General features: G+C 43.1%; 52 protein-coding genes and 5 tRNA genes (2 of these 57 only partly in view). 9 read left to right on the top strand and 48 right to left on the bottom strand.

Annotated elements, in window-relative coordinates:
* The 20 genes from LJ658_RS03440 to rpsU all read right to left on the bottom strand — a co-directional run.
* On the bottom strand, positions 1 to 1067 hold the 5' portion of the coding sequence (locus tag LJ658_RS03440; protein ID WP_230545075.1) for an undecaprenyl-phosphate glucose phosphotransferase. It extends 331 nt beyond the left edge of the window; only the first 1067 of its 1398 coding nucleotides appear in the window; the start codon lies at positions 1065 to 1067; its stop codon lies off the left edge, out of view.
* A gap of 15 nt (positions 1068 to 1082) precedes the next feature.
* Positions 1083 to 2042, bottom strand: a complete 960-nt coding sequence (gene rfaE1 / locus LJ658_RS03445) for a D-glycero-beta-D-manno-heptose-7-phosphate kinase (RefSeq protein WP_230545076.1) — start codon at positions 2040 to 2042, stop codon at positions 1083 to 1085.
* Between the two features lie 53 nt (positions 2043 to 2095).
* Positions 2096 to 2407 (bottom strand): DUF3467 domain-containing protein, encoded by a 312-nt coding sequence (locus LJ658_RS03450; protein WP_230545077.1) that lies wholly within the window; start codon positions 2405 to 2407, stop codon positions 2096 to 2098.
* 66 nt (positions 2408 to 2473) lie between these two features.
* A complete protein-coding gene (rpoC, locus tag LJ658_RS03455) occupies positions 2474 to 6763 on the bottom strand; it encodes a DNA-directed RNA polymerase subunit beta' (RefSeq protein ID WP_230545078.1) in 4290 nt (1429 codons plus the stop codon).
* Positions 6764 to 6854: 91 nt separating this feature from the next.
* Positions 6855 to 10658 (bottom strand): DNA-directed RNA polymerase subunit beta, encoded by a 3804-nt coding sequence (gene rpoB / locus LJ658_RS03460; protein ID WP_230545079.1) that lies wholly within the window; start codon positions 10656 to 10658, stop codon positions 6855 to 6857.
* Between the two features lie 197 nt (positions 10659 to 10855).
* A complete protein-coding gene (rplL, locus tag LJ658_RS03465) occupies positions 10856 to 11242 on the bottom strand; it encodes a 50S ribosomal protein L7/L12 (protein ID WP_214071516.1) in 387 nt (128 codons plus the stop codon).
* 60 nt (positions 11243 to 11302) lie between these two features.
* The gene (gene rplJ, locus LJ658_RS03470) at positions 11303 to 11821 is read right to left on the bottom strand and encodes a 50S ribosomal protein L10 (protein ID WP_230545080.1); all 519 of its coding nucleotides are present in this window, start codon (positions 11819 to 11821) and stop codon (positions 11303 to 11305) included.
* 2 nt (positions 11822 to 11823) lie between these two features.
* Complete coding sequence (gene rplA, locus LJ658_RS03475; RefSeq protein WP_230545081.1) at positions 11824 to 12522, bottom strand: 50S ribosomal protein L1; 699 nt, start codon at positions 12520 to 12522, stop codon at positions 11824 to 11826.
* A gap of 28 nt (positions 12523 to 12550) precedes the next feature.
* Entirely contained in the window at positions 12551 to 12991 is a 441-nt protein-coding gene (gene rplK, locus LJ658_RS03480) for a 50S ribosomal protein L11 (RefSeq protein ID WP_214071513.1), read from the bottom strand.
* 181 nt (positions 12992 to 13172) lie between these two features.
* A complete protein-coding gene (gene nusG, locus LJ658_RS03485; RefSeq protein WP_230545082.1) occupies positions 13173 to 13715 on the bottom strand; it encodes a transcription termination/antitermination protein NusG in 543 nt (180 codons plus the stop codon).
* Between the two features lie 11 nt (positions 13716 to 13726).
* Positions 13727 to 13921, bottom strand: coding sequence for a preprotein translocase subunit SecE (secE, locus tag LJ658_RS03490; RefSeq protein WP_230545083.1), 195 nt, complete (start codon positions 13919 to 13921; stop codon positions 13727 to 13729).
* A gap of 21 nt (positions 13922 to 13942) precedes the next feature.
* Positions 13943 to 14013, bottom strand: a tRNA-Trp gene (locus tag LJ658_RS03495).
* Between the two features lie 114 nt (positions 14014 to 14127).
* Entirely contained in the window at positions 14128 to 15315 is a 1188-nt protein-coding gene (gene tuf, locus LJ658_RS03500; protein ID WP_214071510.1) for an elongation factor Tu, read from the bottom strand.
* Positions 15316 to 15379: 64 nt separating this feature from the next.
* Positions 15380 to 15451: transfer RNA gene (locus tag LJ658_RS03505), tRNA-Thr, on the bottom strand.
* Positions 15452 to 15570: 119 nt separating this feature from the next.
* A tRNA-Gly gene (locus LJ658_RS03510) sits at positions 15571 to 15643 on the bottom strand.
* Positions 15644 to 15754: 111 nt separating this feature from the next.
* Positions 15755 to 15835, bottom strand: a tRNA-Tyr gene (locus LJ658_RS03515).
* 101 nt (positions 15836 to 15936) lie between these two features.
* Positions 15937 to 16009 (bottom strand) — tRNA-Thr (locus LJ658_RS03520).
* Between the two features lie 253 nt (positions 16010 to 16262).
* Positions 16263 to 16610 (bottom strand): ribosome hibernation-promoting factor, HPF/YfiA family, encoded by a 348-nt coding sequence (hpf, locus tag LJ658_RS03525; protein ID WP_230545084.1) that lies wholly within the window; start codon positions 16608 to 16610, stop codon positions 16263 to 16265.
* Positions 16611 to 16622: 12 nt separating this feature from the next.
* Positions 16623 to 17513, bottom strand: coding sequence for a tyrosine-type recombinase/integrase (locus tag LJ658_RS03530; protein ID WP_230545085.1), 891 nt, complete (start codon positions 17511 to 17513; stop codon positions 16623 to 16625).
* Positions 17514 to 17599: 86 nt separating this feature from the next.
* Positions 17600 to 17794 carry a 30S ribosomal protein S21 gene (rpsU, locus tag LJ658_RS03535; protein WP_144248316.1) on the bottom strand — a complete coding sequence of 65 codons (195 nt, stop codon included), beginning with the start codon at positions 17792 to 17794 and terminating at the stop codon, positions 17600 to 17602.
* Between the two features lie 542 nt (positions 17795 to 18336).
* Here rpsU and LJ658_RS03540 point away from each other — a divergent pair.
* The 4 genes from LJ658_RS03540 to LJ658_RS03555 all read left to right on the top strand — a co-directional run bounded on the left by LJ658_RS03540 (position 18337) and on the right by LJ658_RS03555 (position 21747).
* Positions 18337 to 19920: a PAS domain-containing sensor histidine kinase gene (locus LJ658_RS03540; RefSeq protein WP_230545086.1), complete on the top strand. Its 1584-nt coding sequence runs from the start codon at positions 18337 to 18339 to the stop codon at positions 19918 to 19920.
* A 114-nt stretch (positions 19921 to 20034) separates the two neighbouring features.
* Positions 20035 to 20886, top strand: coding sequence for a methylated-DNA--[protein]-cysteine S-methyltransferase (locus tag LJ658_RS03545; protein ID WP_230545087.1), 852 nt, complete (start codon positions 20035 to 20037; stop codon positions 20884 to 20886).
* A 5-nt stretch (positions 20887 to 20891) separates the two neighbouring features.
* A complete protein-coding gene (locus LJ658_RS03550) occupies positions 20892 to 21161 on the top strand; it encodes an Ada metal-binding domain-containing protein (RefSeq protein ID WP_230545088.1) in 270 nt (89 codons plus the stop codon).
* Positions 21148 to 21747, top strand: a complete 600-nt coding sequence (locus LJ658_RS03555; protein WP_230545089.1) for an alpha-ketoglutarate-dependent dioxygenase AlkB — start codon at positions 21148 to 21150, stop codon at positions 21745 to 21747. The genes LJ658_RS03550 and LJ658_RS03555 overlap by 14 nt, the downstream gene beginning before the upstream one ends.
* Before the next feature lie 54 nt (positions 21748 to 21801).
* On the opposite strand, the gene LJ658_RS03560 is transcribed toward LJ658_RS03555, so the two are convergent.
* Together LJ658_RS03560 and LJ658_RS03565 are read right to left on the bottom strand one after the other, a co-directional pair.
* Positions 21802 to 22974, bottom strand: coding sequence for an acyl-CoA dehydrogenase (locus LJ658_RS03560; protein WP_255670398.1), 1173 nt, complete (start codon positions 22972 to 22974; stop codon positions 21802 to 21804).
* Positions 22975 to 23145: 171 nt separating this feature from the next.
* Positions 23146 to 23886 carry a hypothetical protein gene (locus tag LJ658_RS03565; RefSeq protein WP_230545090.1) on the bottom strand — a complete coding sequence of 247 codons (741 nt, stop codon included), beginning with the start codon at positions 23884 to 23886 and terminating at the stop codon, positions 23146 to 23148.
* A 325-nt stretch (positions 23887 to 24211) separates the two neighbouring features.
* On the opposite strand from LJ658_RS03565, the gene LJ658_RS03570 reads away from it, so the two are divergent.
* Entirely contained in the window at positions 24212 to 25450 is a 1239-nt protein-coding gene (locus tag LJ658_RS03570) for a glycoside hydrolase family 76 protein (protein ID WP_230545091.1), read from the top strand.
* Positions 25451 to 25972: 522 nt separating this feature from the next.
* Here LJ658_RS03570 and LJ658_RS03575 read toward each other — a convergent pair.
* The 3 genes from LJ658_RS03575 to LJ658_RS03585 form a co-directional block, all read right to left on the bottom strand.
* Entirely contained in the window at positions 25973 to 27787 is a 1815-nt protein-coding gene (locus LJ658_RS03575; protein ID WP_230545092.1) for a glycoside hydrolase family 71/99-like protein, read from the bottom strand.
* A gap of 132 nt (positions 27788 to 27919) precedes the next feature.
* Positions 27920 to 28447 (bottom strand): adenine phosphoribosyltransferase, encoded by a 528-nt coding sequence (locus LJ658_RS03580; RefSeq protein WP_230545093.1) that lies wholly within the window; start codon positions 28445 to 28447, stop codon positions 27920 to 27922.
* Entirely contained in the window at positions 28444 to 29316 is an 873-nt protein-coding gene (locus tag LJ658_RS03585; protein WP_230545094.1) for a ComEA family DNA-binding protein, read from the bottom strand. The genes LJ658_RS03580 and LJ658_RS03585 overlap by 4 nt, the downstream gene beginning before the upstream one ends.
* A 70-nt stretch (positions 29317 to 29386) precedes the next feature.
* Here LJ658_RS03585 and LJ658_RS03590 point away from each other — a divergent pair, with 70 nt between their 5' ends.
* The gene (locus LJ658_RS03590; protein WP_230545095.1) at positions 29387 to 31141 is read left to right on the top strand and encodes a lysophospholipid acyltransferase family protein; all 1755 of its coding nucleotides are present in this window, start codon (positions 29387 to 29389) and stop codon (positions 31139 to 31141) included.
* A 29-nt stretch (positions 31142 to 31170) separates the two neighbouring features.
* Here LJ658_RS03590 and LJ658_RS03595 read toward each other — a convergent pair whose 3' ends face one another.
* The 11 genes from LJ658_RS03595 to LJ658_RS03645 all read right to left on the bottom strand — a co-directional run bounded on the left by LJ658_RS03595 (position 31171) and on the right by LJ658_RS03645 (position 41130).
* The gene (locus LJ658_RS03595; RefSeq protein WP_230545096.1) at positions 31171 to 31674 is read right to left on the bottom strand and encodes a DUF962 domain-containing protein; all 504 of its coding nucleotides are present in this window, start codon (positions 31672 to 31674) and stop codon (positions 31171 to 31173) included.
* Between the two features lie 74 nt (positions 31675 to 31748).
* Complete coding sequence (gene rny, locus LJ658_RS03600; RefSeq protein ID WP_230545097.1) at positions 31749 to 33311, bottom strand: ribonuclease Y; 1563 nt, start codon at positions 33309 to 33311, stop codon at positions 31749 to 31751.
* Between the two features lie 240 nt (positions 33312 to 33551).
* Positions 33552 to 33845: a cell division protein ZapA gene (locus LJ658_RS03605; RefSeq protein WP_230545098.1), complete on the bottom strand. Its 294-nt coding sequence runs from the start codon at positions 33843 to 33845 to the stop codon at positions 33552 to 33554.
* A gap of 22 nt (positions 33846 to 33867) precedes the next feature.
* Positions 33868 to 34155, bottom strand: a complete 288-nt coding sequence (locus LJ658_RS03610) for a hypothetical protein (protein WP_230545099.1) — start codon at positions 34153 to 34155, stop codon at positions 33868 to 33870.
* Positions 34156 to 34190: 35 nt separating this feature from the next.
* Positions 34191 to 36590, bottom strand: coding sequence for a phenylalanine--tRNA ligase subunit beta (gene pheT / locus LJ658_RS03615; RefSeq protein WP_230545100.1), 2400 nt, complete (start codon positions 36588 to 36590; stop codon positions 34191 to 34193).
* 160 nt (positions 36591 to 36750) lie between these two features.
* A complete protein-coding gene (locus tag LJ658_RS03620) occupies positions 36751 to 36975 on the bottom strand; it encodes a hypothetical protein (RefSeq protein ID WP_230545101.1) in 225 nt (74 codons plus the stop codon).
* Between the two features lie 106 nt (positions 36976 to 37081).
* Positions 37082 to 37831: an SDR family oxidoreductase gene (locus LJ658_RS03625; RefSeq protein WP_230545102.1), complete on the bottom strand. Its 750-nt coding sequence runs from the start codon at positions 37829 to 37831 to the stop codon at positions 37082 to 37084.
* 118 nt (positions 37832 to 37949) lie between these two features.
* On the bottom strand, positions 37950 to 38234 hold the full coding sequence (locus tag LJ658_RS03630) for a helix-turn-helix transcriptional regulator (protein ID WP_230545103.1): 285 nt from the start codon (positions 38232 to 38234) through the stop codon (positions 37950 to 37952).
* Between the two features lie 167 nt (positions 38235 to 38401).
* Positions 38402 to 39100 carry a DNA repair protein RadC gene (gene radC / locus LJ658_RS03635; RefSeq protein ID WP_230545104.1) on the bottom strand — a complete coding sequence of 233 codons (699 nt, stop codon included), beginning with the start codon at positions 39098 to 39100 and terminating at the stop codon, positions 38402 to 38404.
* A 376-nt stretch (positions 39101 to 39476) separates the two neighbouring features.
* On the bottom strand, positions 39477 to 39731 hold the full coding sequence (gene rpsT, locus LJ658_RS03640) for a 30S ribosomal protein S20 (RefSeq protein WP_230545105.1): 255 nt from the start codon (positions 39729 to 39731) through the stop codon (positions 39477 to 39479).
* Between the two features lie 106 nt (positions 39732 to 39837).
* Positions 39838 to 41130, bottom strand: coding sequence for an NRAMP family divalent metal transporter (locus LJ658_RS03645; protein WP_230545106.1), 1293 nt, complete (start codon positions 41128 to 41130; stop codon positions 39838 to 39840).
* A gap of 99 nt (positions 41131 to 41229) precedes the next feature.
* On the opposite strand from LJ658_RS03645, the gene LJ658_RS03650 reads away from it, so the two are divergent.
* On the top strand, positions 41230 to 41550 hold the full coding sequence (locus LJ658_RS03650) for a phosphoribosylpyrophosphate synthetase (protein ID WP_230545107.1): 321 nt from the start codon (positions 41230 to 41232) through the stop codon (positions 41548 to 41550).
* Positions 41550 to 42506: a zinc dependent phospholipase C family protein gene (locus LJ658_RS03655; protein WP_230545108.1), complete on the top strand. Its 957-nt coding sequence runs from the start codon at positions 41550 to 41552 to the stop codon at positions 42504 to 42506. The genes LJ658_RS03650 and LJ658_RS03655 overlap by 1 nt, the downstream gene beginning before the upstream one ends.
* Positions 42507 to 42545: 39 nt before the next feature.
* Here LJ658_RS03655 and LJ658_RS03660 read toward each other — a convergent pair whose 3' ends face one another.
* From LJ658_RS03660 to LJ658_RS03710, 11 genes are all read right to left on the bottom strand, one after another.
* Positions 42546 to 43184, bottom strand: a complete 639-nt coding sequence (locus LJ658_RS03660; protein WP_230545109.1) for a DedA family protein — start codon at positions 43182 to 43184, stop codon at positions 42546 to 42548.
* Positions 43185 to 43227: 43 nt separating this feature from the next.
* Positions 43228 to 43941, bottom strand: a complete 714-nt coding sequence (locus LJ658_RS03665; protein WP_230545110.1) for a DUF4397 domain-containing protein — start codon at positions 43939 to 43941, stop codon at positions 43228 to 43230.
* A gap of 7 nt (positions 43942 to 43948) precedes the next feature.
* On the bottom strand, positions 43949 to 44620 hold the full coding sequence (locus LJ658_RS03670; RefSeq protein WP_230545111.1) for a DUF4397 domain-containing protein: 672 nt from the start codon (positions 44618 to 44620) through the stop codon (positions 43949 to 43951).
* 127 nt (positions 44621 to 44747) lie between these two features.
* Positions 44748 to 45872 carry a DNA polymerase III subunit beta gene (gene dnaN, locus LJ658_RS03675; protein WP_230545112.1) on the bottom strand — a complete coding sequence of 375 codons (1125 nt, stop codon included), beginning with the start codon at positions 45870 to 45872 and terminating at the stop codon, positions 44748 to 44750.
* 37 nt (positions 45873 to 45909) lie between these two features.
* Entirely contained in the window at positions 45910 to 48306 is a 2397-nt protein-coding gene (gldG, locus tag LJ658_RS03680) for a gliding motility-associated ABC transporter substrate-binding protein GldG (RefSeq protein WP_230545113.1), read from the bottom strand.
* A gap of 141 nt (positions 48307 to 48447) precedes the next feature.
* Entirely contained in the window at positions 48448 to 48969 is a 522-nt protein-coding gene (locus LJ658_RS03685; RefSeq protein ID WP_230545114.1) for an outer membrane beta-barrel protein, read from the bottom strand.
* A 73-nt stretch (positions 48970 to 49042) separates the two neighbouring features.
* Positions 49043 to 49750 carry an ATP-binding cassette domain-containing protein gene (locus LJ658_RS03690; RefSeq protein ID WP_230545115.1) on the bottom strand — a complete coding sequence of 236 codons (708 nt, stop codon included), beginning with the start codon at positions 49748 to 49750 and terminating at the stop codon, positions 49043 to 49045.
* 634 nt (positions 49751 to 50384) lie between these two features.
* A complete protein-coding gene (locus LJ658_RS03695; RefSeq protein ID WP_230545116.1) occupies positions 50385 to 50681 on the bottom strand; it encodes a septum formation initiator family protein in 297 nt (98 codons plus the stop codon).
* A gap of 144 nt (positions 50682 to 50825) precedes the next feature.
* Entirely contained in the window at positions 50826 to 52136 is a 1311-nt protein-coding gene (locus LJ658_RS03700; protein ID WP_230545117.1) for a DEAD/DEAH box helicase, read from the bottom strand.
* A gap of 289 nt (positions 52137 to 52425) precedes the next feature.
* Positions 52426 to 52869, bottom strand: a complete 444-nt coding sequence (locus tag LJ658_RS03705; RefSeq protein ID WP_230545118.1) for a hypothetical protein — start codon at positions 52867 to 52869, stop codon at positions 52426 to 52428.
* Positions 52870 to 53224: 355 nt separating this feature from the next.
* Entirely contained in the window at positions 53225 to 54640 is a 1416-nt protein-coding gene (locus LJ658_RS03710) for a serine hydrolase (RefSeq protein WP_230545119.1), read from the bottom strand.
* Between the two features lie 482 nt (positions 54641 to 55122).
* On the opposite strand from LJ658_RS03710, the gene LJ658_RS03715 reads away from it, so the two are divergent.
* Entirely contained in the window at positions 55123 to 56394 is a 1272-nt protein-coding gene (locus LJ658_RS03715; protein ID WP_230545120.1) for a PKD domain-containing protein, read from the top strand.
* Positions 56395 to 56581: 187 nt separating this feature from the next.
* On the opposite strand, the gene eno is transcribed toward LJ658_RS03715, so the two are convergent.
* Positions 56582 to 57671, bottom strand: partial view of a phosphopyruvate hydratase gene (gene eno / locus LJ658_RS03720; protein WP_230545121.1) — the 3' portion only. 206 nt of this gene lie beyond the right edge of the window; the window shows 1090 of its 1296 coding nt (coding positions 207-1296); its start codon lies off the right edge, out of view; the stop codon is at positions 56582 to 56584.

Raw genomic sequence — 57671 nt, forward strand, 5'->3', positions numbered from 1 at the left:
ATAAATGCGCCAATAGTTGTAATTCGCGGGTCGCCGCGTTTTGCCTGTTGTATGTCTGAATCGTTATTAACACGCATGCTTCTAAACTTATAACATTTAAAAGGCTTATTGTCTTTACCCGACCGTGTTTGCACAAAAAACACCGGCCCACGCGATTGCAATTTTATGATTATGGCCAATATTGGGAAGAGCCAGCTAAATATAAATATTATAACAAACAATGAAAATACAATATCAAATACACGCTTTATTAACCTGTTAGCCATGCTCTCCAAAGGTTCCTGTCTTATTGAGATAATTGGTATGTGATCAAAATTTTGCACAAACATTGACCTTTTAGGATTAATATAATATTCAGGAACTATTTTAAAACGTATTAAATGTTTGTCCGCTTCAGTCATTAACTGCTCTATACGGTTAGTTTGAGAGATTGGCAGCGCGCAAAATATTTCATCTACACCATTTTCTAGTACATAACCAATACAATCATCAATACTGCCTAAGTATAAACCAATAGCCGGTATGCGCGACGCTTTATCGTCGAAAAAACCTAACACTTTATATCCGCTATGTTTATTATGTTCAAAATATTCAAAAATATTCATGCCTATTGGTCCTGATCCAACAATAATTATATTCCTGGAGTCCATTAACAAGTTTCTTTTACTCTTTCTTATAATCAGGAATATAAACTTCCATGACCCAACCAAAAAACCAAATAGTATAACCGAATAAAGTAAATACTCTCTTGTGATTAAATAGAAACTGGTGCCTATTATAATTATGATAAAGGATATTAACGATACGAATAACAAATATGTTTTAAAAAAACCCTGATAAGTGCGGATCGAATCTTTGTTTAATACACGCTCATATAAACCCGTAATATTTGTTGACAGTAGCCAGATCAGGTTAAACATCATTACTATAGGCAAATATTTACTGGTTGTTATTTGCACCCCCCGCCCGTCAACAATTAAATAGGCTATAAACATGCTAACATTTAACAATAAATAATCAATAAACAGATTGAGAATTTTGATAAACGCAGAGTATCTGTAAACCATATTTATATTTTATTACTACCTGTTCAGCTCATTAATTTCTTCTAATGTCGCTACTGCGCTGCCAAATTTTGCCACCACAACTGCGGCAGCGCTGTTTGCAAAGTCACAAGCATCTGCTATTGATAAACCATTAGCAAGTGCAAAGCCCAGGGCAGCTATAACCGTATCGCCGGCGCCGGTAACATCAAAAACATCAAGTGCCCTGGTTGGTTTCTTAATTAATTTTCCGTCCTGATAAATTGCTATACCAGCTTCAGATAAGGTAACGATAACGGTTTCGCAGGCCGTAGTATCTGCTATTTTTTTGCAGGCCGCTTCCAGCGTGGCGTCATCAATAATATTTATTCCAGACGCAAGCGCCGCTTCTTTTTTGTTTGGCTTTACCAGGGTAACACCGCGATATTTTGACAGGTCCTTGTCTTTTGAATCAACAATAGTTATAACATTATTATCATTACATAATTTAATGATATTTTTTACCAGCCGCGTACTTAATACCCCTTTGCAATAGTCTGACAATATCACCACATCCAACTCTTTTACCCTGGTTTTAAAAAAGTTAAATATTTCATCGGCAATAGCATCGTTACAGTAAATCTTATCCTCTCTGTCCAACCTTATCAGCTGGTGCCTGTTTACAACAACCCTTGTTTTTATTGTGGTGCGGCGATCGTCATCTTTAGCCTGGTAATAAAAATCAGGGGCGATCTTTTCTAACTCATCTTTAACTATATGGCTGGTATCATCATTGCCACTGATACTTATTATTGATCCTTCGCAACCGAAAGATTGTAGATTTTTGAGTACGTTGCCGGCCCCGCCCAGGCTGTATTCTTCGCCCGCCACATCAACAATTTGCACCGGTGCCTCGGGCGAAATACGATCACATGAACCATTAATATAGTGGTCAAGCATCATATCTCCTATAACACAAATTTTTACTTTTTTATTCCCCGGAAACTTGAATGAAGGCATTGGCTAAATGATATAATAAACAAATATGTTGATCGGGATGAGTGATATCCCCGTTATGCCTGGCCCATGGTACCGCCAAAATTCATCGGAAACGCCGAAGGTTCCTGCTGGATTTTTATGCGGCCGTTTGCGGCTTCAAATTTTTCAATATTATCTTCAAGTGCGGTCAGGAGTCTTTTGGCGTGCTCGGGGGTAATAATTATACGTGATTTTACCTTAGCCTTCGGCGTACCGGGCATGATTCGTATAAAGTCAAGCACAAACTCCTGATTTGAATGGGTTATAATTGCAAGGTTCGAATAGATTCCTTCCGCAACTTCTTCAGAAAGTTCAATATTCAATTGGGTTTCGTTCTGTTCTTCCATAGCGCAAAAATAGCAAAAGCCTTCCGTTTTGCGGAAAGCTTTGCTATTTATTATTTGCTTGGTTAATTAAGCCTCTACTTCTTCAGCTTTTGAAGCCATCAGACGATCAAATTCTTCCTGTGAACCTACGCGGATATTTTCGTACTCGCGTAAACCGGTTCCTGACGGAATTAAGTGACCAACAATAACGTTTTCTTTCAAGCCCAGCATTAGATCTCTCTTACCTGCAATCGCCGCTTCGTTAAGAACCTTGGTGGTTTCCTGGAAGGATGCTGCAGATATAAACGATTTAGTGCCTAATGATGCCCGGGTAATACCCTGCAACATTGGGCTGGAAGTAGCCGCGATAGCGTCACGCACCTCAACCAATTTCAAATCTTTACGTTTTAAAATTGAGTTTTCGTCACGCAATCTGCGTACAGATATGATCTGACCTGCTTTTAAGCTGGTTGAATCGCCCGGCTCAATAACAACCTTTTTATCAAAGATGTCGTCATTTTCAAGCATGAAATCCCAGCTGTCAACAGCTTCTTTCTCTAAGAAACGGGTATCACCCGCATCTTCGATAGCTACCTTCTGCATCATTTGGTGAACAATAACTTCAAAGTGCTTATCATTGATTTTCACACCCTGTAAACGGTAAACTTCCTGTATACCATTAACCAGGTACTCCTGTACTGCGGCCGGGCCTTTTATAGCCAGGATATCAGCAGGCGATATTGAACCATCAGACAATGGCATACCAGCTTTCACAAAGTCATTATCCTGTACAAGGATGTGTTTAGACAATGGCACCAGGTATTTTTTAACTTGTCCATCTTTTGATTCGATAGTGATCTCACGATTACCACGTTTAACACCACCCAGGGTTACAACGCCGTCAATTTCGGTTACTACAGCAGGGTTTGATGGGTTACGTGCCTCAAATAACTCTGTTACCCGTGGCAAACCACCGGTGATATCTCTGGTTTTACCTGTTGAACGAGGTATTTTAGCAATGATCTGTCCTGTTTGTAATTTCTCACCCTCATCAACTGCAATGTGTGCGCCTACCGGGATGTTATATCCTTTAATAAGGTTTCCTTTGGTATCGGCAACTTGTATAACCGGGTTTTTTGTTTTATCCCTGGTATCAATAATAACCTTTTCACGGTGACCTGTTTGCTCGTCAGATTCTTCACGGAAAGTGATACCCTCTAATACGGCTTCAAACTGCGCCACACCGGCAAATTCTGATATGATAACCGCGTTGTATGGATCCCATGAACAAATACGATCACCTTTTTTGATTTTGCTGCCATCTTTAATATACAGGTATGAACCGTAAGGGATGTTGTTGGTAACAATAACTTTATTGCTTCCTTCTTCAACTATACGGAACTCGCCCGAACGACCCAACACTACATCAACAGCGCCTTCTTCAGCGGTTTGATAAGTAACGGTACGAACGTTTTCAAACTCAATGATACCGTCAAATTTAGCATTGATCTGAGACTCAGCAGCAATGTTTGACGCGGTACCACCCACGTGGAATGTACGTAAGGTTAACTGTGTACCCGGCTCACCGATTGACTGTGCTGCAATTACACCAACAGCCTCGCCTTTTTGCACGCGTTTACCGCTTGCTAAGTTACGGCCATAGCATAACGCGCATACGCCACGTTTGCTTTCGCAGGTTAATACCGAACGGATCTCGATACCTTCAAGCGGAGAGTTCTCAATAGTTTTACCAATCTCTTCTGTAATATCCTGACCAGCTGATACCAACAAATCGTTAGTAATAGGGTCAAACACATCATGTAAAGATGTACGGCCTAAAATACGGTCATATAATGGCTCAACAATATCCTCGTTATCTTTTAACGCGGTTGTGTATATACCTCTTAAAGTTCCGCAATCTACGGTACCAACAATCATATCCTGTGCAACGTCATGTAAACGACGGGTCAGGTAACCAGCATCAGCTGTTTTCAATGCAGTATCGGCCAAACCTTTACGTGCACCGTGAGTTGATATAAAGTACTCTAATACTGACAAACCTTCTTTAAAGTTTGAAAGGATCGGGTTTTCAATAATCTCACCACCCGAGCCTGATTTTTGAGGCTTAGCCATCAAACCACGCATACCTGCAAGCTGACGGATCTGCTCTTTCGAACCACGCGCTCCTGAATCCAACATCATATAAACAGAGTTAAAGCCCTGGTTATCGTTGCTTAGGATGTCCATCACATTCGCGGTTAAGCGGTTGTTGATACGTGTCCAGATATCGATAATTTGGTTATAACGCTCGTTGTTGGTAATGAAACCCATGTTGTAGTTACCCATTACTTCTTCAACTTGCTTAGAAGCCTGAGCAATCAACGTAACTTTCTCAGCAGGGATATTGATATCCTTCAAGTTAAATGATAAACCACCCTGGAATGCCATCCTGAAACCTAATTCCTTAATATCATCAAGGAACGCGGCAGCACGCGCCATACCGGTAATTTTTACCACTTCACCAATAATATCACGCAGTGATTTTTTGGTTAACAATTCATTTATATAACCTACCTCAACCGGAACGTGCTCATTAAATAACACACGGCCTACAGTAGTATCTATAATTTTGCTTACGATATGTCCGTCACGCTCTTTAATAAGCACTTTAACCTTTATAAATGCATGCAGGTCAATTTTGCGCTCATTGTAAGCAATGATAACTTCTTCCGAAGAGTAGAATGTTAAGCCTTCGCCTTTTACAACCCGATCTGCATCAGTTTTACGGCCTTTGGTTATGTAGTACAAACCAAGCACCATGTCTTGAGACGGAACGGTAATAGGTGTTCCGTTAGCAGGGTTTAAAATGTTGTGCGACGCAAGCATTAATACCTGTGCCTCTAATATAGCAGCATTACCCAGTGGTACGTGCACAGCCATCTGGTCACCGTCAAAATCCGCGTTAAAGGCGGTACAGGTTAACGGGTGCAGCTGGATAGCTTTACCTTCAACCAGTTTTGGCTGGAATGACTGGATACCTAACCTGTGTAACGTAGGCGCACGGTTTAATAATACCGGGTGGCCTTTTAATACGTTCTCTAAAATATCCCAAACCAATGGGTCTTTACGGTCAACTATTTTCTTGGCAGATTTTACTGTTTTAACCACACCACGCTCAATCATCTTGCGAATGATAAATGGTTTAAACAGCTCGGCAGCCATATCTTTTGGTAAACCGCACTCATGTAATTTAAGGTTAGGGCCTACAACAATTACAGAACGGGCAGAATAATCCACACGTTTACCTAATAAGTTTTGACGGAAACGGCCTTGTTTACCTTTCAGGATGTCTGAAAGTGATTTCAATGCACGGTTACCTTCAGTTTTTACCGCGTTAACTTTACGTGAGTTATCAAATAACGAATCTACAGCTTCCTGTAACATCCGTTTTTCGTTACGTAAAATCACCTCTGGTGCTTTAATCTCGATCAAACGTTTTAAACGGTTGTTACGGATAATTACACGACGGTAAAGGTCATTTAAATCTGACGTTGCAAAACGGCCACCTTCAAGAGGTACCAACGGGCGCAATTCAGGCGGGATAACCGGAACGATCTTAACGATCATCCACTCAGGGTTATTCTCGATACGTGTTTTTGCACCACGGAAAGCCTCAACAACCTGTAGGCGTTTTAATGCTTCGTTTTTACGTTGTTGTGAAGTTTCGGTAGCTGCCTGGTGGCGTAAGCTAAATGATAATTCGTCAAGATCAATACGTTTCAATAATTCTTCCAAAGCTTCTGCACCCATTTTGGCTACAAATTTCTGTGGATCCTTATCATCAAGGTATTGGTTCTCTTTCGGAAGAGTATCTAATATATCCAGGTATTCTTCTTCAGTAAGGAAATCCATTTTATTGATTCCGTCACTTTCTTTAATACCAGCCTGGATCACTACATATCTTTCATAATATATGATCAGATCAAGTCTTTTTGTTGGCAGGCCCAATAAGTAACCAATTTTATTTGGCAACGAACGGAAATACCAGATATGAGCAACCGGAACCACCAAATTGATGTGGCCCATACGCTCACGACGCACTTTCTTTTCGGTTACTTCAACACCGCAACGGTCGCACACGATACCCTTGTAACGGATACGTTTGTATTTACCGCAATGGCACTCGTAATCTTTAACCGGACCAAAAATACGCTCGCAAAATAAACCATCACGCTCAGGCTTATAGGTCCTGTAGTTGATGGTTTCGGGTTTTAAAACTTCACCGCTTGAGCGCTCCAAAATCGCCTCGGGCGATGCTAAGCTGATGGTGATAGTAGTAAAATTACTTTTGATTTTATTATCCTTTTTGTAAGACATAGTCTCCTTTGTTTTAATGGTTAAAGGTGAAAGGTTAAAGGTAAAAGGTTTGACATTGCTGCCTTTAACCTTTTACCTTTTGCCTTTAACCTTATTCTAACGTGATATCCAAACCTAAACCTCTTAATTCATGAACCAATACGTTGAATGATTCAGGAACTGAAGGCGTTGGCAGGTTTTCACCTTTAACAATAGCCTCGTAAGTTTTGGCACGGCCAACAACATCATCCGATTTAACGGTTAATATTTCCTGCAGGATGTTTGATGCACCAAATGCTTCAAGCGCCCAAACCTCCATCTCACCAAAACGCTGACCACCAAACTGGGCTTTACCACCCAATGGTTGTTGTGTAATTAATGAGTATGGCCCGATAGAACGTGCATGCATTTTATCATCAACCATGTGACCTAATTTCAGCATGTAGATAATACCTACTGTAGTTTGCTGATCAAAACGATCACCAGTTAAACCATTGTATAAATAAGTACGGCCTGATTCAGGGATACCGGCTTTTTTAACCCACTCTTCCACTTCTTCATGGCTTGCACCATCAAAAATCGGGGTTGCAAATTTAATGCCCAGCTCTTTACCAGCCCAACCTAATACAGTTTCATAGATCTGGCCCAGGTTCATACGTGAAGGTACACCCAGTGGGTTCAACACAATATCAACCGGTGTTCCGTCTTCTAAGAAAGGCATATCCTCGTCACGTACAATACGCGCAACAATACCTTTATTACCGTGACGGCCCGCCATTTTATCACCCACTTTAAGCTTACGCTTTTTAGCGATGTAAACCTTAGCCATTTGTACGATACCAGATGGAAGCTCATCACCTACACTGATAGCAAATTTATCGCGACGGTAAGCACCCAGTTCCTCATTAACCTTGATGTTATAGTTATGAAGCAAAGTTTTTATCTGGTCGTTTTTGTCATCATCAGTTGTCCATTTTGTTGGGTTGATGTTTTCAAAAGGTAACTCAGTTAAAATCTTTTGAGTGAATTTAACGCCTTTAGGCACCAATAGCTCTTTGTAAACATTGCTTACACCTTGTGATGTTTTGCCGTTAACTATCTCAAATAACTTCTCAATTAAAGTGTTTTTAAGATCTTTTACTGCTTTGTCATGTTTAATATCAAGCTTCTCGATCTGTGCTTTTTCTTCTGCCTTGGTAGTTTTCTTAGCACGCGAGAATAATTTGGTATCAATTACAACACCCGCGATAGACGGCGGAGTTTTTAATGACGCATCTTTAACGTCACCTGCTTTATCACCAAATATGGCACGTAATAATTTCTCTTCCGGTGAAGGATCAGACTCACCTTTCGGCGTGATCTTACCTATCAGGATATCGCCTTCTTTAACTTCGGCACCAACACGGATAATACCGTCTTCGTCCAAATCTTTAGTAGCTTCTTCTGATACGTTAGGGATATCCGGAGTTAACTCTTCTTCCCCACGTTTGGTATCACGTACTTCCAGTTCAAATTCCTCAACGTGAAGAGAAGTAAAGATATCCTGGGATACTACACGCTCAGAGATCACGATCGCATCCTCAAAGTTATAACCCTGCCAAGGCATGAATGCCACTTTAAGGTTACGGCCCAGTGCTAACTCGCCATCTTGTGTTGCATAACCTTCGCAAAGCACCTGTCCTTTTTCAACTCTTTCGCCTTTCTTAACAATCGGTTTTAAGTTGATGGTAGTGCTTTGGTTGGTTTTCTTAAACTTGGTTAAGATATAGCTTCTTGAATCACCGTCGAAAGAGATCAAACGATCAAGTTCATTACGGTCATATTTAATTACAATCTGGTTTGCGTCAACATACTCCACAACACCATCGCCTTCGGCGTTGATCAGGGTACGTGAATCTTTTGCTACACGGCCTTCTAATCCGGTTCCAACAATTGGAGCCTCAGGGCGCAATAAAGGCACTGCCTGGCGTTGCATGTTTGAACCCATCAGGGCACGGTTAGCATCATCATGCTCAAGGAACGGAATCAATGAAGCCGCAATTGAAGTGATCTGGTTTGGAGCGATGTCCATCAAATCCAACTTCTCCGGATCAATGATCGGGAAGTCACCTTCAAAACGGGCTTTTACTTTAGGTAATGCAAATACACCCTTATCATCATAATGGGCATTTGCCTGGCCTATGGTTTTACCATCCTCATCCTCGGCAGACAGATAGATTACATCTTCCTGCACCTGTACTTTACCGTCAACCACACGTTTGTATGGTGTTTCAATAAAGCCTAAGTTGTTGATCTTGGCATGTACGCAAAGTGATGATATCAAACCGATGTTCGGTCCTTCCGGAGTTTCGATGGTACACAACCTACCGTAGTGGGTGTAGTGAACGTCACGAACCTCAAAACCTGCACGCTCACGCGACAGACCACCGGGGCCTAAGGCTGACAGACGACGCTTGTGCGTAATCTCTGCCAGTGGATTGGTTTGATCCATAAATTGTGACAACTGGTTTGTTCCGAAGAACGAGTTGATCACAGATGATAATGTACGCGCGTTGATCAGGTCGGTAGGTGTAAATACTTCGTTGTCACGAATATTCATACGCTCACGGATGGTACGGGCCATACGTGCTAAACCAACACCAAACTGAGCATATAACTGCTCGCCCACGGTACGCACACGACGGTTTGACAAGTGATCAATATCATCCACCTCGGCTTTTGAGTTGATTAATTTGATCAGATATTTAACTATCGCAATGATATCCTGTTTGGTTAATACCTTAGTTTCTTCTGATGTGCTCAGTTTCAACTTACGGTTGATGCGGTACCTGCCCACATCACCAAGGTCATAACGTTTGTCAGAGAAGAATAAACGATCGATGATACCACGTGCAGTTTCCTCATCAGGTGGTTCGGCGTTACGTAATTGACGGTAGATATGCTCAACCGCTTCTTTTTCTGAGTTTGAAGTATCCTTTTGTAAGGTATTATATATAATAGTGTAATCACCACTGGTTGCAGCATCTTCCTTGTTCAGGATGATGGTTTTAACACCGGCGTCAATGATCATATCGATATGGTCATCTTCCAGCACGGTTTCACGCTCCAGGATAATTTCGTTACGGTCAATGGAAACTACTTCACCGGTATCTTCATCCACAAAATCTTCAACCCATTTCTTTAAAACTCTGGCAGCCAGTTTACGGCCGATGAATTTTTTAAGACCTGACTTGCTAACTTTTACTTCATCAGCCAGTTCAAATAACTCCAGGATATCTTTATCAGAGTCATAACCAATGGCACGGAGCAGGGTAGTTACCGGGAACTTCTTTTTACGGTCAATGTAAGCATACATCACGTTGTTAACGTCAGTAGCAAACTCAATCCATGAACCCTTGAACGGGATAACACGGGCCGAGTACAATTTTGTACCGTTGGTGTGACGGCTTTGGCCGAAGAACACGCCTGGCGAACGGTGTAGCTGTGATACAATTACACGTTCTGCACCATTGATAACAAAGGTTCCTTTAGGCGTCATGTAAGGGATAGTTCCCAAATACACGTCCTGAACAATTGTTTCAAAATCTTCGTGCTCAGCATCATTACATGATAAGCGAAGTTTTGCTTTTAATGGTACGCTATAAGTTAATCCGCGCTCAATACACTCGCGTATATCGTAACGTGGCGGATCAATGAAATAATCAAGAAACTCCAGTACGAAGATGTTTCTTGAATCTGAAATAGGAAAGTTTTCGGCAAATACTTTAAACAGGCCCTCTTTATGACGGTTGTCTGAAGTTGTTTCCAATTGAAAAAATTCCTGGAAAGATTGCAACTGCACATCCAGAAAATCGGGGTAATCAAGTACCTTTCTGCTGGTTGCAAAGTTTACTCTTTGATTTTTTTTGTTTGCCAAGGTATTTTAATTTTAGTTTATTAATAAACTGTGTGTAGATATTGAGATTGGAGATATGAGATCTGAGTTGAATATAAACGGGCCAGCCCGCGTATGCTCAGTTCTAATACCTCATGGCTAATATCAAACCTTTATAAACAGCAATAGACCCCGACCAAATATGGTCGGAGTCTGATGCTATAAGTATTGTGGTTAACTTATTTAACCTCAACTACTGCTCCGGCTTCTTCTAATTGAGATTTCAGAGATTGAGCTTCTTCTTTAGTTACACCAGTTTTTACTTCTTTAGGTGCACCGTCAACAAGATCTTTTGCTTCTTTCAAACCAAGACCGGTTAAGTCTTTTACTAATTTAACAACAGCTAATTTTGAGCCACCTGCTTCTTTCAGGATAACATCAAATGCTGTTTGCTCAGCTGCAGCAGCAGGAGCGTCATCGCCACCACCGGCAGCAGGACCTGCAACAGCAACAGCTGCAGCAGCCGGCTCAATACCGTACTCGTCTTTTAAGATCTGAGCTAATTCGTTTACTTCTTTTACTGTCAAGTTTACTAACTGTTCAGCAAATGCTTTTAAATCCGCCATTATATTATGTTTTTTACTTTAATGCTTTGTGTTTAATAATCAAACTTTTAGGTGTTTGAATTAACCTCTTTCTTGTAATGTTTTTACTAATCCTGCCAATGTGTTTCCGCCTGATTGCAGTGCAGATACCACATTTTTCGCTGGCGACTGCAATAATCCGATGATCTCGCCAATTAATTGTTCTTTCGATTTCAATTTGATTAAAGTATCTAATTGATTATCGCCAACAAATATTGCAGAGTCAATGTAAGCTGCTTTTAAAACTGGTTTGTCACCTTGTTTTCTTAGCTTTTTGATCAGCTTTGCCGGGGCAGTTGCTGATTTTGAGAAAAGAATAGATGATGAACCTTTTAATACATCATACATTGCGGTATAATCACCACCGGCAGCTTCCATAGCTTTTTTAATCAAGCTGTTTTTTGCTACCTTCATCGTAATGTCGCTTTCGAAACATTGACGACGAATATTGTTGATTTTTGCAACCGTTAGGTCTGAAGTATCGGTAATATAAAAATTACCGTATTCCTTCATTTGTTCAGAGAGGGCAAGAACAAGGTCGTGTTTTTCTTCTTTATTCATGATTAAATTCCCGCTACTGATTTTGTTTCTACTGTAATCCCCGGAGACATGGTAGAAGAGATATGAATACTCTTAAAATATGTTCCTTTAGCTGATGATGGTTTTAATTTAGAGATGGTTTGCAATACTTCTAATGCATTCTCATAAATTTTATCAGCAGGGAAAGATGCTTTTCCTATTGAGGTATGGATAATACCGGTTTTATCAACCTTGAAGTCGATCTTACCACCTTTTACCTCAGTTACAGCTTTTCCAACATCTGGAGTTACTGTACCTGATTTAGGGTTAGGCATTAAGTTACGCGGACCAAGCACACGGCCTAATCTACCTACTTTAGCCATAACACTTGGCATGGTTATGATAATATCAACATCAGTCCATCCACCTTCAATCTTGGCGATATAGTCATCCAAACCTACAAAATCTGCACCTGCGTCTTTTGCTTCTTGTTCCTTGTCAGGAGTACAAAGCACCAGTACACGTACAGTTTTTCCGGTTCCATGAGGCAATGTTGCAATACCACGTACCATTTGATTGGCTTTACGGGGGTCAACACCTAAACGCACATCTATATCAACTGATGAATCAAATTTTGTATTGGTTAATTCTTTAACCAATGATGATGCATCTTGTAATGTATACGATTTATTAGCCTCAATTTTGGAGAGCGCCACTTTTTGATTTTTTGTTAATCTAGCCACTGTCTTAAACTGATTTGTATAAATTTAATTAATTCCAGGGTGCCGTACCTGATACGGTTATCCCCATACTGCGGGCAGTACCTGCTACCATTTTCATGGCTGATTCTACTGTGAACGCGTTTAAATCAGTCATTTTATCTTTAGCTATCTGCTCAACCTGTTCCCAATTTACATTGGCAACTTTTTTACGGTTAGGCTCGGCCGAACCACCTTTTAAACCTGATACTTCCATTAACTGGATAGCTACAGGAGGAGTTTTAATGATAAAATCGAATGACTTGTCAACATAAACAGTGATAACTACAGGTAACACTTTACCAGGTTTGTCCTGGGTACGTGCGTTGAACTGTTTGCAAAACTCCATTATGTTCACCCCTTTTGCACCTAATGCAGGTCCAATTGGAGGTGATGGATTTGCAGCACCGCCCTTCACTTGCAGCTTAACCATTGCACCGACTTCTTTTGCCATTTGCTTTTTTATTTAATTATTCAATGTTATAAAGTGGAAGCTATGTAACATTTGTTAGTCTGGTATTTAGTAGTCAGTATCAAGTATTTAGACTTTTACCTTCTCTATAGTACCATTATCTTCAATATCAAATTGCAACAAGTATTCTTCCTTGATACCTGCTACTAAATACTTGATACTATTACTCTTTCTCTACCTGCATGTAATTCAATTCAAGCGGCGTACGGCGCCCAAATATCTTTACCATTACCTTCAGTTTCTTTTTCTCTTCATTAACCTCTTCAATCACCCCGCTAAATCCGTTGAAAGGCCCGTCCATTACTTTAACGTTTTCGCCAACGTAATAAGGCACATTCATGGTTTCGCCCTGCGCGGTCATTTCATCAACCTTACCTAAAATACGGTTAACTTCTGCCTGGCGCAAAGGGATAGCATTACCCTGTTTATCACCCAGGAAACCAATAACGCTGTTCACATTTTTGATGATGTGCTCCAACTCGCCATCTAACTGGGCTTCCATTAATACATAACCCGGAAAGTAGTTGCGTTCTTTAGCAATTTTCTTTCCGTCGCGCATTTGATAATATTTCTCGGTAGGTATTAATACCTGGGGCACCAAATGCGTAATGCCTAAACGGGCAATTTCTGCGTCAATATATTGTTTAACTTTTTTTTCTTTACCGCTTATGGCGCGTACAACGTACCATTTTAACTGATCACTCATCTTTATATATATTAAGCTAGTGAACTATAAAACTTGTTAAGCAGAAAGCCGATGACCTGATCCATACCAAATATCAGCATGGCGATGATAATTGCAGCTATCAATACCAAAACTGCGCTGCTTTGCAATTCACGCCAGGTTGGCCAGGTTACTTTCTGGGTCAACTCGATGTAAGACTCTTTAATATATTCAGATACGTTAGCCATTCTTAGTTATTTGCTATTATGCACGGGAACAAGGATTCGAACCCTGATCAAAGGTTTTGGAGACCTCTATTCTACCGTTGAACTATTCCCGTGTAAACCCTCGATTTCCCGAAGGAACATTATAATATTGATAAAGTACCCTGGCAAAAGCCGGGGTACTTTACAAAAAAATTAACCGTTTTTTAATTCCCTTAAAGGGATTGAAATTATTTTAAAATTTCAGTTACCTGGCCGGCACCTACTGTTCTGCCACCTTCACGGATAGCGAAACGTAAGCCTTTTTCCATTGCGATAGCGTTGATCAACTTTACAGTGATGGTAACGTTATCACCAGGCATAACCATTTCTACACCTTCAGCTAAGGTGATTTCACCTGTAACGTCTGTTGTACGGAAATAGAATTGCGGACGGTATTTGTTAAAGAACGGCGTGTGACGGCCACCTTCAGCTTTTGATAATACGTAAACTTCTGCTTTGAAATCAGTGTGCGGATTTACTGAACCTGGTTTGCAAATAACCATACCACGACGGATATCAGTTTTTTCAATACCACGTAATAATAAACCTACGTTGTCACCAGCTTCGCCACGGTCAAGGATCTTGCGGAACATCTCAACACCTGTTACGGTTGATTTCAAGTTCTCAGCACCCATACCTAATATATCAACCTGCTCACCAGAGTTGATTACACCACGCTCAATACGACCAGTTGCAACAGTACCACGACCAGTGATCGAGAATACGTCCTCAACAGGCATCAAGAATGGAAGTTCTGTCAAACGCGGAGGAATTGGGATGTAGCTATCAACAGCGTCCATCAATTCCATAATTTTACCAACCCATTTCGGATCAGCATTTAAGCCCCCCAAAGCAGAGCCCTGGATTACCGGGATATCATCACCAGGGAAATCATAGAATGATAATAGCTCACGGATTTCCATTTCTACTAATTCTAACAATTCCGGATCATCAACCATATCCACTTTATTCATGAATACAACTAATGAAGGTACACCTACCTGACGAGCCAAAAGAATGTGCTCGCGTGTTTGTGGCATCGGACCATCAGTTGCAGCAACTACGATGATAGCACCGTCCATTTGAGCTGCACCTGTAACCATGTTTTTCACATAATCCGCGTGACCCGGGCAGTCAACGTGAGCGTAGTGACGGTTAGCAGTTGAATACTCAACGTGCGCTGTATTGATTGTAATACCACGTTCTTTTTCTTCAGGAGCTGAGTCAATTGATTCAAATGAACGGGCTTCTGATAAACCTGCATCAGATAACACTTTAGTGATAGCTGCGGTAAGGGTTGTTTTGCCGTGGTCAACGTGACCGATTGTACCGATATTTAAATGCGGTTTACTGCGGTCAAACTTTTCTTTTGCCATGATTTATTTATTATTTGTAGGTTAATTTATATTCTTAATTATTACTATATACGTTACTACGTTGAGCCAACAATGGGATTTGAACCCATGACCTCTTCCTTACCAAGGAAGTGCTCTACCCCTGAGCTACGTCGGCTTATTGATTTTGAATTTCGGACGTTCAATTTCGGATTTAAATCCTTGTTAACTTCTCCGGCATTCTCTACCAGTTTTTTTAAGTCCGAAGTCGAAATTTCGAAATCCGACATCCTTTTGAGCGGAAGAAGAGGTTCGAACTCTCGACCTATAGCTTGGAAGGCTATCGCTCTACCAACTGAGCTACTTCCGCTTTTTTATTTAACGAGTGATTGAGTGAATTAGCAAATGATGGAGTGAACATTTTTCAATATCTACCTTTTCATTCACTCTTTCACTCAATGTTCCCTCACTCATTACAATGTGGGGGGAGAAGGATTCGAACCTTCGTAGCCGAAGCAACGGATTTACAGTCCGTCCCATTTGACCGCTCTGGTATCCCCCCATTTTTGTTTAATAATTGAACGTTTTAATTAGTGAATTATTGAATGACGAACTTACATTCACTCATCCTATAATTCGCTCATTCACTCAATGAATAAACAGAGCCTCCTATCGGGATCGAACCAATGACCTACTGATTACAAGTCAGTTGCTCTACCAGCTGAGCTAAGGAGGCTTATATACTTTATAATACCATGATCATCAAAAGACCAATCAGGAACTAACCGCAAAACCTGCAGGCTAATTTTTATAAGGTGTATTTTTTATTTTAAAGAACCGTTCCCTTTTATTGAAGAAGTGTGTTACACACCTCTCCGAAAGGGATTGCAAATTTACAAATAAATAACGCCCCACAAAATTTTTTATTAAAAAAAAATCGACGGCCTTTTTGCCGTCGATTTTTAAGAAATATTATGGGTTTTTTATTGTTAAAATTCCTCTTCGGTTGATGCCAGTACGGCCTTTTTAACCTCTTGAGCAGCAATCTCTTTCCGTTTTTTATGCTTCGCTATTTGTTTGCGCAGGCTCTCAATGGCAAGGTCGGTAGCCTCTTCAAAAGATTTACATTGTTCCTTCGCAAAAATTTGGTTGCCCGGCAACTGCAGCTTAATTTCTGTTATTTTATTGGCTTCGTGCTCTACATTTTCCAGCTTTAAATAAACCTCGCCATTTATAATGTTATCATAAAAGGTCTCCAGTTTATCGGCTTTCTTTTGTATAAATTCCAATAATCCTTTGTCTGCAGTAAAATGAATTGATTGCACTGTAATTTTCATGGTTCCTCCTTTTTATGCCTTTGGATGGGCTAGTTTGTAAATAGACTTTAATCGTTCAACAGAATTATGCGTATAAATTTGGGTGGCGCTTAGGTTAGCGTGGCCCAGTAATTCTTTTATCGCATTTAAATCGGCTCCTGCATTAAGCAGGCTGGTTGCAAAGGTGTGCCTCAACACGTGGGGGCTCTTTTTATTTTGGGTTGATATATAGGATAAATATTTTTGCACGGTTAAGTAAATTAGCTTTGGATATGCATTAGCCCCTTTATCAGTAACGATCAATGTTAACGAATTGTTACTAAAATTTTCACTTTTCTTTAACTCATTGTATCTCAGCAGCAATAAGCGCAATTCCTGGTTCAGCGGAATGATGCGCTCTTTATTACGCTTGCCCAAAACCTTAACTGTACCCTCATAAACGTTGATATCGGTATCTTTAATGCCCAGTAGCTCGGCCAGGCGCATGCCGGTGCCAAACAGCATCTCCATGATCAGCTTATCACGTGTGCCTTTAAAATCGTCGCTAAACACTTCGCCGTTGTCCAGCATCTGGGTAAGGCGCGCGTCTTCAACCACAACGGGTAAATGTTTAGGGATTTTGGGTGTGTTTATTTTTGATGCCGGGTTAACCGTTAACACCCCCTCCTGCACCAAAAACTTAAAGTATTTGCGCAATGTGGCTATTTTACGATTGATGGAACGGGCGGTAAGCTGCTGATTCATGAGCTCAACCATCCAGTTTCTAATCTGGTGATGAGTAATTTCCTGCGGATGGGTTATGGTTTGATCGGGATGGTTCAGGAAACCAATAAACTGATCAAGGTCTGACTGGTAGGCAGATACTGTATGCGGGGAGTACCGTTTTTCGAATTTAATATATTGTATAAACCGCTCTAAAAACATAAAAACTACTTGTACATCCCAATAGTTGAATGTACAAATAGTTTTATATATGTTAACAAGAAAAACTGAAAAATTCTTTTACCGAATTAAACAGTAGTTTCAAGGTTCATGTTCTGCTTGTAGATGGCATGCTTGATCTCGTGACGACGGCTAACCGATTTTTTCTCGAATGCCTGACGACTGCGAAGTTCGCGTAATACACCAGTTTTTTCAAATTTCTTCTTAAAGCGTTTTAACGCCTTGTCTAATGATTCGCCTTCTTTAACGTTGATTATGATCATAATTCCAAAATACCTCCTTTCAGGGACGGCAAATGTACGCACAATCTTTTGATTTTCAAACAGGTTTTTGAATTGAATAACAAATATTCTACATTAGGAGAATGTATCTTGATACCGATCACTTACTTTTAATTTATCTAATAACCACGTTGTTATTTGCAACACCATTAATAATAGTATCTATCAGTAAAGAATTATTTAAAAGCTTTACACTAACTAACATTCTGAGATGTTTAAATAAGGCACTTATATTTCAATTAATATCAGGCCTTATATTATCTGTTATGGCCTTTTTTTGGAATAAAGGCTTTGATTCAAACATGAATGTAAATCATTTTGCCGAGATATTTTTTAGTGCGACGTTTTGCTACATCGTAATTGGTCTATTTTATTATTTGCCGACAGTAATACTACTTAACATTATCAATTGGACAATAAAAAGAGTATCTACCTAATAGTTTGATTAAACCCGCCAAACATTTTTATTCCATTTCTGTTGATTGTATTTATTTTATATTAGCCCCCTTTACAGTTTATAGTACATGATTACAAACAACCCCTTACACACGACAAACAGCCATTATTTACAAGGGGGTGGCGAAATGGGGCAACTTATCCGGGACTTTGATTGGGACAATAGCGTTTTAGGCAGTCCCGAAGATTGGTCGCAAAGTTTATTAACTACTGTTAGTATTATTTTAAGTTCAAAGTTCCCCATGTTTTTATGGTGGGGCCCCCAGCTGATACAATTTTATAATGATGCCTATCGCCCCAGCCTGGGTCAAAACGGTAAGCATCCTAAAGCGCTGGGCCAGCGCGGCGAAGATTGCTGGCCCGAGATCTGGCCCGTAATAAAACCGTTGATTGATACTGTACTTGAGGGAGGCGAATCAACCTGGAGCGAGAACCAGCTCATCCCTATCTACCGGAACAACAAACTGGAAGACGTTTACTGGACATTTAGTTACAGCAGGGTTACCGATGAAACCGGCACCCCCGGTGGCGTATTGGTGATCTGTACCGAAACTACTGAGCAGGTACAATCATACAACAAAATACAAAGCGCTAAAAACGAGCTGGAGTTTGCCATTGAAGCAGCCGACCTGGGCACCTGGGACCTTGACCCGAAAACCAATAAATTTATCTGCAATGACCGTTTAAAAGAATGGTTTGGATTACCCGCCGATGAGGAAATAGCGCTGGAAAGTGCCGTGGCCGCAATAGCGGATGAAGACAGGGAAAGAGTTATTGAGGCTATCAAAAAATCTATGGCCAGCGGATCAGACGGTAATTATAATGTTATCTATACGGTTAAAAGCCTTAAAGATGGCACCCGCCGTATTGTTGAAGCTACCGGCCGTGCCTTGTTTGATACCGAAGGAATGGTATATCAATTTAGCGGCATATTACAGGACGTTACCGAAGAGTACCAGTTACAGGTACGTAAGGATGAGTTTATCAGTGTAGCCAGCCACGAGCTTAAAACGCCCATAACCTCGTTAAGCGCATCTATACAGATATTGCAGAAACTGGTTAAATCAAACCCAACATCTGATAAAGTACCGGTTTTTGTTAACAAGGCCAGCAACAATTTAAACAAGCTGATCCATTTGCTTGATGATTTACTTAATGTCACCAAAATACAACAGGGCCAGCTTGCCCTAAATATTAACCGTTTTGACCTGGTTGAGCTGATTAAAGACTGCTGCGAACATATCAATCCGTTAAATGAGTATGAATTTGCTTTTTTGGGTGATGATACGTTAATGATCTATGCTGATTACCGCCGGATAGACCAGGTGATGATCAACCTGATAGGTAATGCTATAAAATATTCGCCCCAATCAAAACGAATTGAGATAACCGTAATGCATGATGATGAACGGGCCACCGTTTGCGTGCGCGATTTTGGCATCGGCATTAATCCGCAAAAATTACCGCACCTGTTTGACCGCTATTACCGGGTTGACGCCTTTGGGCACCAGTTTTCCGGACTGGGACTGGGACTGTACATAAGTTCAGAGATCATAACCCGGCACAACGGCAAAATTGGCGTTGACAGCACTGTTGGCGACGGCAGCAACTTTTGGTTTAATTTGCCGATTGACGACAAGTTAGGCCTGTAGTCTTTTTGCTTACTGCACTCGTTTGCAACGGGCGGAGGAAATTAAACTCAGCAAGAAACGGGTTTCCTGCCATTTTGCCAGCCGGTACATTTGTATCATTAAATGATAACGATCATGGAAACGCAGAACGAAATTGATTACAAAAGAATAGCCGACGCTATTGAATATTTAAGGTTTAACTACAAAAGCCAGCCCACGTTAGAGGAAGCGGCGGCACATGTAAACTTAAGCCCCTTCCACTTTCAGCGCATGTTTAAAGAGTGGGCAGGCGTAACACCCAAACAATTTTTACAATACCTGAGCATTGAGCACGCCAAAGCTGTTTTAAAAAACAAACAGACTTCCTTATTTGATACCGCTTTTGAGACCGGTCTGTCGGGCACCGGCAGGCTGCATGATCTGTTCATCAAAATAGAAGGTATGACCCCCGGCGAATATAAAAACGGCGGCGAACAGCTTACTATTAACTATAGTTTTGCCGACAGCCTGTTTGGTACAATCATCGTAGCATCAACGGTTAAAGGCATCTGCTATATGGCGTTTGTTGATGATGACAACGACACCGCCTTTGCCCAATTGCAAAAACATTTCCCTAATGCTGCCTATCATCAATACCTTGATACCATACAGCAAAACGCCATTTTTATTTTCACGCAGGACTGGAGTAAACTAAGTGAGATCAAGCTCCATTTAAAGGGCACACCGTTCCAGCTAAAGGTTTGGGAAACTTTATTAAAAGTACCGATGGGCGGGCTGGTAACCTATGGCGGACTGGCGGGCGATTTACAGAACCCCAACGCCAGCCGTGCCGTTGGCTCGGCAGTGGCTTATAACCCGGTAGCTTTTTTAATCCCCTGCCACCGGGTAATCAAATCAAGCGGCGAAACCGGTCAATACCATTGGGGCAGCCAGCGTAAAAACGCAATGATCGGTTGGGAGGCTTCAAAAGCATTTGCAGCAGTATAGCCAATATGCTCAATCATACCGATCTGGGCGCAAAGCCTTTTGCCCGGCTCAGGGCATTACAATTGCTGATTTTAAACGGCAGGATAAAACTGGGTGGCTACAAAAAAGCAAAGATCTTTGGAACGCTCGCCTGCAAATCGGGCAGACGGATGAAGCCTGATAACCGGGTATTTTTTAAGGACGAACAGGAAGCTATAGCAGCGGGTTACCGCCCCTGCGCGCATTGCCTGAATAAACAATTTAAACTATGGAAATTACAAAATGGAACTATTTAAAACAACTATAATAGCCAACCTGCTCCCCTTTGACGGCGAAGTGAACTACTACGGCAAGGTAATGGAAACCGGCGAGGCCAATCAATATTTAAACACGTTATTAGATACCATCCAATGGAAAAACGATGAGGCCAAAATTTTTGGCCGGCATATCATCACCAAACGCAAAGTTGCCTGGTATGGCGACGACGGATATAGCTACACTTACTCAAACACCACCAAACAGGCGCTGGGCTGGACCAAAGAGCTTTTAGAACTCAAGGCCCTGGTTGAGCAGTTAACCAATCAAAAATATAATTCATGCCTGCTTAACCTGTACCATAACGGAGACGAGGGAATGGCCTGGCACAGCGACGACGAAAAATCATTAGGTAAAAACACGTCGATAGCCTCCCTGAGCTTTGGCGCCGAACGTAAATTTGCGCTTAAACACCGCGTTAGCAAAGAACCTGTTTCATTGATGCTGGAAAACGGAAGTTTACTGGTAATGAAAGGCACCACCCAAAGTAACTGGCTGCACAGCCTGCCCAAATCAAAAAAAATCACTAAGCCAAGAGTTAATTTAACTTTCAGGACGATGGTCTGAGTTTTTTAAAGCAGCCGGTGATACCATGAGTATGGCCCCGGGCTGCTTTAACTTTTATCTTAATATTTCCCTGCTGATGACGATCTTCTGGATCTCTGACGTACCCTCGCCTATGGTGCATAACTTGGCATCGCGATAATATTTTTCAACCGGGAAGTCCTTGGTATAACCGTAGCCGCCGAATATTTGTACTGCTTCGGTTGCACATCTTACGGCCACCTCTGATGCAAAGTATTTGGCCATGGCCGATTGTTTGGTAACCGGCTGATGACGGTTCTTAAAATCGGCGGCCTGCATAATCAACAGTTCGGCAGCCTCAATTTCGGTAGCCATATCTGCCAGTTTAAATGATATCCCCTGGAAACTTGAGATAGCCTGGCCAAACTGGCGGCGTTGTTTTGAATAAGCCAGGGCAGCCTCAAAAGCCCCCTTTGCTATACCCAATGACAGGGCCGCGATAGAGATACGGCCGCCATCCAAAACTTTCATAGCCTGGGTAAAGCCTTGGCCTTCCTGGCCTAGTAAATTCTCTTTTGGCACCCGGCAGTTATCAAAAACCAATTCGGTGGTTTCTGATGCGCGCATGCCCAGCTTATTCTCTTTTTTACCGTGGGTAAAGCCCGGGGTTCCTTTTTCAATTACTAATGCAGATATGCCACGCGAGTCGCCTTTGGCGCCGGTACGAACCATTACCACTGCTACGTCGCCCGACTTACCGTGGGTGATCCAGTTTTTTGATCCGTTGACCACATAATGGTCGCCATCTAAAACAGCGGTAGTCTCCATACCCAATGCGTCCGACCCGGTATTGGCTTCCGTTAATCCCCATGCACCTATCCACTCGGCAGTGGCCAGTTTAGGCAACCATTTTTGTTTTTGTTCTTCGTTACCAAAAGCCAGGATATGCCCGGTACAAAGCGAGTTATGCGCAGCAACCGATAATCCTATCGATCCGCAAACCTTTGCTATCTCCACAATTACGGTAACGTATTCAAAATAACCAAAGCCCGAACCGCCGTACTCCTCAGGTACCAAAACGCCCATCATACCCAACCCGCCTAATTTTTTAAAAAGCTCTACGGGGAAAGTCTGCGCTTCGTCCCATTCCATTACATAAGGGCGAATATTTTTTTCGGCAAAATCTTTGGCCATCTGGCCCACCATTACCTGATTGTCATTAGAAGAAAAACTGTATCCGGCGGATACATCCGTTAGCAAAGAATCCATGTATTTTTTATTGATTTACAGCAAAGTAACGCTAAAAACCAAAGATTAGTTTCAATTTTGGACGCCGTAAAAAGGGACTGTTTCGGTATATGGTACAGATAATAGGTTTAGTTGATTTAAAGGTGTTTATTGAAGACAGAAGGTTCTGAAAAATATTTTTAAACCAGGCGCCTATTGGGCCACATCCCTCATTACATATTCAAAGCTTAAGTACGCGTAGTTAAATGAATCAGGGTCATTAGGCTTGTTTACTTTTATAATGACCGATTTAGGATAACCATCCGCACCGGGCAGATAATTATATTGCGAGCCTAAATAAGGATAATGCTGGTAATAACTCTGGATTACAGCGTTCTTACTGATATAATCATTCTCCTGGTCATTAGCTGTTAACAGCAGGTATTTGGCAGTTGGATTATAATAAGGATTTTTATCCAATCCATATTCATTGGTAGTCGGGTTTGCATAAGTAACTATTTTATAGCTGGCCAGGTTGTCGTTTGCATAAGTAAACACAAAGCTGTAGCCGGGCCGGCCGGTGCGTTTGGTTACCCGGCCGTCTACCACGGTATAAGTATAAGTTTCGTCAAGCGGCGGTGCCTGCAAACGCATAGTAACCGGCACGCCATTGTTATAAGTAAAAGTATAATTAGTTGAGCCGGTACCCTGCCCATAACCAATTTTTACCAGATCGTCACCGTTATACGTATAATTCCAGGCCCCTCTTTTAATCAGCCGGTTTTTACTGTCGTAACTCATAAGGGTTATTGTTGTATCATCACCATTGGGGCCGGATACTTCGGTGATTTTAGAGAGTAGTTTGATCTGTTGCTTTGGGGCAACACCTTTTTTTTTGCAGGCGCCCAGCATAATGCATAGCGCTGCTACTGTAAGTAGCAGTTTTGTTTTCATAAGGATAGGATATTGGTTTATAACTATACTGCAAATTAAACAGATAGGTTATAAAATGCAAATTTGGGGCGGTATCCTTTTTTTCCGGACCGGCATAAATATTTTTAGCCGAATTATGATCTGGCCAACACTTTTAGCGCTTTTAGTTGTATATATAACAGCATAACCTAATATCAAGCTTTTACGTACTAACCTAAGCCTAATCTTTTAACCTTCTGACATTCTTTAAAAGTCAGATGCTGCCAATAATAAGACCTTTCTTTCTTTTTCCCTCGCCAAACCGAAACGAGCAAGTAAACTACTATAACCAATTAATTATTCCATTATGAGAAGAAAAATCAACACCATTTATTTTAGCCTTGATGAAGGCGGACTAAATCAGTCGTTAAATCGCGGCAAACAGCTGGCTGTTATTGCAGCGCTGGGTATCAGCTTTATTTTTGCAGGCTGTAAAAAAGAGCAATCTGCCAGTCGCGGCAATACAGCCCTAACTACCTCGGCTACCAATATTGGCCTGCCGGTTACGCCGCCGCCGCTGCCCACCAAAAGTGAAGCTTTACTGGCTATGCAGGTTTATAACAATCACTTTTACAACCAGTACGGAACTTATGGCCCGTCGTTTAAGGCTTATTACTGGAAAGATGATACACATGCCGGCCGGATGGATTTCTGGACGCAGCAAGAGGCTATTGAAACTTTGATAGATGCCTATAACATCAATCCAAGCACAGATCTTAAAAACAAGATAGCTTACCTGTATAATGGTGTTAGAGATGGCTACGGTTTGTTATGGACCAGCAACACATTTAACGATGACGTTGTCTGGGGATCGCTGATGTGCGTAAGGGCGTACCAGATCACCAACGACGGCGGCATGCTGGACATGGCCAAAAACAACTTTAACATGATGTGGAACCGCGCGTGGGATACCACCGCACTGGGAGGCGGCTTATGGTGGAACACATCCAACAACACCAAAAACACCTGTGTAAACGCACCGGCTGTAATTTGCGCGATGTTATTGTACCAGGCAACCGGCGACGTTACTTATAAAAACAAGGCCAAACTTGTTATGGACTGGATGGTGAGCAAACTATACACCGCGTCAACAGGCGAAGTTAAAGGGGCCATTATTCCGAACGGAACGATAACCGAAGGCGCGCTATCCTACACACAGGGGACCTTCATCGGTGCCTGTGATATTTTGAGGGCCGATTACCCTACAGGCAATTACCTGGCAATGGGAACCAACGCAATGAATTATGCAAAAAACAGCATGTGTAATACCGCTGGCGGGATATTAAACGACGAAAACGGCAGTGCCGATACCCAGGGAATGAAAGGCATTTTTGCACGCTGGGCCTGCAAGTTTGTACAACATACCGCTACAGTAAGCACCTATGGCGCCTGGCTGGATGCCAATGCTGCGCAAGCCTGGTCAATCCGCAACTCGATGGGGTTAATGTGGACCGTTTGGGGTACCCGCACGCCGGAGACTACCCGCAACGCTTTTGAAACCACCAGCGGTGTTTCTATGGTAAATAATATCTACGATTATCGTTAATAAACGCTTGCTCGTGCAGCGATAAAAATCATTAGTAAAAGTCCGGCTAACCCCGGACTTTTTTATTTTAAAGATTTTAAATCAGGAGGCGGAGCCCCGACAAATATTGAAACAATGGATTTTAATCCGTTAAAAACAGCAAAGGAACAATTTAAGAACTGTGGGTTCGGCTCATATAATATGCGCCGTGCCGATGGCACTCCGGGTTAAATGGCTGATTCAACAACGGGTTTCAACCCGTTGCTATAAAATGAGACGAGCCGATGGCTCTTATCCTGCAAATTCCGGGATGCCTAGGTATTGCAAATCGCATAACATTGGGTAAGGACTATCAATCCCGCCGGCATAGAGGCGGAGCCTCGACAAATTTTGTAGCAACGGATTTTAATCCGTTGAAAACAACAAAGTAACAATTTAAGAACCGTAGGTTCGGCTCATATAATATACCGTGCGACATCGCAAATCGCATAACATTGGGTCGGAGGCTATCATCCCGCCGATATACAATTTCTTATTGACATATCAATCTTTAAAAGTCAGCATATACTTCGTCTCTGCCAGGTATCTTTCAATTGATATATCGTCATTATAGTAATAGGTTAGATACACTTCGCCCTTGCCTTTTTTGTACATAAAAAACAACTTCATCTTATGGTAGATGTTTTTATATGGGCGTATCACAGGTATATCGGCAATACCGGCATCGTCGGCATTGTATTTTTTTAACTCCTCGCCCTTAAACAGCGTTACTTTATTACTATCTAATATCCCAAACTCTTTTCCATATATCCTTGTACGAGAATTTGTACTATCAACCATTCCATTTACTATGCGTTGGTGGTTATCTTCATTATAAATCCAACGGCCTATAAATTTAATCTTAGAAGTATCGGTGTTAAAGAAAACAGCAGAAATTATTACATGTTTATCTTTTGAAGTAAATTGATAAGATGGCGATGACATCTGAGCACCGTATCCATTATGGGGTGTATAGTTGGAATGATCAATACTGTCAGACCCAATGAAACTTTCGGGTCGTTTATAATTTAACCCCTCTGCATACAGATAGTAATTAAAAAGAAAGTCTTTAGGCCTGGGAACCTCCTGTTCATTCTTAGCCTTTCCCCTCAACACATTGCCCGTCGCCTGGGCCAATTGCAGATACCAATCCGAAGGAATTAACGATCCATCCTGATCTAATGATAAAAACTTTTCATTAGCCGGCCGTTCTGCGGCGGTTGGGGCGGCTTTGTACATGGCGGTGCCTTCGTCGATTTCATCAAACATGGCTATGTATATCATGTTTACGCCGGCGTTAATTACATTGTAAGATTGGTGCCAGTAAAAAGCTCCAGCCCTACGCGGGATCTGGTTAAACGGGCTTTTGCCGTGACGCAGATTATACCAGGAGAACCCGGGGAAGATCACCGGCAGGTAAGCTATTTTATGCGCATCGCAATAAGCTTTGTCGGGGATCACGGTGCGGTCGCGAAATTTATCGGCGCCCTTTTCATCGCCAAAACGGCCGACGGCCCAGGGGCTGATGATATCCATTTTATTATAAACTGCCTTCCACTCGTCGGTATGCGTGAGCCAGGTATCGTTGATACCGCCCATTATGGTAGCCTGGTATTTTTTAGGTGCGTTGTGATGGAACCAGTCCAATATAGAATCGGCCTGCGCAACAGGCGCAAATGGTACGGTATGATCAAAACCCAATCCCCAGATAGACAGCAGCGGCTTGCCGTTATGATGCAGATAGGATTTGCCTTTGGTAACGCCTAACGAATCGACCAGGAACTTCCAGTCGGCTATCAGGTCCTTTTTCCAGTTGGGGCCGGCGCCCGAGATATCATACATAATACAATACACGCGTTTATACTTTTCGCTGGCCTGTTTAACGTTGCGCACCACCTGGTTAAAATGCCTGCGGCCGCCGCGCGATCTGATATCAGAAATAAAACGCTGCTCAAACACGCCATCCAGTTCATGCTCCATCATCCATTTAAAATGCAGGTCGACCGCCCCATATTTATAAGCCGAGTACAGCTTCGCCGGCGAACCATCCGGGTAATGCATGTTGGTGGCTTCCAATACCTCGGCGGGATATTCGCGCATATCCGGCCATACATCAAAATCGGCATTTATGGCATCCGGCTTGCCGCCGAAATAATGCCGCCAAACGTTATTGCCCGATCCGTCATTAGGCGTAGCATGCCAGCCCTGGTAACCAAACATCACCTTATTATTTAACGTGGTGGTACTGGGCACGTACTTTTGCGCTGTGCCGTTGAGGGCGGCAAATACAAATGCTGTAATGATGGACGCTAATTTCATAAGCTAATTTTGCAATTTATTGGTGACCTGATTTTGCCAGTGTTCCGGAGTGTTCCGCTTCGTTCCGGTGTGTTCCACAGTGTTCCGGTGTGTTCCGCTTCGTTCCGCTCACGCAAAGCGGAACACCCATGGCTAATACTCTGCCAGTACAATTATTTTATCGCTTATTGATGTTATCTTTTCTTTCCCGTTTAAAAAGCCAAGCCCCACTACAAACGAGAACCCGCATACTACGCCGCCCATTTCCCGGATCAGGTCACTGGCGGCGGTTACTGTGCCGCCGGTTGCCAGCAGGTCATCATGCAATAAGATATGCTGGCCGGGTTCAAAAGCATCGGTATGCATCTCAATAGTGGCGGTACCATATTCCAGGTCGTATTTTTTTTGTTTGATGGTATAGGGCAGCTTGCCGGCCTTGCGCACCGGAATAAAGGGTACGCCCAGCCTGGTGGCCAGGGTCAGCCCGAATAAAAAGCCGCGGCTCTCTACCCCCGCCACCGCGTCAATGCGGATACCTTGCAGGCGGCTTACAAACGCATCAACAATGTCTTTGCACAATGCGGGGTCCTTTAATATGGTTGTAATATCTTTAAACACTATCCCCGGTTTCGGGAAATCGGGTATATCCCTTACGGCTGATTTGATTTGCTGCTCTATCATTTAAAAACTAAATATGGTTCAATTTTACGCAAAATAATGTCATCAAGTATGGCTATATTCTTCATATCGGCTACAGACCGGTAATTGCCATGCTGCTGCCGGTATTGGATCACTGCATTGGTTTGTTTATTGGTTAAATACGGAAACTTGCGCAGCCCCTCAAAATCCACCTCATTGATTTTAATTTTAGTGATGTTGGCCGGGTTAATACTGAGTTGGTTTTTAATTTCGGCATACTTAGCGGTATCAATGCCGTAAACTTCTTTTAACTGTTCCTTATTTAAAAATCCGCCTAACCGTTTTCGATAGGCAATGATCCGCGCAGCGAAAGCCGGACCCACACCATGGACCCGTGTAAGTTTGGCCGAGTCTGCGCCGTTAAGTTCAACCACCTCGCCCGCCGACAGTTTATTAGCGGTATAGCCGGCATGGGGGATATTAATATAGGGCGCCAGGCGCCGGTAATCATCGCTGGTTATGGCATATATCTTCTGTACATCTTCCTTCCGGTTAAAGTGGCCGCCTTTGGCTTCATAGTGTTGTATTATGCTGATCTGCCGCGCGCTCAGGCCCAGATGCCTCCACTGCCCGGCCGGCAGGTGATTAGGATTAAAGACAAACATTACCGGTTCAGCAATTTTTTCATCAGACAGGCTTTCGTTACCATATCCTTGGGCGCCGCCGCCTTTTGCCTGTTTAAGCAGGGCCACGTCTTTATCAAAATCTTTAAGGTCAATACTATTATCTTTATGAAAATATTGATAGATATAAGGCGCCGCCAATACCGCCAGCATGATAATAATTAATATCACCATTCCGTTCCACTCTTTTTTTGTGATGGAAAGGTAATTTTTTAGGCGTGATTTCATTGGCTTGGTTAAATACGCCATTAAAGTAATAAATTTAGGAGATATTTATAGCCATACATTAGCCCGCTAAATGAAAATCATAACTACCGAAGAATTTGCAAAGGCCACAAAGCTGGACAGGTTGAAACTACCGGGATTAGCTTCTTTCCTGATGGAGCTAATGAAAATAAACCAGGTAAACGACCTGTTTGCCCAGGCACAGCCCAAACAGGGCATTGAATTTATAGATGCCATTTTAGCGGGCTGCGGAGTTGAAATAGAATTTGATGAAAAGGAATTAAAAAACATCCCCGCAACCGGCAGCTTTATTGCCATTGCCAATCACCCTTATGGCGGTATTGAGGGTTTGGTACTGCTCAAGATGCTGCTGATGGCCCGGCCCGATGCTAAACTCATGGCTAATTTCTTACTGAAAAAAATACCCAACCTCAGCGATTTTTTTATTGCCGTAAACCCGTTCGAAAATATTGAACATTCATCAAGCATAAGCGGATTAAAAAGCACCCTGCAATTATTGGCCGACGGTACACCCATTGGCATATTTCCGGCGGGCGAGGTATCAACCTTTAAACTGGATAAACAGGAAGTAACCGACCGCCTGTGGCACCCGGTAGTGGGCAAAATCATAGCCAAGGCCAAAGTACCGGTGGTGCCGGTATATTTCCATGGCAATAACGGGCTGCTCTTTAATTTACTAAGCATCATACACCCTGCGCTGCGCACAGCCAAGCTACCGTCAGAGTTGTTTAACAAACAGGGGCAAACCATAAAACTGCGCATCGGCAAGCCTATAAAAGTTGATGATATCCCTGACAATAACAACAGCACTAAGCTGCTTAATTACCTGCGGGCGCGCACTTACGCCTTAGGATCAGGACTAGAGGAGGAGAAAAAGATATTTAACCCGCGTAATCTTTTCAAAATAAAAAAAAAAAAACAGGAGATAGTTAAACCGATTGACCCCGCTGTTTTAGAGAAAGAGGTAGCCGGCCTGCGCGATGATTATACCGTTTGGGTTGAGAAAAACTACGAGGTGTTTATTGTACCTACTTCGGCAATACCCTGCACTATACGTGAGATTGGCCGTTTAAGGGAAGTTACCTTTCGCGAGGTTGGCGAAGGCACTAATATGGCCAGCGACCTGGATGAATATGATATTTACTATCACCATTTATTTATCTGGGATAATGAGGCTAAAATGATTGTAGGCGCCTACCGCATTGGCCTGGGCGACGAGATATTTTACAGCCTGGGTAAAGACGGCTTTTACATTACCGAATTATTTAAAATAAAAGAGCAGTTTACCCCGGTGCTGAGAAAGAGCCTGGAGCTGGGCCGCTCATGGATCCGTAAGGAATACCAGTTAAAGCCTCTGCCTTTGTTTTTATTATGGAAAGGTATATTGAAATATTTGTTGGACAACCCGCGCTATAAATATTTGATCGGCCCGGTTAGCATCAGCAATTCGTTCTCTAAGTTTTCTAAATCACTGATAGTAGATTATATAAACCGTAATCATTTTGATCACGAAATGGCGCAGTTTGTTAAGCCGCGCAAAAAATTTAAAGTTGATTTTTCAAGTATTGATACCGACCTGCTTATGAGCGGCGAGGACTCTTTTAAAGGACTGGACCAGCTAATATCACAGATAGAAACCCATAACATGAAGGTGCCGGTATTGCTTCGCCAGTACATCGGCCTTAATGCCAAGATCATCAGCTTTAATATCGACCCTAAGTTTTCTGACTCGCTGGACGGATTCCTGGTTTTAGACCTGGAGAATGTTCCGCAGGATACTTTGGACAAGTTGGGGAAGAATATATAAGGCCCAAACCGGGGAAATTAAAGGGTGCGTTAATACTTGATCCCGAACTTCTTTAAAACCAAACTTAACAACCACAGCGGTGACGTCAGCATGAATTTAAACTCTTCTGAAAAAGTGGGTTTGCGGCCCTCAATACGATAGCCTATAAACTGAGCTATGTTGGCCATGATGAAGATAAACACGCATACCTGCGGCAATAATACGCCCGAATGTTCTGCAGCCTGTACCTGTATAACCAGGTATACCAGGGCGAATAGCAGCAGCAGCATAACGTAGGATAATATAGGCGATAAACGCATATAATAATAAACGCTAAACGCGATCAGGAACGAACCCCAATTTAGGTAGATAATATAGCTCCCTAAAAACTTTAACTGCGGAAAAGGCAGCGACCATACAAAGCCCACCACGCTAAATACAATTAACGGAATACAGATGTAGTTGATAATGCGGTTTGCGGGCTTTTGATGGAAGCCGGCATACTCGTCAATTATAACGTCGACGGGGCGTTTATCTGTCTTTTGATTTTTCATAAATTACTATGAAACGATAGTAAATGTCATTGCAGCGCGCGATTGCTTCGCTCACCGCAATGACAAATATGTTATTACTTGGCAAACGCTACCGACCGGGTTTCCCTGATAACGGTAACCTTGATCTGGCCCGGATAGGTCATTTCTGTCTGGATGCGGTTGGATATGTCGGCAGCCAGGATCTCTGATTCAGCATCACTGATCTTTTCGCTTTCAACTACCACGCGCAGCTCGCGGCCGGCCTGTATAGCAAATGTTTTTTCAACACCCGGGTATGACATTGCCAACTCTTCCAGCTCTTTTAAACGCTTGATATAGCTTTCAACCACTTCGCGGCGTGCACCCGGGCGCGCACCTGATATGGCATCACAAACCTGGATTATCGGCGACAGCATGGAGGTCATCTCCACCTCGTCGTGGTGGGCGCCAATGGCGTTACAAACTTCGGGGTGTTCTTTATACTTCTCGGCCAGTTGCATACCTAAAATTGCGTGAGGCAGTTCAGGGTTATCATCAGGCACTTTACCAATATCATGCAGTAAACCGGCGCGTTTAGCCAGCTTAACATTAAGGCCCAACTCGGCAGCCATCGTAGCGCAGAAATTAGCAACCTCGCGCGAGTGTTGTAATAGGTTTTGTCCGTAAGAAGAACGGTAGCGCATCCGGCCAACCATACGGATCAGTTCGGGGTGCAGGCCGGTGATACCTAAATCAATCACGGTACGCTCGCCTATTTCTACAATCTCTTCTTCTATCTGCTTTTTGGTTTTGGCAACGATCTCTTCGATACGTGCCGGGTGGATCCGGCCATCAGTTACCAAACGGTGCATAGCCAAACGGGCTATCTCGCGGCGTACCGGGTCAAAGCCTGAAAGGATGATCGCTTCCGGGGTATCATCAACAATGATCTCAATACCGGTAGCTGCTTCCAGCGCACGGATGTTACGACCCTCGCGACCAATGATCCGGCCTTTGATCTCATCATTTTCAATATTGAAAATAGATACGGTATTTTCGATAGCGCTCTCGGTAGCGGTACGCTGGATAGTCTGGATAACTATTTTCTTGGCCTCTTTAGTGGCCGTGAGCTTGGCTTCGTCAACAATATCTTTAATCTGTGCCATTGCCTTTGAGCGGGCGTCTTCACGCAGGTTATCAATTAACTGGTTCTTTGCATCCTCAGCCGAAAGCCCTGCAATGGTTTCTAACTGCTCAACATGTTGGTTTTTCAAGACTTCAACTTCTTCCTGTTTTTTTATCAGAATCTCTGACTGGCGCTCCAGGTTTTGCCTGGCTTTATCTAATTCGCCCTCTTTACGATTCAGGTTCTCTAATTTCGAATTGTACGATTGCTCTTTCTGCTTAACTTCATTTGCACGCTGGTTAATGTCGTTATTCTTGGCATTTACCTCCTGCTCATGCTCGGCTTTCATCTGTAAAAAGCGTTCCTTGGCTTCAAGCAATTTGTTTTTCCTTAAGATCTCGGCATCGTTTTCTGCATCTTTAAGGATCTTTTTTACTTTATTTTGAGCGTTAGCTTCCTGGTCTTTAAACAGCTTGCGCAACAGGAAGCGTCCTGCAACGAAGCCGGTTGGGATACCCGCGAGCAGCCCAATTATGATGTATAGTATATTCATTTGGTTATAAAGGTTTGTTGTTAGTATATAATAAAAAAACCGCGACTAAACTTTACGTATCATGTATTTTAAAAACTTCGTTACAGATATTTTAGAATCATGGGTTACCGTTAAACTGTAATGAGTAACGCACGCCTTCCTGATCCGTAGATATTGAAGTGTTAAGTTTTTAATAGTGAAACATAAAATTCAACCGCGGTTAAATCTTAATTGGCTCTGTTATTATGTAAAGAACGTTTATTACGACTTTGAAAAAAATTCGGTCAACAAATGATCTAACTGATAAACCTTGTCTGCTACTTCTGAATCCTCAACGGTAACTTTTTTCTCTGCCTTTAATGATGATGTTGCGTAATGCAACACGCTCATCGCAAGTAAATCCTGTTTATCCCTGACCGCGTAATTTTCCTGATATTCTTTTATACGGTCGTTTATCAACTTCGCTGCCCTACGTATTATTTCTTCCTCTTCCATGTTCACCTTTAAGGGGTAAACTCTGTCAGCAATATTTATTTTTATTGAGATTTCTCCCATTTGAGCTTGTTCACTTTATGTACTACTTTTTCAGTAATACAATGCACTTATCTATTTCCTGCACAAATTCGTTAATTTTTTGCTTAATGTCAACACTTTTTTCATTTGTTTCAGAAAAAGATTTTGCAAGCTTCACCGCGCGCATTTTTTCGTCCAGCTCTTTGGTCTTGTTTTTACTGGCATTTAACGCTGCTACTAAGGTATCGTTCTCCAGTTTTAACAGGTCATTCTCCTCCTGTAAAGCCGCACACAGCTCTATCAACCTTTCGGTTTTTTCAATCACATTATTTAATTGCGCGGCGGTCGACATTTTCTTTCTATTCTCTAATCCTAATTAACTAATCACTACTTTCTAACAAGCGCTCCCGCTTCCTTCTCTAAGTTATAAATTAATTTCTGCATGATGGCGTCGATGGCTTTGTCGGTTAAAGTTTTCTCGGCGTCCTGCAGGATGAAGCTTAGCGCGTATGATTTCTTTCCGGCGGGCAGCTTGTCTCCCTCGTACACATCAAACACACTGATCTCTTTTAACATCTTACGCTCGGTGCGCTGGGCGATTTGTTTTAGCTGACCGAAAGATACGCCTTTATCAATCAGCATAGACAGATCGCGCTTTACCGCCGGGAACTTAGAAATGTCCTGGTAAACGATCTTATTTTTCTTAACGATCTGCATGATCTGGTCGAAACTGAAATCAGCATAAAAAACTTCCTTGTCCACGTCGGCTTTTTTCAAAGCGTCTTTGGCAACCGCGCCAAATTTTACCAGTGTCTTGTTGTTTTTGATATAGTTTAAACCGTAGGCCATTTTTTTGCAGGTGGTATCTTCAACCACCACATCGGTAATATTCAGTTTTTGCAGGATGCCGTCAACAATAGCTTTCAGGTTATAAAACGTAGCGGCCGTGGCTTTTTGGTTCCATTGGGCCGGTGCTGTTGTGCCGCTCATAAAAATAGCGAAACGCTGGCTCTCGTTATACTTGTCCTCCTTAACGCTGTAAACTTTGCCAAACTCGTAAAACCTGATGTCCGCATTCTGGCGGTTTTGATTGTAGGCGATAGCTTCCAGACCGGAGAACAGCATGGTTTGGCGCATCACGTCCAGGTCAGAACTTAACGGGTTCAATATTTTTACTGCCGACTCCAGGTCGCTTGAGTAGGCAGACTTGGTTAATGAGTTCGACATGATCTCGTTAAAGCCGTTAGCCGTTAACAGATCACTCAGCAGGTTTTGTACCGTATCTTTCTCAGGCCGGGGCGACGCACTGAGCGACGCACGCACCTGTGTTGGTATATAAATGTTGTTGTAGCCGTAAATGCGCAGGATCTCTTCTATCACGTCCACATCGCGGGTTACATCAACCCGGTAAGGCGGCACTTTTAAAATTAAGCCTTCGGCAGATTCACTAACAATGTGAATATCCAGGGCTTTAATAATTGCTACTATCTCTTCGTGCGGGATAACCTGGCCTATTAAACGGTGCACATTGCTATAGCTCAGGTCCACATCAAACGGCGCAACCGGGTTTGGGTACAGGTCGATAAGGTTTGATGAGATCTGCCCGCCGGCAATTTCTTTAATCAATAAGGCAGCACGTTTTAAAGCAAAGATCACCATATCCGGATCGGTGCCACGCTCAAAGCGGAACGAAGCATCCGTTTTTAGGCCGTGTCTTTTAGCCGTTTTACGTACCGATACCGCGTTAAAATAAGCGCTCTCTAAAAATATGCTGGTTGTACTTGCCTTAACGCCCGAATCGGCACCGCCAAAAACGCCGGCAATACACATTGGCGCTTCGGCATTGCAGATCATCAAATCATCAGCAGATAATTTGCGTTCTACATCGTCCAAAGTTTTAAATACTGTTCCTTCGGCAACGTTCTTTACAATTACCTTATTGCCTTTAATCGCATCGGCGTCAAAAGCGTGTAAGGGCTGGCCGAGGTCATGCAAAACATAATTGGTGGCATCAACCACGTTGTTTATCGACCTAACGCCAATAACCGCCAAACGCTCTTTTAACCATTGCGGCGATTCTTTTACTTCGATGCCCGAAATAGTCAAACCGGCATAACGCGGACTTGCAGCTTCATTCTCCACTACAACCTCAATAGGGCGGTCGGTGTTATCAACTTTAAAAGCAGAGATATCAGGTTTGGTAATGCCGATCTTTAAAAAAGCGGCAATATCACGCGCAGTACCTAAATGCGATACCGCGTCGGCACGGTTGGGGGTTAAGCCAATCTCGTACATGTAGTCATCGTTCAGCTTAAAATATTCTTTTGCGGCGGTACCCACGGTAGCATCATCAGCCAAAACCATAATCCCTTCATGACTCGTACCCAGGCCTATTTCGTCTTCGGCGCAGATCATCCCAAGGGATACCTCGCCACGGATTTTTGATTCTTTGATCAGGAACGGTTCGCCGGTAACCGGGTGTACCGTGGTGCCCACCGTAGCAACCACTACCTTTTGACCGGCAGCAACATTGGCCGCGCCGCAAACAATTTGCAGATCTTCAGCGCCGCCAACATCAACTTTGGTAACTTTCAGGCGGTCGGCATTGGGGTGCTGGGCGGTTTCTTTAACATAGCCAATTACCAGGCCTTCTAAACCGCCGGGTATAGCCTGTACCTTCTCCAGGCTTTCAACCTCTAAACCGGTACCGGTTAAAATAGTCGAAATTTGTTCGGGAGTTTTATCAGTATTAATAAATTCTTTAAGCCAATTATAGGATATCTTCATTACAACGAATCGATAATCGGCAAAGATACGATTTAAGGCGAAAGGTAAAAGGTAGAAAGGTGAAAGGTTGCATTGAGATAAAAAGGCAGAAAGGTAAAAGGCGAAAGGCAAATTTGCCCCACCTTTTACCTTTCCGCCTTTAACCGTTCACCTCAAAAAACTATTCGTCGTCGCCGGTATGGTCATCGTCGTCTAAATTGAGGGTATACGATGGCTCTGATGCTTCATACGCCTGGTCAAGCGCGTCAGTGTCGGCTGTTTCTTCGCCCGATTCATATTCAGCTTCGCTGTCAAATCCGTTCGAGTGGATGTCCTGCTGGCTCATTTGCTCAACATCTTCGTTTTCGGCGTCGTCTAATGGTATTTGGTCGTCTGGATTTATCATGGTTATAGTTTTTTATATACAACGTCTTTCGCTATGGGTTGTTTCAATAATAAAAAAGGGCCGCCAATTTTTTTTGACAGCCCTTTAAAAATCTAACGTTTAATTATTAAAACCTGCTGTAACCGCCGTCCAGCACCAGGTCGCCACCGATCATATATTTCGAATCGTCAGACGCCAGGTATAAATACCCTTCGGCGATTTCTTCAACATTACCCAGGCGTTTTGCCGGTACAATGTCTGCCATATAAGCTTTCATTCCGTCAACCTGTTCGGCGCTCATGCCGCTACGGCCAAAAATTGGCGTTTCAATAGGGCCGGGAGATAATACGTTAACGCGGATCTGACGGTCGGCTAATTCGGCCGAGAAGCCTCTTGCCAACGAAGTCACCGCAGCCTTGGTAGCCGCATAAGCCGAAGCGGTAGCCATTGCCTTATTACTTACTGCTGATGAAGTAATGATAACCGACGCACCATCATTTAAAAACGGCAATGCCTTTTGTACCGAGAAGAATGCGCCTTTAAAGTTGATGTCGCTGGTGGTGTCAAACATCTCTTCGGTAAAATCTGCCAATGGCGCTCCTATAAATACGCCCGCATTAACTACCAGCACATCAATTTTTCCAAAGGTTTCGGTTATTTGCTCATAGCTTTTGGTAATGCTGCCCAGGTCAGACACATCACTTACGATGCCTATGATGTCGCCGCCAATGTCATTTACCGCCGCGTCGATGGTAGTTTTGTTACGACCGGTTATAGCAACTTTTGCACCTTGTGCTACATATAGTTTTGCAGCTGCAAGGCCAATTCCGCTGTTACCACCTGTAACTACGGCTACTTTATTTTCTAACTTTTTCATTATTTATTGATTTATTTAAATTTATCGATATATTTTATTATAGTATTCTAAATGATTTACCGGCGGCATGGCTATCAATCGATTTATTTAAGAATATCGATTAATAGTTTAAATTTTTTTATTCCTGTAATTGATTTAAAAAATTAACGTAAGCAGTAAGCACTTCTTTATTAACCTTATACTTGGCGTTGCGGCCATCTTTCTCGGCTATTAAAATTTCGGCATCCACCAGCTGGCTGATGTGGTGCGAAATGGTTGACTGTGCCAGCTCGATATTGTTTCCAATACAGGCGCATTGCATCCACTCGCCACCCTTCCCCTTCGCCATCTCCATTATTTTTAAACGGTATGGATCGCCCAGTGCCTTTGAAATACGTTCTACTTTTTTATGATCTAAAATCATGACGCAAATATATCGACGGTTTTCGATTTAATTGTAATTGGTTTGTACTATTTTTTATTCCGGATTTCGGAAGTCCGATTTCGGAATTGGCTTTTCTTAGTTGGGTAATGGGTTAGCTGATTAATATAGATCTGCTAAATCCGAAATCGAACTTCCGAAATCCGAAATCAAATAACCCCTTCATCGGCAAAACTATAAAACCCATCATTGGTCACAATGATATGGTCAAGCACTTTTATATCCAGCATGTGGCCGGCATTGGCTATTTTTTTGGTGAGATCGATATCCAGCTGGCTCGGTTTTAAATTGCCCGACGGATGGTTATGCGCCATCACAATAGACACCGCGTTATGCTGCAGGGCCACGTTGAAAATGATCTTCGGGTCGGCAACCGTACCGGTTAAACCCCCTTTGCTGATCAGCTCTTTGGCTATCACCTTACCTGCCTGGTTAAGCAGCAGCAGCCAAAACTCCTCGTGGCTCAGGTCCATAAAGGTTTTGCGCAGTACGTTGTAGGCGTCTTTACTTCCGTGAACCGAGTCAAGTACTTTTATTTCGGTATCATTCCGCCGGCGGCCCACCTCCAGCGCGGCTATAATAGAAATGGCTTTGGCTTCGCCGATACCTTTGAAGCGCGAAAGCTCGGCTATGGAAGCTTTTCCTAAATTATTAAGATCATTACCGTAATGGTAAAGGATACGCTTACTCAGCTCGACCGCGCTCTCGGTGCGGCTGCCCGACCCGATCAGTATCGCTATCAGCTCGGCATCCGTCAGCGCGCGGCGGCCCTGAGCGCTTAGCTTCTCGCGCGGGCGGTCCTCTTCGGCCCAGGATTTTATGCTGATTTTGTTCCCGTAGTTTTCCACGGGATTAAAGTAAGGATTTGTTTGGAGAAATAAAAAGGGCGGTGGGAATGGCGGGGACTCACCCCGCGGCACTTCGTGCGCGACCCTCTCTTCCGCAAGCGGGAAAGAGGGCTGTTTTATTTTTTTCCCTCTTTCCGCCAAAGGCGAAGAGAGGGTGGTCGAGCGTAGCGTAGACCGGGTGAGTCGACGGTGCGCATTTATTATCTCCAATACCGCGTTAAGGATTGAAGTGGATACAGGCCTGCGCTTAATGCCTGAAGGCGTATGAGCGGAAAGCCTGACCCGGAGGGTAACGCCCAAAATAATCTCCAACAAAAAAAGGCGATGAGCTCTAAACTCGTCGCCTTTCGGGATTAAAAATATCGTTGGTAAGCGATTAGCTTAACGCGTTTACAAACTTAGTTAGCTTCGATTTATTGTTTGAAGCCTTGTTTTTGTGGATAACGTTCTTTTTAGCTAAACGGTCAAGCATAGAGATCACTTTTGATAAAAGAGGAGCCGCATCAGCTTTGCTGGTTGTGCTTCTCAATCTCTTGATAGCGTTTCTGGTAGTTTTAGCCTGGTAACGGTTACGTAAGCGCTTCGCAGCGTTAGACCTGATCCTTTTTATTGATGATTTATGATTTGCCATTTTAGCTTGTTATTCTATTCGTTATTTAAGGACTGCAAATATAGAAGTTTTGATTATAATATCAAATGCCTTTTTGAAAATATTTTTTATTGTGGTTTTTATAGCCTTATATCGTGAAAAACAAGGCTATTGCCGCACCGCCCATTACGATAAAGGTAAACCATAACAGGGCTTTTGACAGCCACCGGCTTTTAAACTCGCCCATTATCTTTTCACTGGCGGATATTTTGATGATCAAAAACAACAGGGGCACCGCCGCCACACCGTTTAATACCGCGGTATAAATGAGCGCCTTCACCGGGTCAATACCCACAAAGTTAATAATGAGGCCTATTAACGTAGCAATAGTAATTACGCCATAAAAACCATGCGCCTGCCTCAATTTTAAGTTAAGGCTTGCTTTCCAGGTAAAAGCCTCAGAAACTGCATAGGCAGCAGAGCCCGATAACACCGGCACCGCCAGCAGGCCCAAACCAATAATACCTATTGAGAAGATAAGCTTTGCCAGGAACCCCGCGTTGGGGAACGAATGTACCAATGGCTCAAGCGCTTTGGCGGCATCTGCAGCGGTTTTTATATCCTTAACGCCGCTTTTAAATAACACCGTTGCCCCTACCAGCAGGATGCACCAGGTTGTAAATTCAGATATAATCATGCCCGCCGTATTATCTTTACGCATATTATGGATATCGGCCCAGCAAACACGCTTTTTACCATCGGCATGACCTTTTTCTTTTATTTCTTCCACCTCCTGTGAAGCCTCCCAAAAAAACATATACGGGGTTATGGTGGTACCAAACACGCCGGTGATGATAAACAGAAACGCAAAGCTAAACTCAACATGCGGCACTACGGTCGCCTTTAAAACCGTTGGCCAGTCCTGGTGAATAATAAATACCGTAATGGGATAGGACAGCAGCGACAGCGCCAGCCACTTTAATATTTTTGAATAAACCTTATAGCTGGTAAATATTTCAAGGATAAGTATGGTGACTGTAAATAACAGGGTTAAAATTATGAAGGGTGCCGGTATCAGCAAATTGGCGGCCGCGGCCATGGCGCCTATATCAGCGCCTATATTAATGGTATTGGCCACAACTACCAGCCCCACTACCGCATACAGTACCGGTTTGCTGTAATGCTCTTTTACCACTGCGGCAATACCTTTACCGGTAACCAGGCCAATACGTGCGCAGGCTTCCTGTACGGCGGTCATAAACGGCAGCATGTAAAGGGCCGTCCATAACTGCCCGTAGCCAAACTGCGCGCCGGTTTGCGAGTAAGTGGCTATGCCCGACGGGTCATCATCTGCCGCGCCGGTGGTAAGGCCGGGGCCCAGTACCGTTAACCATTTCCATATGTTTTTTTTGAAAGGTTTCTTATTCTTAACCGGCGGCATATTGATGGATAGGGATATACGGTAAATATACGCTATTTAAGATTTTCTTTTATTGCTTAAATCCCTAAATTTACCATCATCTATTTATAACGCCACCCCATGAAACAAAAATTTCATTACGCTACCATCAGCGAAGCCATTGAGCAACTAAAAAAACAAGGCTTTACGCTTGATTTTAATTTACATAAAAACCGCTTCAAAGTTGGCGAAACGGAGTATACCGCTGATGAGTTTGAAATTGTGGACCTGTACCGCTACGAAGGCCCGTCGGACCCGGCAGATGAGGCCACCGTTTACGCACTGGCTAACCAGGCGGGCGTTAAAGGCATACTGGTAACCGGCTACGGCCCGTCTGCGGATGAAGAATCAGAAGAAACATTAAAGCACCTGCATTATAAGTATAACCAGGATCAGCAATAATGAAATCATCCTTCAGGATTATCAGCGGATTATTATTAATCATGCTCTGCTCGTCCTGGGGATTTTTTGCACATTACCGCATTAACCGGCTGGCGGTTTTTACCCTGCCAAAGGCGATGGCGGGGTTCTTTAAGGCAAACATCGGTTTTATTACAGAACACGCCATCAGCGCCGATAAAAAGCGTTATGTGGATTCGTTAGAGGCGCCGCATCATTATTTAAACGCCGACCACTACGGCAAAAACCCCTTCCGGCTAATCCCGGAGCGTTGGGATGACGCGGTGGTTAAATATTCGGAAGATACGCTTAATAAATACGGCACCGTGCCGTGGACCATCCAATACAATTATTATAAACTGGTTAACGCCTTTAAGGCGCATGATACCACGGGCATTTTAACAGCAGCCGCCAACCTGGGCCATTATGTAGCCGATGCGCACGTACCGCTGCATCTTACCCAAAACTATAACGGGCAGCTAACCAATCAAACCGGCCTGCACGCATTGTGGGAGAGCCGCCTGCCCGAGTTATTTGCCGCTAACTATAACTGCTATGCCGGCAAGGCCCGGTATATTGAAAACCCTTTAAAGGAAGCATTTAAAATTTGCCATACCTCATTTAATGAAGTTGATTCTGTTTTGCGGATAGAACGGGCGCTCAACAAACTCTATCCCGGGGCGAAAAAATATACTATGGTGATGCATGGCAGGAAGGCCGTTAAAGATTATTCTGCCGCTTACAGCCGCGATTACCAGCGCAGGTTACACGGCATGGTGCAAAGGCGCATGCGCTCGGCGATATTATCGGTAGGCTCTTATTGGTATTCGGCCTGGGTTGATGCCGGGCAGCCCGACCTGGATAAACTGATCAAACAGCCTTTAAACGCTGGTGACCGGCTTAAGATCCAAAAAGAAGAGGCGGTTTTTAAGGCCGGGAAGATCGCACCTTTTGAATAATTAACTGCAGAGACGCAATGTCTTGCGTCTCTGCGGATTTTATTTTTTCCTGCTCTTAAAGGCGGCGATAACTGGCGGGATAACCGATACCACAATAATGACAATACCAATCAATGAAAAATGAGCCTTAAAGAAAGGCACATTACCCAGCATATATCCGGCAAACAAAAACAAGATGATCCATGACACGCCGCCTATAATGTTATATAAGCTGTAACGCAAAAACGGCATCCGCCCTACCCCCGCCACAAACGGCGCAATGGTACGGATAATAGGCATAAAGCGGCTAAAAATTACTGCCTTGCCGCCGTGCTTATCAAAAAACGCTTTGGTTTGCAGATAATAATCAAGCTTTAATATTTTGTTTTTTTCTTTAAATACTTTGGGCCCAAAGTAACTGCCCAGCGTGTAGTTAACCGTGTTACCTGCAAACGCGGCACAGATCAGTATCAGTGCCAGTAAGTAAATGTCAAGGCCCGAGCTGCCACCGGCAATTAAAGCGCCTGCGGCAAACAATAAAGAGTCGCCGGGTAAAAATGGCGTTATTACAAAACCTGTTTCGGCAAAAATTATCACGAACAATATGAGGTAGGTCCACCCCTGGTATTGGCTGGTGATCTGCACCAGGTGCTTATCAATATGGATGATAAAATCAAGAAGCGCTTTAAGTATTTCCAATGGATTTAATTTGCGGCAAAAATATAAATATATATGATAACGGCTACCTGTTAATTATCACACCGGTACCAAACGCTACCGAGTCTGCACCACCGGCAACGCCCCTGCAATATATGGTATAAACTTTTCCATCGGCAACAGTAACACCTGGGATACTCGATATAACGGTTGTTTGTCCGGCGGGCATTATTTTAAATTCGTAGTTACCCGGCGGCACCTCAATAAATTTCGAAATGTTTTTATAAGTCTGGTTACGAAACGCCATGGTGCCGTTTGCGGTGATATCAAACCCGGCCGACCGTGGCGACGCGTTGATAAACCTTATTTTTGCGCGGCCGGGAGTTGGTGTGCGGGCGGTATCTATAGCAAATATCGAGGTAACGGTGCTGTCGGCCCGTAAACCGGTAACAAACAGGGTATATTTAAAATTAGGTTTCAGCACACTATCTAACGATACAAAATTTGTGGTTGAAATTGTCGAATTGGCTGATCTGATCTGTATGGGTGTGTCAATATTTGTCAACGAAAAATATCCGGAGGGATAAGGGTAAGAATATGCCGCCTGACTTTGTCTTATTAAACCCACATACAAATAGATGGGCTGCAAATCAGGGCTCAGGTTAACTACCTGCATTTGTATTTTAGATGATGACGGGCTGATGCTGCCACTTTTGCCGCAAGATGCTATAAACGGAATAACCATCATACCTGCACAACATAAAGACAGGAAAAGCATTACTTTATTTTTGCCAGCCATATCAACTTTAATTTGTCGAAGTTATTAAAATACGTGCCCCAAGTAAAGCGGTACCCGTCCCGTTCACCAAACCTTTTGTGAATAACGTATACGAAGTGTGTTTAGTCAGGGTTAAAGTGCCCATCGCCAGTGGTACAGCAATACCCTGGCGGTAAATAGAATAAACAACCTTGCCGGGGGAAACACTGATAAATGGCGTAGCCGATTTAAATGCCCGGCTTTTATAGACAGGCCCGTTGGCTATACTAAAATCCAAACTGCCCGCATCAGGCGAGGCATTTACAAACCTTACCTTCGCCGTGCTGTCATTTGCAACGGTATCACGCAGCAGGAAAACTTTATCCGCCGACTGGCCCGCTACGAACAGGGTATAGGCTACGGTGTCAAGCAGGGTAATTTTAGTATCGATAAGAGTATTTGGACTGCCGGCTTTTTTAAACTGAAAATTATTGGTGCCCGCTTTTACCAGTAAATTGGTGTACTGGCCCGACGGTAATAAGGTTGAGCCAATGTTTAGCCTGGTACCGTTTTGATAAACATTCAGCGTATCGGCGCTTGCATTAGTTACCCCGATAAACGTGGAGTTATAAGAAACAGGAAGGTCATCACTATTTTTTTTGCAGGATAAAAATCCGGAAACCGCAATAATCAAACACAAAAGCAATAATCTACTATTCATAACTCAACCAGATGCTATATAACTGCTTATTGCAGATTTTGTTATCAGGTTTAATAAAAAAGTCCGGTTTTTTAGCCGGACCATAATTTGGATCTATAATTTTATTTACATCCTGCTGTACAGGTAATTAAGCGTAGCTGTTAAGCATAACCGGCATAACCAGCATCAGTACGTCTTCATTTTCATCGCCACCCTGCGGCAATAATAAACCTGCCCGGTTAGGTGTAGACATTTCTAACGTTACTTCTTCGCCGCTCAGGTTCTTCAGCATCTCGATCAGGAAGCGGGCGTTAAAACCAATCTCCATGTCTTCGCCTTCATACTGGCAGCTTAAGCGCTCATGCGCCTCATTGGCAAAATCAATATCTTCTGATGAGATATGCAACTCACTGCCGGTTATTTTTAACCTAACCTGGTGCGTAGTTTTGTTAGCGTAAATAGCAACCCGGCTTAATGAACCTAAAAATGCCAAACGGTCAATACTTAATTTATTAGGGTTGTTTAACGGGATAACCGCTTCATAATCCGGGTAGCGCTCATCAATAAGACGGCAAACCAGGTTAATGTTGTTAAACTTAAAAAATGCGCTGGTGCTGTTATACTCAACCGATACGTTGGCATCATCAGCAGGTAATGCTGATTTAAGCAGCGTTAATGCTTTTTTTGGCAGGATGAACGATGTTGTAGCTTCTGCTTTGGCATCCAGCCTGCGGTAGCGCACCAGTTTATGCGCGTCAGTAGCAACAAAGGTTAAGTACTGGCTTGAAAGCTGGCAGTAAACGCCTGTCATGGCCGGGCGCAGCTCATCATTACTTACCGCGAATATAGTTTTGTTAATAGCCTCGGCTAAAACCGACGCGGGTAAATTTACGGATGAAGCATTTTCAACCACTGGAATTTTAGGGAAATCCTCACCGTTCTCGCCGCTCAGTTTATACTTTCCGTCGCCGGCATTTATCTCAATGGCAAACGTAGCGTCATCCACAGAAAAAGCAATCGGCTGCTCAGGTAATGACTTTAAGGTATCCAGTAATATGCGTGATGGGATAGCAATTCTGCCGTTTTCTTTTGACTCAACAGTTAATGACGTGGTCATGCTTGTTTGCAGATCGGTGGCAGAAATGGTTAAGTTTCCATCCTTTATTTCAAACAAAAAGTTTTCCAGTATAGGCAATACGGTGCTGTTACTCAACGCACCGCTTACAGACTGTAATTGCTTTAATAATGTTGATGTAGAAACTATAAATCTCATATATAAATTTAGTGTTAATTAGTCAAAAGTATAAAATTTAATGAGCATACTTTCGCTTGCGCATATAATGTTGAAAAATAGCAAATATTAACACTAAAAACAAAGGAATAGTTGTATTAATTACCTGCCAGTATAATTTTTCATTACGCACCCTGGCACGGCTTAACAGCCGCAATTTGATCTCTTTATTGCGCAGGGCGATCAGGCCCGAGTCGTCAGTCATATAGTCGGCAATATTGAGCAATAAGTTTTTATTGCCATAGCTTTGCCGGGTATACCGGTCATACCCCAGCGGGTATGGCGAGCCGTCGGCGCCTACCTGGTTCTTAAACACATCACCGTCGCTGATCACGATCATCTTTGTCGGCCGGCTTGCTGATTGCTGGATAATGTTTTCGCCAAGGCCCGCGGGCACCGGACGGTTTTTAAAATCCGACTGAAATTTACCCTCCAGCAGCACGGCCGTTATTTTAGGCACGCTTTGAAATTGTTTGGGATCAGGCTCCTGCTCAATAGCCTGCAACGACAGCAGGTGCGGCGCCGTTATTTTGTGATTGTAGGGCGATGAGGCCAGCAATACCGTTTTTTGCACGTCACGGATATCCAGCAGGTCAATGGTGCTTACAAATTCGCCGCGGATGCCATCAAGGTTTCTGACGATGGGATGCTTTGCCAGCGGCATGAATATGGGGTAGAACAACCAGGGCACCATTTGTATCTGCGGCTGACCGCCAACATTGCCCGTGCTTACAGGGATCTGCGCAGCGCTGATATCAGCTATCAGGTCATAATTAATGCGGATGCCGTAAACAAACAGCTGGTCATCTAAATTTAATTGTTTCGGGAAAGCCAGCTGATCGCCGTGGCCGCGCAGGCTGTCCAGTTCGGCATTAACCTGGTCTATCGTCCATAAAATTTTACCGCCGCGCATCAGGTATTGATCCAGCTTAAATTTCTCAGGCTCGGTAAACGGCTTTTCGGGTTTGGGCACCACCATCAGTCTCACCTTCATCAGGCTGTCAAACGGGATGCTTTTTAAATCGACACGGCCAACTTCATACCCGTCCGACAGGGATTTCATGGCATCATTCAGCTGTATATCGTTTAATTCATCATGGCCGGTAGTGAAGCCTATTTGCGGCTTACCTCCCCGGCTCACTTTTTTTATGGCCGAGGTAAACGCGTACTCCAGGTTCTGGATTGAGTTATTTAAAACCTCATCGGCCGACAGGCCCATTTGGGTTTGCTGGTACAATAACTTCACCGGGATATCTTTACCATTGGCAGTTACCATGGCCGCCGGGAAGATAGTTTTTTGGGTTACGCCATCATCCGTTTTTACGCTCAGGGCCGTGGGCTCAATGCCGCGTGCCTGCAGCTCATTAATGGCTTGCTCCTGCTGGCCGGCATCCACTTTTTTAAGCGGGTCCACAAATTCAAATTGCAGCTTGCGGTGACTATAAGCCTGCAGATCGGCCAGCATATCGGCTGTGGCGCGTTGCAGGCGCTTCATACCGCCGGTCAGGTCGCCCTGCAGATACACGGTAACTTTTACCGGTGCGGGCAAACTGTCCAATATGCCCCGGCTTACTTTTGAGATGGTATAGCGCCCTTCCCGGGTAAAATCAATACGGGTAAAGGCAAAATTGGTAAAAACGGCCAATACCAGCACTATACCCGCCGCACCGATGGTGATGTTGTTGTTTGGTTTTTTTTGTTGCTGCTTTAACAATGCAAACAGCGTCAGCCATATAAATACGGCAATAAGTATGATAAAATAGGCCAGGTCGCGCGTGTCTAAAACGCCCCGGCTTATGGATTGATAATGATCATTGATACCCAAACCCTGGATACCGGTATTCTGCAGCGAAAGCAGGCCGCTTAACGAGTCAAATCCGCTGTAAAAAAAGAAACAAAGAAATACTGCTATGGTAAAGGCAATAATTTGATTTTTGGTGATGGCCGATGCAAACAAACCTATGGCCGCGAAGCCGGCACCCAATAAAAACAAGCCGATGTATGAGCCGATAACCGCACCGCTATCAATATTACCCTGCGGACTGCCTAAGGTATAAACTGAGTAGTAATAGGTAAGCGTAGGCAGCAGCGCAAACAGCACCAGTATAACTGCTGCCAGGTACTTGCCCAGAATAATTTGCAGATCGGTTAGCGGGCGGGTTAATAACAGCTCAAAGGTACCTTCTTTACGTTCTTCGGCTAACGACCGCATGGTAATGGCCGGGATAAGGAACATGAACAGGTAGGGAGCGGTGCCAAACAGGCTGTCTAACGCGGCATAGCCGTAATCTAAAATTGATGAATCCGGGAAAACCCATAAAAACAGGCCCAGCACCAGCAGGAATACGCCGATGGTAACATAGGCTACTAATGAGCTTAGGTAGGTTGTTATTTCTTTTTTGAGGATACTATACACTGTAAAGCCTTAAACGCCGAAATTACAACAATATTTGTTAATGACCTACGGGTGCCGTTAGTGTGTTTAAAAAAAACGCCGCCACCTTTCTGCAAACAAAAGCCCCCGTTTAACCGGGGACTTTTAAGCTTTCAATATCTACTAAAAACTATAAGCCAGGCGCATGGCAACCTGGCTAATGGTTGTATTATTTTTTGACCATCCCTCGTACCGGATGCCCAGATCGGCCCTGGTATCAAACTGATAACCAATGCCCGGCGCGTAGGCAAACCGGGTGCCGCCGCCGCTTGATGTTGATATGGCGGCGCCTACCTGCCCCTCGGCGTAAAAAATACTGCTAATGAAATATTTTATGCCGGCTTTTAACGGAACAAAACCTTCGCCCGAGTTTGTTTCAATAAACCCGACGTTTGCTACGGTAATATCATTTTTATACGGGAAATAAGTATACCCTGCCGCAACGGTAAACCATGTTTTTGACGCTACCGGAAGATCATATTTTAATGAGCCACCTATGGTAAATGTCGACACATCGCGGGCACTACCAACCGGCATACCGGGTTCAATACCGATACTAAATTTAGCCGGGGTTGATTTTTGAGCAAAACAACTGCTAATTACGCCAGCGGATATGGCCAGTGTGAGTAAGATTTTTTTCATCATAGTTTGGTTTATAACGAATCAAATTTATAAAAATAGCTTTGCAATGCAACACAGACTCAGCACTGCAACGGTGCTAGTTGTTGGTCAATTTTATAAATATGTCTTCCAGGGATGATTTGCCGTTTGCTTCTTTAAGTGCGGCAAGCGAATTATTAGTTACAATTTTGCCTTTATTAATGATGATAACCCGGCTGCATACCGCTTCTACCTCCTGCATAATATGGGTAGATAAGATAATGGTTTTTGTTTTACCCAGGTCCACTATCAGCTGGCGGATGCCGATGAGCTGGTTTGGGTCAAGCCCCGATGTCGGCTCGTCCAGTATCAACACTTTGGGGTCGTGCAAAATGGCCTGCGCCAGGCCAACACGCTGGCGGTAGCCTTTTGACAGTTGCCCTATTTTTTTATGCTGCTCGGGCCCCAGGCCGGTTTGTTCAATAATGTCGGCAATGCGTTTGGCAGGCTCAGGCAGTTGATGAATGCCGGCTATAAATCCCAGCGATTCTTTAACATACATATCGGCATACAGCGCGTTACTTTCGGGCAGGTAGCCAATGTTGCGTTTAACTTCCAAAGGCCGGGCAGTTATATCAAATCCGCATACTTCTGCTTTACCTGCGGTTTGGGGGATAAAGCAGGTGAGGATTTTCATGGTGGTTGATTTGCCTGCACCGTTAGGGCCCAAAAAGCCTAACACGCCCGGCTCCGCAACAAAACTGATGTTATCAACCGCTTTTTGTTCGCCGTAAATTTTTGTTAAACCTTCAACACGGATACTCATGTTTCAAATGTAGAAATTTGGAGGGAAATAATAGCTAAGTCCTTTTAGTTGTTCGTCTCCGCTTTAATACCAACATCCGCCCGCTCAATCGCCGCGGGGGCTATTACTTTGTCTTGATACAAAGTAACCCAAAAACTAAGCGCAGCGATCTCATCCACACCATTTAAAAAAACAACAAGTGGATAATCAAGTCAGCCCGATCACTGCCACTCCACGGGCCAGACTCCCGGCCGCGCGTGCTGACGGGCCTTTGCGCTTCTTTTTAATGTTCACAATTACTAAATTTTGGCAGCACCGAAGCGTCAGACGAAAAGCTTCGGGTGAAATCAGGTAAAACAAGTTGGGCTGTGCGCTGGCAGGGCATTGGTAATTTTGCCTGAAGCGGTAGCCTTGTGCGACAAAAGGAGGCAAAAGGACCGGGCCCTTGGTTTTACCTGATTTGCCGGGCAAAGGCCCAGAGCGCAAGAAGCCTATCGGCTGACTTGATTTTTTGTTACTTTTTCATCAAGGAAAAAGTAATGGGCCTCCGCGGCCAAGAGCGAACGATGATCGTATCAATGGATACAGCTCGCGAATATCTTTAAATCTTAAAAATTAAGCAATGTCTTCTAAAACAACGCGGGAAGTAAGTAAACTAATCCTTTTTTTCTTTAACAATCACAAAAACATCCTCATTATCTTTACGCATCAGGTATTTTTCGCGGGCAAATTTCTCTAATTTTTGGGGATCAGAGTTTAACTCATCAAGGTCCTTGCTTACTTTAATGTTTTGCTCTTTATAAAAATCGCGCTCGGCTTTTAGTTTGCTAACTTCCTGGTGATATTGATATTGCGACAACAGGTCATTTTTATCAAAAAACACCATCCAGATCACAAATGCTACCGTAACCAGAAAAAACTTGTTTTTAAAAAGGTCTATCAGTCGTTTCATAACCGTAAAAGGTAATTTGATATAAAATTATCTATTAATTTTTAGCAGTGCAAATATGCTTATTAACTTATTAACATGGTTAAAGATTGGTTATTGAAGATTAGAGATTGGCGACTAACTAATCACCAATCTCTAATCACTAATCTATCTTCTGCTACCGCTTGGCCTTCCGCCGCTTAAATTACCGTCGGCTTTGCCGGCGCCGCCGGCACGTTTGGGCCTGTCAGACCGGCCAAAACTACGGCCGCGTTTGTTACCGCCGCCACCACCTTTGCCTTTGGCGGCACCTGCCGCGTGGCCGGCAACTATGCTTTGCGGGCTCATTACATACGGGTGCGCATCATTTATCGGGATTTCTTTGCCTATCAGCTTATGGATATCCTTTAAAAAGTCAATTTCTTCCTGGTCGCAAAAGGTCATGGCTATACCGCTTGCGCCGGCACGGCCGGTACGGCCAATGCGGTGTACATACGTTTCGGGTATATTAGGGATCTCATAGTTGATAACGTGGGTCAGCTCATCAATATCTATCCCCCGTGCCGCAATATCGGTAGCTATTAAAACGCGGGTAGTCCGCGCCTTAAAATTGGTTAATGCACGCTGACGCGCATTTTGCGATTTATTACCGTGGATGGCTTCGGCTGTGATGCCGATTTTAACCAGGTCCTTCACCACCTTATCCGCACCATGCTTGGTACGGGTAAAAACCAGCGCGGTCTTAATTTCCTTATCTTTTAATATGTGTTGCAGTAATGAACGCTTATCGTTCTTCTCTACATAATAAAGCTCCTGTGCAATGGTATCAGCGGTTGACGATACCGGCGTAACCTCTACCCTTTCCGGGTTGGTCAGGATAGAATCTGCCAGGTGCTGGATCTCTTTAGGCATAGTAGCCGAGAAGAACAGCGTTTGACGTTTAGCCGGGATCTTAGCGATAACCTTTTTAACATCGTTTACAAAACCCATATCCAGCATGCGGTCGGCTTCATCAAGCACCAGCATTTTAATATGTTCAAGATGCACAAAGCGCTGGTTCATTAAATCAAGCAGGCGGCCCGGTGTAGCAACCAAAATATCAATGCCGCGGCGCAAAGCCTCGGTTTGCGGGTTTTGCGATACACCGCCGTAAATTACCAAATGTTTTAAGCCGGTATGTTTGCCGTAAGCGGCAAGGCTCTCGTTTATTTGTATGGCAAGTTCGCGCGTGGGGGTAAGTATCAGCGCTTTAATGGTTTTTTGCTCTTTATGCTGTAACCTGTCCTGGTATAATAACTGTAAAATAGGTATAGAGAAAGCGGCTGTTTTACCGGTACCTGTTTGCGCGCAGCCTAAAAGGTCGCGGCGTTGCAGTACAATGGGTATAGCCTGCTCTTGTATGGGCGTGGGTGTAGTATATCCCTCAGTTTTTAAAGCCCTGAGGATTGGCTCAATCAAGTTTAAATTTTCGAATGACATGTATTGTTTCTTATTTATTGTGTGCTAACGCGATTGCATAGCGGATCTGAAGAGTTTGTCGGTGATCAAAACCGTAAAGCTAACGGGTATTAAATTATTTGCGCAAAGATACAGTTTTTAATTGGGATGTGTAATGTGGGATGATTTGTATAGAAATTTGGTAATTATTGGGAGTTTGTTGGTGAGTAAGAGGGAGATATATAGTAATATGGGCGTTTCCCTTCGGGTCAGGCTTTCCGCTCATACGCCCGCAGGCCTTAAGCGCGGGAGCCGGTATCCGCTTCAATCCTTAACGCGGTGACTTGACGCCCTTAGCGCCGCCATATTTGTCGACTATAAATTTCAGTTGTTGTAAAGTCGACTGAATATAGGTTTGATCTGTTGAAAATGCAAATTTTAATAATTGGCCCCACTTCGAAAAATTTCCTAATACAGAGGCATGACCGTTAACATCGTATTTAATTTCTACATCTAAATTATCTTCATAATTGCGCAGATAAACGCTACCTGCTAACAAATCGTTTGCCTTTAACAACTGACTATAAAAATCACATACCTCCCCCGTAGATGAGTACATTGTCGACTTAACCGTAAAACTTGCCGATTTTATTTCTACGGCACTTTCTATGTCGTAGCCACCGAAGTAACCAGGTGTATCTGGATAGCCTTCAACTTTATTAAATGCAATTTTCAAAAAATCGCCACTGTCTCCATTTAGTGTAAAATCATTCATCGAAATAAATATAAAGTAATTTTTATTTTCTAATTCCTAATATTTTTTGCCCGTCCAGATGTGGCCCCCGGAATAACTTAGTTGAAAATATGCTTGTTTATTTAATGATAAAATCCCGCCACTCCATTAAATTAATTTTCTTAACTATTGAGGTGTTCCGTTTAACTATTATGGTGTTCCGCTTCGTTCCGCAGTGTTCCGGGTGTTCCGCTTCGTTCCGCTCAACAAAAGTGGAACACCCGGGAAATCAGACCGAATAGTCTCTTGCTAATATACTTTTTCAATTACCCTCTTTCCGCCAAAGGCGAAGAGAGGGTCGACGAGTGAAACGATGTCGGGGTGAGTAACCGGCGCCTTAATATTTCAACCCGCCCAACACACATTCTATCAACAACTTATTAGCCGGCGATTGCGTGTTATAATTACCCGCGGTAACCACGGCCACCATATGCTGATCGGGCCAAATAAAAATGCGCTGGCCGCCGTTACCTTTTGCTGCCATGCCGGTGTAGGTTTTGCCGTTCGCGGTCAAATCTTCGCACCACCACAGGTAGCCATAATTTATACCTTCAACCACGCTTTGTTTGGCTAAAGATTGCTTTACATAATCTTTAGCAATTACCTGTTTGCCGTTCCATGCGCCGCCGTTTAAGTACAGTAAGCCAAATTTTGCCATAGCGCGCGAAGTAAGCCAAACTTGCCCGAAATCATCATCATGGCTTTTGTCGGGGATGAAATCCCATTTAAAATTGGTTACTCCCAGGTAATTAAACAGGTTTTCGGCGGCAAATTGGTGCAGGCGCTGGTGCGATACATTTTGAACTATTTGGTCTAACAACATAATATTCCCCGAACAATAGGACGACACGGTACCGGGCTCTGCGGCCATGGGCAAGTTAAGCACGGTTTGTATCCAGTTGCTGGTTGGGTATATATTACTTTCGTTTCCCGGCGATTTTGGGTCGTAATCATAACAAGCGAAACCGGATTGTTGTGTAAGCAGGTTCTTGATACTTACCGCCTTTTTTCGCGCGTCGAAGTTGTCCATTTTATAGCCGGGGAGGTAATTTAACATAGGGTCGTCAATACTTTTTATCAATCCCTTTTGTATGGCTATACCCACCAGCGCCGACGAAAAACTTTTAGTTGCCGACCGCAGCTCATGCAGTTTATCTGCATCGTTCCCATAAAAATATTCCTCAAACACCAGCTTGCCATCCTTTATGATCAGGACGCTGTGAATGCCGGGATAAGAGCCGCCAACTATCCGGTTCATCAACGTATGGATAAGTGCAGTATCCAGGCCCGAATTTTGGATAGAACCGGTTGTTAAACCATCATTTCGTTGCACCGGTATGGTATAATTGTAAACATAAGGCTTGCCGGTAAATGGTTTAGCGTACCACATGTTATCAGAAATTGTAACGTTGGTATTCAATAGCTTATAAATCGTATCAGGCTTTTCATTTTGCTGCTTATAGCCTGTTATTTTGCTGCCGTTGCGAAAAAACTGTACCTGGTTATTGCCGTTATTTAAAAAAACATCTTTACTGTAAGGGCGCAGTTTATACCTGGCATCGCCTATCATGGCATATAGCATGGTATCAACCGGTGATACCAGCATTTGCAGGGTTTTATGATTTGAATATTGGTAAGTGCCCTGGTAGGTTTTCAATTCGGCGTAAGAAACTTTATACCGGGTTTGACCAAACGTGGTGCTGATGGCAAAAAGGCTTATCGCCATTAATAAAATGCCGAGATGTTTTTTCATAGTGTAGCAGATGGTACCACTAAGTTATACTATTTCACCAATAAAAAGCCGCCGGTAATCACAACCCCTTCTGTCAATCCGGATTTATAATCCCGGACTAAGGCAGATAATAATGCATTTAAGAAAGTCTACTAATCTGCTACCTCTAATCACTGATGACATGGGGCGTTCCCCTCCCGGGTCAGGTTTTCCGCTCATACGCCTACAGGCCTTAGGCACAAGGGCCGGTATCCGCTTCAATCCACTAGGTTTAATTTTTTACTGCTATATTTACAATATCACCTTAAATAAACTTTATCATGATTAACATACGACAAATAGTCAAAGTCGGGTTATTACTACTATCATTAGCTATATTTTATTGGAGTTGCAAAAAGCTAAATCAAAATTCAGATACTTCCCATAAATCGGCAAAAAGCGATTTCAAAACTCTGGTAACAAGTTCCTCCTCTTATTTAAAAAACCAATCAACAACAAACTATTTGGATTCTAATTTTTATTTTAAAAATCTTTCAGACAGTGGTGATAATATTACTTATAAATGGGATTTTGGCGATGGGATAATTTCAACCATAAAAAACCCAAGTCACAGCTACTCAAACACAGGTAAATACAAGGTCAAACTTATTGTTAACGTAGAGAACATCGGTGTTGATACCAGTGAAACAGAACTTACTGTTCTTTTAGGCCAAAAGGAAATATCATTAGATACGTTAAATACTGAGGCGACTGATATAGTTGAAACTAATAACGGCTATTTATTGCTTTGTTCTAAAAACTATACGTCATTTTTAATGACGTTAGACCATAACCTCAAACAAAAAGAGACACGTGCACTGCCTGCGAAAATGTTTTTATCATTTATTGCCCCATGTAATGATGGAAATTACATATTTATCGGAACCACATCAGGTGGCAATTTTAATGAGCTGATAAAAATGAAAGCGGATGGCACGCTAATATGGTCAAAATTATTTAACGCTGATAATTTTGCCAGCATACAACAAACACCTGACAATGGTTTTATCCTGGTGGGGATGCGTTACACCGTCGGCATCAATAACACCAAAATTCCACAATCCGTTATCATAAAAACAAATGAAACTGGCGATACCATTTGGGAAAACTTCTTTACCGGCGACAACATATTGCAGCATACAGCAAATGCTATTATTGCAAGCGATGGATATACTATCGCAGGCATTAAACATGATAATACCAAAGGTTTTTTCTGTTCAGATTGCGATTCGGTTTGTATATTAAAACTTAATAATCAAGGTTTGGTAAAGTGGAGAAAGGCCACTAACTCTGGGATTAACAGTCAATATCTGACCTTTTTAAGCATAGCCAAACTACCCAATAATAATTATAATATCATTTCGGTAGGCGACCTCGGCTCTTACTTCTTTTCTGAAACGGGCGAATTTATAAGTCGAAAAATACTGCCAAATGTTGCTGTTTATAATTCGGTGACAACTGACGGAAGTTTAATGATATTAGAAAAAGAATCTGGCAACGGATTTAGAGCAGTTGTTGAGGGATATACCACAACAGGTGCTTTAAGCTGGAATGTTGGCATAAACGCCGCGCAGAAACGAGCAGGATTTAATAGTTGTTGTGCGGACAGCTGGCCGGTTGTTGTAAAGCCGCTTAAGAATGGCGGGGCTATATTTGTATCAAATAAAATTGATCTCCAAAATTATCATGAAATAGCGACGTTTATTAAAATTGATAAAGACGGTAAGGTTTTATAATAGGTTTGGGTGAATCCCTTAGCTAATTGGCGAAAAAATATGTCTGTGCATAATTAAGCTTTTTAAATTTCGTTCATAATCGGAAACAGGGTGATCAAACCTGTTAGTCCGGATAGCTTGATTTAGCATAAACAAAAAAGGCCCTGATAAATCAGAGCCTTTAACCTTTTAGCTTTCGCCTTTAACCTTATTTTTTATAGTATTTAAACGCTTTACCAATAAACTTAGCGCTATCGCCCAGTTCTTCTTCGATACGTAATAACTGGTTGTATTTAGCGATCCTGTCTGAACGTGAAGCCGAACCGGTTTTGATCTGGCCGCAGTTTAAGGCAACAGCTAAATCGGCAATGGTAGCATCTTCGGTCTCGCCGCTACGGTGGCTCATTACCGAGGTATAACCGTTTGTTTGAGCCAGGCTAACCGCGTTAATGGTTTCGGTTAATGATCCTATCTGGTTTACTTTAACCAGGATAGAGTTTGCAGTAGCATCATCAATACCTTGTTGTAAACGGATAACGTTGGTTACAAACAAATCGTCACCTACCAATTGTACTTTATCGCCAATTTTATCGGTTAAGATTTTCCAGCCGGCCCAGTCATCCTCGGCCATGCCGTCTTCGATAGAGATAACCGGGTATTTTGCAGCCAGTTCAGCAAGATAATTAGCCTGCTCTTCGCTGGTGCGGATAGCACCTTTAGGGCCTTCAAATTTTGTATAATCGTATTTACCGTCTTTATAAAACTCAGATGCAGCGCAATCAAACGCCAGGAAGATATCTTCGCCGGCTTTGTAGCCTGCTTTTTCAATTGCTTTTAAAATGGTTTCAACGCCATCTTCGGTGCTGTCAAAAGTTGGTGCAAAACCACCTTCGTCGCCCACTGCGGTTGATAAACCACGGTCGTGCAGGATCTTTTTCAGGTTATGGAATACTTCGGTTCCCCAACGCAATGCTTCAGAGAAAGATGATGCGCCTACCGGCATGATCATAAACTCCTGAAATGCGATAGGCGCGTCAGAGTGCGAACCACCGTTAACAATGTTCATCATCGGGATCGGCAATGTATTAGCATTTACACCACCAATGTAGCGGTATAAAGGCTGGCGGCTCTCCTGCGCGGCAGCTTTAGCAGCAGCAAGTGATACACCTAAAATTGCATTGGCACCCAGCTTAGCTTTGTTTGGCGTGCCATCCAGATCGATCATTATTTTGTCGATACCGTTCTGATCGAACACATCAACGCCCTGTAATTCTTTAGCTATAATGTCATTTACGTTG

It is taken from the genome of Mucilaginibacter sp. UR6-11 (assembly GCF_020880695.1).
In the GTDB taxonomy this organism is placed as follows: domain Bacteria; phylum Bacteroidota; class Bacteroidia; order Sphingobacteriales; family Sphingobacteriaceae; genus Mucilaginibacter.

What these genes read in the sequence shown, in the direction of transcription:
- rfaE1 (WP_230545076.1), bottom strand. Translation starts at nt 2,042, where the DNA reads ATGCCTTCATTCAAGTTTCCGGGGAATAAAAAAGTAAAAATTTGTGTT.
- LJ658_RS03450 (WP_230545077.1), bottom strand. Translation starts at nt 2,407, where the DNA reads ATGGAAGAACAGAACGAAACCCAATTGAATATTGAACTTTCTGAAGAA.
- rpoC (WP_230545078.1), bottom strand. Translation starts at nt 6,763, where the DNA reads ATGTCTTACAAAAAGGATAATAAAATCAAAAGTAATTTTACTACTATC.
- rplL (WP_214071516.1), bottom strand. Translation starts at nt 11,242, where the DNA reads ATGGCGGATTTAAAAGCATTTGCTGAACAGTTAGTAAACTTGACAGTA.
- rplJ (WP_230545080.1), bottom strand. Translation starts at nt 11,821, where the DNA reads ATGAATAAAGAAGAAAAACACGACCTTGTTCTTGCCCTCTCTGAACAA.
- rplK (WP_214071513.1), bottom strand. Translation starts at nt 12,991, where the DNA reads ATGGCAAAAGAAGTCGGTGCAATGGTTAAGCTGCAAGTGAAGGGCGGT.
- nusG (WP_230545082.1), bottom strand. Translation starts at nt 13,715, where the DNA reads ATGAGTGATCAGTTAAAATGGTACGTTGTACGCGCCATAAGCGGTAAA.
- secE (WP_230545083.1), bottom strand. Translation starts at nt 13,921, where the DNA reads ATGGCTAACGTATCTGAATATATTAAAGAGTCTTACATCGAGTTGACC.
- tuf (WP_214071510.1), bottom strand. Translation starts at nt 15,315, where the DNA reads ATGGCAAAAGAAAAGTTTGACCGCAGTAAACCGCATTTAAATATCGGT.
- hpf (WP_230545084.1), bottom strand. Translation starts at nt 16,610, where the DNA reads ATGAAAATTACAGTGCAATCAATTCATTTTACTGCAGACAAAGGATTA.
- LJ658_RS03530 (WP_230545085.1), bottom strand. Translation starts at nt 17,513, where the DNA reads ATGTTTTTAGAGCGGTTTATACAATATATTAAATTCGAAAAACGGTAC.
- rpsU (WP_144248316.1), bottom strand. Translation starts at nt 17,794, where the DNA reads ATGATCATAATCAACGTTAAAGAAGGCGAATCATTAGACAAGGCGTTA.
- LJ658_RS03540 (WP_230545086.1), top strand. Translation starts at nt 18,337, where the DNA reads ATGATTACAAACAACCCCTTACACACGACAAACAGCCATTATTTACAA.
- LJ658_RS03545 (WP_230545087.1), top strand. Translation starts at nt 20,035, where the DNA reads ATGGAAACGCAGAACGAAATTGATTACAAAAGAATAGCCGACGCTATT.
- LJ658_RS03550 (WP_230545088.1), top strand. Translation starts at nt 20,892, where the DNA reads ATGCTCAATCATACCGATCTGGGCGCAAAGCCTTTTGCCCGGCTCAGG.
- LJ658_RS03555 (WP_230545089.1), top strand. Translation starts at nt 21,148, where the DNA reads ATGGAACTATTTAAAACAACTATAATAGCCAACCTGCTCCCCTTTGAC.
- LJ658_RS03560 (WP_255670398.1), bottom strand. Translation starts at nt 22,974, where the DNA reads ATGGATTCTTTGCTAACGGATGTATCCGCCGGATACAGTTTTTCTTCT.
- LJ658_RS03565 (WP_230545090.1), bottom strand. Translation starts at nt 23,886, where the DNA reads ATGAAAACAAAACTGCTACTTACAGTAGCAGCGCTATGCATTATGCTG.
- LJ658_RS03570 (WP_230545091.1), top strand. Translation starts at nt 24,212, where the DNA reads ATGAGAAGAAAAATCAACACCATTTATTTTAGCCTTGATGAAGGCGGA.
- LJ658_RS03575 (WP_230545092.1), bottom strand. Translation starts at nt 27,787, where the DNA reads ATGAAATTAGCGTCCATCATTACAGCATTTGTATTTGCCGCCCTCAAC.
- LJ658_RS03580 (WP_230545093.1), bottom strand. Translation starts at nt 28,447, where the DNA reads ATGATAGAGCAGCAAATCAAATCAGCCGTAAGGGATATACCCGATTTC.
- LJ658_RS03585 (WP_230545094.1), bottom strand. Translation starts at nt 29,316, where the DNA reads ATGAAATCACGCCTAAAAAATTACCTTTCCATCACAAAAAAAGAGTGG.
- LJ658_RS03590 (WP_230545095.1), top strand. Translation starts at nt 29,387, where the DNA reads ATGAAAATCATAACTACCGAAGAATTTGCAAAGGCCACAAAGCTGGAC.
- LJ658_RS03595 (WP_230545096.1), bottom strand. Translation starts at nt 31,674, where the DNA reads ATGAAAAATCAAAAGACAGATAAACGCCCCGTCGACGTTATAATTGAC.
- rny (WP_230545097.1), bottom strand. Translation starts at nt 33,311, where the DNA reads ATGAATATACTATACATCATAATTGGGCTGCTCGCGGGTATCCCAACC.
- LJ658_RS03605 (WP_230545098.1), bottom strand. Translation starts at nt 33,845, where the DNA reads ATGGGAGAAATCTCAATAAAAATAAATATTGCTGACAGAGTTTACCCC.
- LJ658_RS03610 (WP_230545099.1), bottom strand. Translation starts at nt 34,155, where the DNA reads ATGTCGACCGCCGCGCAATTAAATAATGTGATTGAAAAAACCGAAAGG.
- pheT (WP_230545100.1), bottom strand. Translation starts at nt 36,590, where the DNA reads ATGAAGATATCCTATAATTGGCTTAAAGAATTTATTAATACTGATAAA.
- LJ658_RS03620 (WP_230545101.1), bottom strand. Translation starts at nt 36,975, where the DNA reads ATGATAAATCCAGACGACCAAATACCATTAGACGACGCCGAAAACGAA.
- LJ658_RS03625 (WP_230545102.1), bottom strand. Translation starts at nt 37,831, where the DNA reads ATGAAAAAGTTAGAAAATAAAGTAGCCGTAGTTACAGGTGGTAACAGC.
- LJ658_RS03630 (WP_230545103.1), bottom strand. Translation starts at nt 38,234, where the DNA reads ATGATTTTAGATCATAAAAAAGTAGAACGTATTTCAAAGGCACTGGGC.
- rpsT (WP_230545105.1), bottom strand. Translation starts at nt 39,731, where the DNA reads ATGGCAAATCATAAATCATCAATAAAAAGGATCAGGTCTAACGCTGCG.
- LJ658_RS03645 (WP_230545106.1), bottom strand. Translation starts at nt 41,130, where the DNA reads ATGCCGCCGGTTAAGAATAAGAAACCTTTCAAAAAAAACATATGGAAA.
- LJ658_RS03650 (WP_230545107.1), top strand. Translation starts at nt 41,230, where the DNA reads ATGAAACAAAAATTTCATTACGCTACCATCAGCGAAGCCATTGAGCAA.
- LJ658_RS03655 (WP_230545108.1), top strand. Translation starts at nt 41,550, where the DNA reads ATGAAATCATCCTTCAGGATTATCAGCGGATTATTATTAATCATGCTC.
- LJ658_RS03665 (WP_230545110.1), bottom strand. Translation starts at nt 43,941, where the DNA reads ATGGCTGGCAAAAATAAAGTAATGCTTTTCCTGTCTTTATGTTGTGCA.
- LJ658_RS03670 (WP_230545111.1), bottom strand. Translation starts at nt 44,620, where the DNA reads ATGAATAGTAGATTATTGCTTTTGTGTTTGATTATTGCGGTTTCCGGA.
- dnaN (WP_230545112.1), bottom strand. Translation starts at nt 45,872, where the DNA reads ATGAGATTTATAGTTTCTACATCAACATTATTAAAGCAATTACAGTCT.
- LJ658_RS03685 (WP_230545114.1), bottom strand. Translation starts at nt 48,969, where the DNA reads ATGATGAAAAAAATCTTACTCACACTGGCCATATCCGCTGGCGTAATT.
- LJ658_RS03690 (WP_230545115.1), bottom strand. Translation starts at nt 49,750, where the DNA reads ATGAGTATCCGTGTTGAAGGTTTAACAAAAATTTACGGCGAACAAAAA.
- LJ658_RS03695 (WP_230545116.1), bottom strand. Translation starts at nt 50,681, where the DNA reads ATGAAACGACTGATAGACCTTTTTAAAAACAAGTTTTTTCTGGTTACG.
- LJ658_RS03700 (WP_230545117.1), bottom strand. Translation starts at nt 52,136, where the DNA reads ATGTCATTCGAAAATTTAAACTTGATTGAGCCAATCCTCAGGGCTTTA.
- LJ658_RS03705 (WP_230545118.1), bottom strand. Translation starts at nt 52,869, where the DNA reads ATGAATGATTTTACACTAAATGGAGACAGTGGCGATTTTTTGAAAATT.
- LJ658_RS03710 (WP_230545119.1), bottom strand. Translation starts at nt 54,640, where the DNA reads ATGAAAAAACATCTCGGCATTTTATTAATGGCGATAAGCCTTTTTGCC.